At 71.8% G+C, this 56,805-nt stretch carries 48 protein-coding genes, 1 other RNA gene and 1 pseudogene (1 of these 50 only partly in view); 37 read left to right on the top strand and 13 right to left on the bottom strand.

Annotated elements, in window-relative coordinates; translation table 11 throughout:
- Both ACFW9Z_RS29610 and ACFW9Z_RS29605 read right to left on the bottom strand, forming a co-directional pair.
- On the bottom strand, positions 1 to 326 hold the 5' end (the start) of the coding sequence (locus ACFW9Z_RS29610; RefSeq protein ID WP_384645644.1) for an ABC transporter substrate-binding protein. Its footprint begins 1,036 nt before the window's first position; 326 of the gene's 1,362 nt are visible here — the first part of the coding sequence; the start codon lies at positions 324 to 326; its stop codon lies off the left edge, out of view.
- Positions 327 to 596: 270 nt separating this feature from the next.
- Entirely contained in the window at positions 597 to 4,772 is a 4,176-nt protein-coding gene (locus ACFW9Z_RS29605) for an FHA domain-containing protein (protein ID WP_384645643.1), read from the bottom strand.
- Between the two features lie 472 nt (positions 4,773 to 5,244).
- On the opposite strand from ACFW9Z_RS29605, the gene ACFW9Z_RS29600 reads away from it, so the two are divergent.
- From ACFW9Z_RS29600 to ACFW9Z_RS29585, 4 genes are all read left to right on the top strand, one after another.
- Complete coding sequence (locus tag ACFW9Z_RS29600; protein WP_384645642.1) at positions 5,245 to 6,966, top strand: serine/threonine-protein kinase; 1,722 nt, start codon at positions 5,245 to 5,247, stop codon at positions 6,964 to 6,966.
- A 145-nt stretch (positions 6,967 to 7,111) separates the two neighbouring features.
- Positions 7,112 to 8,362, top strand: a complete 1,251-nt coding sequence (locus ACFW9Z_RS29595; RefSeq protein WP_384645641.1) for a serine/threonine-protein kinase — start codon at positions 7,112 to 7,114, stop codon at positions 8,360 to 8,362.
- Between the two features lie 119 nt (positions 8,363 to 8,481).
- On the top strand, positions 8,482 to 9,588 hold the full coding sequence (gene prfB / locus ACFW9Z_RS29590) for a peptide chain release factor 2 (protein ID WP_384645640.1): 1,107 nt from the start codon (positions 8,482 to 8,484) through the stop codon (positions 9,586 to 9,588).
- A gap of 353 nt (positions 9,589 to 9,941) precedes the next feature.
- Entirely contained in the window at positions 9,942 to 10,919 is a 978-nt protein-coding gene (locus ACFW9Z_RS29585; RefSeq protein ID WP_384645639.1) for an LPXTG cell wall anchor domain-containing protein, read from the top strand.
- A 261-nt stretch (positions 10,920 to 11,180) separates the two neighbouring features.
- On the opposite strand, the gene ACFW9Z_RS29580 is transcribed toward ACFW9Z_RS29585, so the two are convergent.
- Entirely contained in the window at positions 11,181 to 11,381 is a 201-nt protein-coding gene (locus tag ACFW9Z_RS29580) for a hypothetical protein (RefSeq protein ID WP_355119727.1), read from the bottom strand.
- A gap of 259 nt (positions 11,382 to 11,640) precedes the next feature.
- On the opposite strand from ACFW9Z_RS29580, the gene ftsE reads away from it, so the two are divergent.
- Positions 11,641 to 12,330 carry a cell division ATP-binding protein FtsE gene (ftsE, locus tag ACFW9Z_RS29575; protein WP_018512316.1) on the top strand — a complete coding sequence of 230 codons (690 nt, stop codon included), beginning with the start codon at positions 11,641 to 11,643 and terminating at the stop codon, positions 12,328 to 12,330.
- A 56-nt stretch (positions 12,331 to 12,386) separates the two neighbouring features.
- Entirely contained in the window at positions 12,387 to 13,307 is a 921-nt protein-coding gene (gene ftsX / locus ACFW9Z_RS29570) for a permease-like cell division protein FtsX (RefSeq protein WP_084746664.1), read from the top strand.
- Positions 13,308 to 13,343: 36 nt separating this feature from the next.
- Here ftsX and ACFW9Z_RS29565 read toward each other — a convergent pair whose 3' ends face one another.
- The gene (locus tag ACFW9Z_RS29565) at positions 13,344 to 14,546 is read right to left on the bottom strand and encodes an RNA-guided endonuclease InsQ/TnpB family protein (RefSeq protein WP_384645637.1); all 1,203 of its coding nucleotides are present in this window, start codon (positions 14,544 to 14,546) and stop codon (positions 13,344 to 13,346) included.
- 153 nt (positions 14,547 to 14,699) lie between these two features.
- On the opposite strand from ACFW9Z_RS29565, the gene ACFW9Z_RS29560 reads away from it, so the two are divergent.
- From ACFW9Z_RS29560 to ssrA, 3 genes are all read left to right on the top strand, one after another.
- Positions 14,700 to 15,887 (top strand): S41 family peptidase, encoded by a 1,188-nt coding sequence (locus ACFW9Z_RS29560; RefSeq protein ID WP_384645636.1) that lies wholly within the window; start codon positions 14,700 to 14,702, stop codon positions 15,885 to 15,887.
- Between the two features lie 18 nt (positions 15,888 to 15,905).
- Positions 15,906 to 16,394, top strand: a complete 489-nt coding sequence (gene smpB, locus ACFW9Z_RS29555; RefSeq protein WP_003968790.1) for an SsrA-binding protein SmpB — start codon at positions 15,906 to 15,908, stop codon at positions 16,392 to 16,394.
- Positions 16,395 to 16,503: 109 nt separating this feature from the next.
- Positions 16,504 to 16,890, top strand: a transfer-messenger RNA (tmRNA) gene (ssrA, locus tag ACFW9Z_RS29550).
- Positions 16,891 to 16,966: 76 nt separating this feature from the next.
- Here ssrA and ACFW9Z_RS29545 read toward each other — a convergent pair.
- The 4 genes from ACFW9Z_RS29545 to ACFW9Z_RS29530 form a co-directional block, all read right to left on the bottom strand.
- Positions 16,967 to 17,842 carry a hypothetical protein gene (locus ACFW9Z_RS29545; RefSeq protein ID WP_384645635.1) on the bottom strand — a complete coding sequence of 292 codons (876 nt, stop codon included), beginning with the start codon at positions 17,840 to 17,842 and terminating at the stop codon, positions 16,967 to 16,969.
- Positions 17,843 to 17,954: 112 nt separating this feature from the next.
- The gene (locus tag ACFW9Z_RS29540; protein ID WP_384645634.1) at positions 17,955 to 18,161 is read right to left on the bottom strand and encodes a DUF397 domain-containing protein; all 207 of its coding nucleotides are present in this window, start codon (positions 18,159 to 18,161) and stop codon (positions 17,955 to 17,957) included.
- Between the two features lie 30 nt (positions 18,162 to 18,191).
- Positions 18,192 to 18,392: a DUF397 domain-containing protein gene (locus tag ACFW9Z_RS29535; RefSeq protein WP_384645632.1), complete on the bottom strand. Its 201-nt coding sequence runs from the start codon at positions 18,390 to 18,392 to the stop codon at positions 18,192 to 18,194.
- Complete coding sequence (locus ACFW9Z_RS29530) at positions 18,389 to 19,258, bottom strand: helix-turn-helix domain-containing protein (RefSeq protein ID WP_384645631.1); 870 nt, start codon at positions 19,256 to 19,258, stop codon at positions 18,389 to 18,391. The genes ACFW9Z_RS29535 and ACFW9Z_RS29530 overlap by 4 nt, the downstream gene beginning before the upstream one ends.
- 226 nt (positions 19,259 to 19,484) lie before the next feature.
- On the opposite strand from ACFW9Z_RS29530, the pseudogene ACFW9Z_RS29525 reads away from it, so the two are divergent.
- The 4 genes and pseudogenes from ACFW9Z_RS29525 to ACFW9Z_RS29510 all read left to right on the top strand — a co-directional run.
- Positions 19,485 to 19,859: pseudogene (locus tag ACFW9Z_RS29525) on the top strand (ATP-binding protein); the annotation flags it as partial.
- Positions 19,860 to 19,923: 64 nt separating this feature from the next.
- On the top strand, positions 19,924 to 20,127 hold the full coding sequence (locus ACFW9Z_RS29520) for a hypothetical protein (protein WP_384645629.1): 204 nt from the start codon (positions 19,924 to 19,926) through the stop codon (positions 20,125 to 20,127).
- A 52-nt stretch (positions 20,128 to 20,179) separates the two neighbouring features.
- Positions 20,180 to 20,392, top strand: a complete 213-nt coding sequence (locus tag ACFW9Z_RS29515; protein ID WP_384645628.1) for a hypothetical protein — start codon at positions 20,180 to 20,182, stop codon at positions 20,390 to 20,392.
- A 118-nt stretch (positions 20,393 to 20,510) separates the two neighbouring features.
- Entirely contained in the window at positions 20,511 to 21,218 is a 708-nt protein-coding gene (locus tag ACFW9Z_RS29510) for a DinB family protein (protein ID WP_384645627.1), read from the top strand.
- A gap of 13 nt (positions 21,219 to 21,231) precedes the next feature.
- Here the strand turns inward: ACFW9Z_RS29510 and ACFW9Z_RS29505 are convergent, their stop codons facing one another.
- Entirely contained in the window at positions 21,232 to 23,025 is a 1,794-nt protein-coding gene (locus ACFW9Z_RS29505) for an ABC transporter ATP-binding protein (protein WP_384645626.1), read from the bottom strand.
- Positions 23,022 to 24,680 (bottom strand): ABC transporter transmembrane domain-containing protein, encoded by a 1,659-nt coding sequence (locus tag ACFW9Z_RS29500; RefSeq protein WP_384645625.1) that lies wholly within the window; start codon positions 24,678 to 24,680, stop codon positions 23,022 to 23,024. Before ACFW9Z_RS29500 ends, ACFW9Z_RS29505 begins: the two co-directional genes overlap by 4 nt.
- Positions 24,681 to 24,825: 145 nt before the next feature.
- On the opposite strand from ACFW9Z_RS29500, the gene ACFW9Z_RS29495 reads away from it, so the two are divergent.
- The 6 genes from ACFW9Z_RS29495 to ACFW9Z_RS29470 all read left to right on the top strand — a co-directional run bounded on the left by ACFW9Z_RS29495 (position 24,826) and on the right by ACFW9Z_RS29470 (position 30,832).
- Positions 24,826 to 25,698, top strand: coding sequence for an AraC family transcriptional regulator (locus ACFW9Z_RS29495; RefSeq protein WP_384645624.1), 873 nt, complete (start codon positions 24,826 to 24,828; stop codon positions 25,696 to 25,698).
- A 140-nt stretch (positions 25,699 to 25,838) separates the two neighbouring features.
- Positions 25,839 to 26,885, top strand: coding sequence for an ABC transporter substrate-binding protein (locus ACFW9Z_RS29490; protein WP_384645623.1), 1,047 nt, complete (start codon positions 25,839 to 25,841; stop codon positions 26,883 to 26,885).
- Positions 26,882 to 27,763 (top strand): siderophore-interacting protein, encoded by an 882-nt coding sequence (locus ACFW9Z_RS29485; protein WP_384645622.1) that lies wholly within the window; start codon positions 26,882 to 26,884, stop codon positions 27,761 to 27,763. Before ACFW9Z_RS29490 ends, ACFW9Z_RS29485 begins: the two co-directional genes overlap by 4 nt.
- Positions 27,760 to 28,860 carry a FecCD family ABC transporter permease gene (locus ACFW9Z_RS29480; protein ID WP_384645621.1) on the top strand — a complete coding sequence of 367 codons (1,101 nt, stop codon included), beginning with the start codon at positions 27,760 to 27,762 and terminating at the stop codon, positions 28,858 to 28,860. Before ACFW9Z_RS29485 ends, ACFW9Z_RS29480 begins: the two co-directional genes overlap by 4 nt.
- Positions 28,857 to 29,933: a FecCD family ABC transporter permease gene (locus ACFW9Z_RS29475; protein ID WP_384645620.1), complete on the top strand. Its 1,077-nt coding sequence runs from the start codon at positions 28,857 to 28,859 to the stop codon at positions 29,931 to 29,933. The genes ACFW9Z_RS29480 and ACFW9Z_RS29475 overlap by 4 nt, the downstream gene beginning before the upstream one ends.
- A gap of 35 nt (positions 29,934 to 29,968) precedes the next feature.
- Positions 29,969 to 30,832, top strand: a complete 864-nt coding sequence (locus ACFW9Z_RS29470) for an ABC transporter ATP-binding protein (protein WP_384645619.1) — start codon at positions 29,969 to 29,971, stop codon at positions 30,830 to 30,832.
- Here the strand turns inward: ACFW9Z_RS29470 and ACFW9Z_RS29465 are convergent.
- Entirely contained in the window at positions 30,780 to 32,153 is a 1,374-nt protein-coding gene (locus ACFW9Z_RS29465; RefSeq protein WP_384645618.1) for an MFS transporter, read from the bottom strand. The genes ACFW9Z_RS29470 and ACFW9Z_RS29465 overlap by 53 nt on opposite strands.
- A 102-nt stretch (positions 32,154 to 32,255) precedes the next feature.
- Between ACFW9Z_RS29465 and ACFW9Z_RS29460 the strand changes: the two genes are divergently transcribed.
- The 6 genes from ACFW9Z_RS29460 (at position 32,256) to ACFW9Z_RS29435 (ending at position 40,474) form a co-directional block, all read left to right on the top strand.
- Positions 32,256 to 33,227, top strand: a complete 972-nt coding sequence (locus tag ACFW9Z_RS29460; RefSeq protein WP_384645617.1) for a LysR family transcriptional regulator — start codon at positions 32,256 to 32,258, stop codon at positions 33,225 to 33,227.
- 161 nt (positions 33,228 to 33,388) lie between these two features.
- Positions 33,389 to 34,081, top strand: coding sequence for a hypothetical protein (locus ACFW9Z_RS29455; RefSeq protein WP_384645616.1), 693 nt, complete (start codon positions 33,389 to 33,391; stop codon positions 34,079 to 34,081).
- Positions 34,082 to 34,285: 204 nt separating this feature from the next.
- A complete protein-coding gene (locus ACFW9Z_RS29450; protein WP_384645678.1) occupies positions 34,286 to 36,427 on the top strand; it encodes a glycosyltransferase in 2,142 nt (713 codons plus the stop codon).
- Complete coding sequence (locus ACFW9Z_RS29445; protein WP_384645615.1) at positions 36,424 to 37,659, top strand: acyltransferase; 1,236 nt, start codon at positions 36,424 to 36,426, stop codon at positions 37,657 to 37,659. The genes ACFW9Z_RS29450 and ACFW9Z_RS29445 overlap by 4 nt, the downstream gene beginning before the upstream one ends.
- Before the next feature lie 156 nt (positions 37,660 to 37,815).
- The gene (locus ACFW9Z_RS29440) at positions 37,816 to 39,156 is read left to right on the top strand and encodes a nitrate/nitrite transporter (RefSeq protein ID WP_384645614.1); all 1,341 of its coding nucleotides are present in this window, start codon (positions 37,816 to 37,818) and stop codon (positions 39,154 to 39,156) included.
- 175 nt (positions 39,157 to 39,331) lie between these two features.
- Positions 39,332 to 40,474: a uroporphyrinogen-III synthase gene (locus tag ACFW9Z_RS29435; protein WP_384645613.1), complete on the top strand. Its 1,143-nt coding sequence runs from the start codon at positions 39,332 to 39,334 to the stop codon at positions 40,472 to 40,474.
- On the opposite strand, the gene ACFW9Z_RS29430 is transcribed toward ACFW9Z_RS29435, so the two are convergent.
- Entirely contained in the window at positions 40,426 to 41,073 is a 648-nt protein-coding gene (locus tag ACFW9Z_RS29430) for a GNAT family N-acetyltransferase (protein WP_384645611.1), read from the bottom strand. The genes ACFW9Z_RS29435 and ACFW9Z_RS29430 overlap by 49 nt on opposite strands.
- Positions 41,074 to 41,166: 93 nt before the next feature.
- Here ACFW9Z_RS29430 and ACFW9Z_RS29425 point away from each other — a divergent pair, with 93 nt between their 5' ends.
- The 6 genes from ACFW9Z_RS29425 (at position 41,167) to ACFW9Z_RS29400 (ending at position 48,795) form a co-directional block, all read left to right on the top strand.
- Complete coding sequence (locus ACFW9Z_RS29425; protein WP_384645610.1) at positions 41,167 to 41,919, top strand: CGNR zinc finger domain-containing protein; 753 nt, start codon at positions 41,167 to 41,169, stop codon at positions 41,917 to 41,919.
- An 86-nt stretch (positions 41,920 to 42,005) separates the two neighbouring features.
- Entirely contained in the window at positions 42,006 to 42,593 is a 588-nt protein-coding gene (locus tag ACFW9Z_RS29420) for a sigma-70 family RNA polymerase sigma factor (RefSeq protein ID WP_384645609.1), read from the top strand.
- A complete protein-coding gene (locus ACFW9Z_RS29415; protein ID WP_384645608.1) occupies positions 42,590 to 43,651 on the top strand; it encodes an anti-sigma factor family protein in 1,062 nt (353 codons plus the stop codon). The genes ACFW9Z_RS29420 and ACFW9Z_RS29415 overlap by 4 nt, the downstream gene beginning before the upstream one ends.
- 222 nt (positions 43,652 to 43,873) lie before the next feature.
- Complete coding sequence (locus ACFW9Z_RS29410) at positions 43,874 to 46,240, top strand: HelD family protein (RefSeq protein WP_384645607.1); 2,367 nt, start codon at positions 43,874 to 43,876, stop codon at positions 46,238 to 46,240.
- Positions 46,241 to 46,699: 459 nt separating this feature from the next.
- The gene (locus tag ACFW9Z_RS29405; protein WP_384645606.1) at positions 46,700 to 48,136 is read left to right on the top strand and encodes an NAD-dependent malic enzyme; all 1,437 of its coding nucleotides are present in this window, start codon (positions 46,700 to 46,702) and stop codon (positions 48,134 to 48,136) included.
- A 377-nt stretch (positions 48,137 to 48,513) separates the two neighbouring features.
- A complete protein-coding gene (locus tag ACFW9Z_RS29400; RefSeq protein ID WP_003968811.1) occupies positions 48,514 to 48,795 on the top strand; it encodes an HU family DNA-binding protein in 282 nt (93 codons plus the stop codon).
- A gap of 292 nt (positions 48,796 to 49,087) precedes the next feature.
- On the opposite strand, the gene murA is transcribed toward ACFW9Z_RS29400, so the two are convergent.
- On the bottom strand, positions 49,088 to 50,428 hold the full coding sequence (gene murA, locus ACFW9Z_RS29395) for a UDP-N-acetylglucosamine 1-carboxyvinyltransferase (RefSeq protein WP_069742708.1): 1,341 nt from the start codon (positions 50,426 to 50,428) through the stop codon (positions 49,088 to 49,090).
- Positions 50,429 to 50,714: 286 nt separating this feature from the next.
- Between murA and ACFW9Z_RS29390 the strand changes: the two genes are divergently transcribed.
- From ACFW9Z_RS29390 to ACFW9Z_RS29365, 6 genes are all read left to right on the top strand, one after another.
- Positions 50,715 to 51,275, top strand: a complete 561-nt coding sequence (locus ACFW9Z_RS29390; protein ID WP_384645605.1) for a YqgE/AlgH family protein — start codon at positions 50,715 to 50,717, stop codon at positions 51,273 to 51,275.
- A 30-nt stretch (positions 51,276 to 51,305) separates the two neighbouring features.
- Positions 51,306 to 51,605 carry a DUF3039 domain-containing protein gene (locus ACFW9Z_RS29385; RefSeq protein WP_029395429.1) on the top strand — a complete coding sequence of 100 codons (300 nt, stop codon included), beginning with the start codon at positions 51,306 to 51,308 and terminating at the stop codon, positions 51,603 to 51,605.
- Between the two features lie 243 nt (positions 51,606 to 51,848).
- Positions 51,849 to 53,153: an extracellular solute-binding protein gene (locus tag ACFW9Z_RS29380; RefSeq protein WP_384645603.1), complete on the top strand. Its 1,305-nt coding sequence runs from the start codon at positions 51,849 to 51,851 to the stop codon at positions 53,151 to 53,153.
- 2 nt (positions 53,154 to 53,155) lie between these two features.
- Entirely contained in the window at positions 53,156 to 54,142 is a 987-nt protein-coding gene (locus ACFW9Z_RS29375) for a carbohydrate ABC transporter permease (RefSeq protein ID WP_384645602.1), read from the top strand.
- A complete protein-coding gene (locus ACFW9Z_RS29370) occupies positions 54,139 to 54,987 on the top strand; it encodes a carbohydrate ABC transporter permease (protein ID WP_384645601.1) in 849 nt (282 codons plus the stop codon). Before ACFW9Z_RS29375 ends, ACFW9Z_RS29370 begins: the two co-directional genes overlap by 4 nt.
- Before the next feature lie 4 nt (positions 54,988 to 54,991).
- A complete protein-coding gene (locus tag ACFW9Z_RS29365) occupies positions 54,992 to 56,758 on the top strand; it encodes a beta-N-acetylhexosaminidase (RefSeq protein ID WP_384645600.1) in 1,767 nt (588 codons plus the stop codon).
- Positions 56,759 to 56,805 lie beyond the last annotated feature (47 nt).

Raw genomic sequence — 56,805 nt, 5'->3', positions numbered from 1 at the left:
GGCTGGCCGCCCGCGATCTTCGTACCGAGGAAGTTGACGATCGGGTCCTGGGCCGGGACGAAGGTGACCTTCGCGCCCGTACGCTTCTCGAACTCGCCCAGCACCTTGGTGAAGTTGGCCTGCTCGGGTCCCGTCCAGACCGCGGCGACGGAGATGGTCTCCCCGTCCAGCTTCGGCAGGGTGACGGTGGGGGCGCTGTCCGTGCCCTTGTCCGTCCCGTCGCCCGACTTCTTCGACCCGCCGCCGTCCCCGCAGCCGGTCAGCGCCAGAGCGCCGACGGCCGTGAAGACGAGCGCGGCCCTGCGTAGGGAAAGGGTTGTCCGCATTTCTGCCCCGTCTCTTCCGTACGCGCCCGACCACGTTGTCGTCGCCCGGCCCGCGTCGTCCGTGCGCACAGTCCTACGCCGGGCGCACGGGCCCCGCAATACCGCCGTCCCGCCCAACGCGTTGATCGTGATGGGCTCGTGACGTCGCGTCAGGGAATGCCGGGGAATGCGGCGGAATGAGGTGAGGGACGGGCGGGCAGGGGCAGGAGCGTCAGGTCGGACGCGTGCCTTCGGGGCTGGGGCGAGTGGGGGCGGTGCGTCTTTTGGGCCTCACGTCGGGAACGGGATCAGCGGGGGCAGGCGTTCCGCGTTCACCGAGCGGGCCGCGCGCTCCAGGGCACTGGCGAGCAGGGCCAGGTCCGTCGGCCCGTTGCCCAGCTCGCGGACCGGGCGCCGGGTCGGCGGATCGCCCATCCGCTCCCACTCCAGCGGGACCACGGTGGGCCGCAGCGTCGCCGTACGCGGGATGCGGCCCGTGACCCGGCCCCCCTGGAACGGGGTCACCCGGCCGTCCGGATGCCCCAACCGGCCCCGGCCCGGGGCGGGTTCGTCCGGGGAGGGCGGCAGGGCCGGGGCGTCGAGCACGATGCGCAGCCTCGCCCCCCGGGCCAGCTCGGTGTCCTCCGTGCGGTCCGGGCGCGCCGAGGTGGCCACCAGGTGCACCCCGAGCCGCCCGCCGTCCCGGGCCACGGCCTCCAGCGCCCGCACCACGGAACCGGCGGCGGGGCGGCCGGGGCTGCCGAGCCCCGGAGCGACCAGTGCGTCGAAGTCGTCGGCCAGCACGACCAGGCGCGGCAGCGGTGAGGGGCCCTGGTCCGCCGCCCGCGCGGCGGCCGGGCGCAGCCGCAGGGTCCCGCTGGCCGGGGAGTCCAGGTCGCCCCGGCGCTCGGCACTGCTCGGCGGGCGCTGGCCCACGACCCGCCGGGGCTCGTCCTGCTCGGCCGCCTCCGCGTGCCGGGCGTGCCAGGTGGTGAAGTCGAGCGGGCCGAGCAGCTCGGCGCGGCGCTTCAGCTCACCGCCCAGGGCCTGCGCGAACTCCCGCATCCGGACCGGGTCCGAGGCCACGAGGTGCGTGAAGACGTGCGGCAGCTCCGTACAGGGGAGCAGCCCTGGTGCTGAGCTGTCGCGCTCCTCGGGCTTCCCGCCGTGGCCGTCGACCAGGAGGATGCCGAGCCGGTCGGGCCGGGCGGCGGAGGCGAGCGAGGCGGCGATGGCCCGCAGCAGCTCGGTGCGCCCGCTGCCTGCGGGGCCCTCGATGAGCAGGTGGGGCCCCTCGTCGGCGAGATCGACGCTGAGGGCGCCCCGGGGCCCCGCCCCGAGCACGAGGACGGGCCGCCCGGCGTGCGGGGACGGCGGGGCCTGTGGCGCGGGGCCTGCGGCCGAGGGGGCTGAGGGGTAGGGCGTACGGCCGGAGTCCCGGGCGTCGGCCGATGGATACGGCGTACGGCTGGAGTCCCTGCCGTCCGCGCCGGGGTACGGCGTACGGCCCGAGCCGCGCGATTCGGCCGGGGGGTACGGCGTGCGGCCCGAGTCCCTGGAGTCTGCGCCCGGGTACGGCGTGCGGCTGGAGTCCCTGGTGTCGGCCGAGGGGTACGGCGTACGGCCCGAGCCGTGTGATTCGGCTGAGGGGTACGGCGTACGGCTGGAGTCCCTGCCTTCCGTGGCCGGGTACGGCGTGCGCCCCGAGTCGCGGTCGCCCGTCCCCCGGTACGGCGTGCGGCCCGAGGCCGGGGTGTCCTGGGAGCGGGGGTCGGTGGCGGTGCGCTGGGGGCCGACGCGGGGGCCCGTGCTGAGGGTGCGGCTGGAGCCAGGGGTCTCCAGGTCCGCCCGGGGCGGGGGAGCGGTGGCGGGGCGGGGCACGGAGGCGCCCGGCTGGTGCTCCGCCGTGGAGGCCCAGCGGGCCATCAGCGACGCCGGGGTCGCGCGGGCCAGACCCAGCTCGTCCAGCAGCCGGGCGGATGGCGGCAGCGCGGCCGTCGTCGGGCGGCCCGCCAGCGCGGCCGAACCCTCGTCCCGCAGCGGGGCCAGCGCCCGCCCGAACCGCTCGGCCCAGGCCGCCGACACCGCGTCCACCGCCGCCACCGTGCCGTGGCCCGCCGCCTGACCGCCCGCCGTGCGCAGCAGCCGCAACGCCGTCGCCACATCGCCGCTCAGCATCGCGACCGCCCCGCACTCGCGGAAGGCGATGGAGGCCCGGCAGGCGGCGTCGTACGTCGCGGCCACCGGGGAGGTCGGCGAGGCGGCCGGGGTCTCGGCGAGGCAGATCAGATGGATCCCGGCTGCCGCCCCCGCACCGGCCAGCCGGGCCGTCGTCTCGCGCAGGGCAGCCGTACCCGGGTCGCCGTCCAGGACGACCACCGTGTGCGGGCCCGTGTGCGCGCGGGCGGCTTCGGCCACTTCGGTACGGTCCAGATTCGGCCAGCCGGGACCGAGCGGGCCCTCGTCCAGGCGGCGGACCAGCTCCGCCGTCCGGGCGGCCGCCTGCTCACGGTCGTACGCGAGGAGGAGCCGGCAGTCCTGCCCGTGCATCGGGCGCAGATGGGGCAGCCACCCCAGCCAGGACCACTCGCGCCGCCGCTCGTCCAGGGAGCGGGAGCGGTCCGTGGAGATGAGGACGATCTCCAGGTCGAAGGGGGAGTGCAGGGCGGCGAGCTGCGCCACCGTGGCGCGGGCCAGCCCCGCCAGCCGGGCGCGCGGTCCGGCGAGCCCCAGCGAACCGGCCTCCCGCAGCCCCACCGTCACCGGCACCGAGGGCACATCGGCCCGGTCGGTCGTCCCGAGCCGCACCACCAGCGCCTCCGGGTGCCCGTCGTGGCGCTCCCAGAGCCGGGGCCCCGGCCCGAGCGCGGTCAGCAGCACGGCCGCCGGGTCCGGCCAGGTGCCCTCGGGCGCGGACGGCACGGCGGAGAAGGGGGAGAGGGGCGAGGCGGGGGAGGCGAGATGGCCGGAGCCGCCCGAGGAGGCGTACGGGTCTGCACCCGAGACACCCGGGGCGCCCGAGAAGCCCGAGCCGTCGGAGGCCGGGGAGGAAGGGAACGCGTGGGAGGAGGAGGGTGAGCGGCCGGGCGAGGAGGGGGAGCGGCTGGGCAGGGCGGTGCCCGCCCCTTGCCACGGACCCTGGCCCGCCTGCTCGGCCCCTGCCCCTTGCCACGGACCCTGGCCCGACTGCCCGGCCCCTGCCCCTTGCCACGGGCTTTGATCCGACTGCCCGGCTCCTCGAGCCTGCTCCGCCCCCCGTGCCTGCTCGCTCCTGCTCCCACCGCCCTTGAGCCGCCGCGCCCAGGCACCTATCCCGCCCCGCCGAGGCGCCGCGCCCGGGCCGGCCGATTCCCGGCCGCCCGAGCCGTACGGGGTCTGTCCGCCCGAATCGGCCGCCTCCCAGCCGCCCGAGCCGTATGCGTCATGCTCGCCCGCGCCGTACGTCTCCCGTCCGTCCGCCCCGTACGGGTCTCGTCCGCCCGGGCCATAAGGGCCCCGTGCCTCCGCCCCGTACGGGTCTCGTCCGTCCGCGCCATACGGACCCCGTCCGCCGCCGTCACCCGCCGCCTCCCGCCCCCCGGCGGGCGTGCGCTGGTGCTGCGGCGGCACGTCGGGAGCTCCGCCGTGGGCAGGGCCGGGCTCCTGGCCTCCGTAAGCCATGGGTCCCTGGCTCCCGGCCGGGGCCCCCGGGCGGGAGCCAGAGGGCGACGACGGGCGCCCGTACGCGGAGTCCCGCCCCTCCTCGTCGCGCCCCAGCCGCTGGGCCGACGGCGGGGAGGAGGCCGACCGAGGGGAGAACGGAGCGTGCGGGTCCGTCTCGGCGCGGCTCACCCGCAGGTGGCCCTCGCCGTCCGGGGCCGTCGGCAGCGTCACCGTACGGGAGCCGGCCGTGAGCCGGAGGGCGGATTCGCCGAGCCGCAGCAGGGCGCCGGGCGGGAAGCGGACGGGCCGGTCGCGGACCTCCGTACCGTCCAGGGAGGTGCCGTTCGTGGAGCCCAGGTCGGCGACCGAGACGCGGCCGTCCTCCGCCACCGTCACCGCGCAGTGCAGCCGGGACACGTCCGGGTCGTCCAGCGGGACATCGGCCTCGGCGGAGCGGCCGATCCGGATCTGCCCGCCGTGCAGCAGGTGGACCCCGCCCGCGTCCGGCCCGGCGACCACGTGGAGCTGGGCCGGAACGGTGTCGTCCGCCGCCTCGTCCTCGCCGGGGAGCTGGAGCGAGAGCACCGCACCGTCCACCAGGGGCGGCTCACCGAGCGCGATGCGCTGGGAGTCCAGCCGCTCCCGCCCGGCGAAGAGCACCACCGCCCCGCCGCCCTGGGAGCCCTCGGGCCCCGCGACGGCCTGGGCCAGGCCGGAGGCGACCGCCGCCAGCGCGGTCCCGGCGGGGGCGGTGACGAGCACGTCGCAGGCGCGCGCCGGGGTCTGGCCGCTGCGCGGCGCGAGGACGGTCAGCCGGATCTGCATCGCCGTCGGCGGTCCCTTCTGCGCGGGGTGCCCGGCAGGGGAAACGCCCTGTGATTCCCCCCACCCGGCACGGACAGGTCGTCCGTACAGGTCGTCACGGACCCCGGGCTCCCGACCCGTCAGATCCGTGCTTGGAGGCATCCTCGCACCTGCCACTGACAACATGCCCGGCGGTCACCTTTAAATGATCTTGAATGGTCGGCTGTGGGCGCAAAAGTGCCTGCTTGCGTCCGGTTCCCGCCGTTCGGGGAACCGCTGGAGGGGTGTTACGGGGGTCGTCGCCGCCCTCCGGACAGGCGTACGGCACACCCGTTCGAGCCGTCGGCCTCCGCGCGGCAACCATCTGTCCGGTCTGCGCGTCTTCCACCCAAACGCGACCCCTCGGTGTCTTGTGCGGCGGCATTAGAGTGGGCCGGAACATCCGGGCGGGCCCGGGGACCGCAAGCACCACGATCAGCAGGGAGCGCATGACGTGCGGCCGGTAGGCAGCAAGTACCTGCTCGAGGAGCCGCTCGGACGCGGCGCCACGGGCACCGTCTGGCGAGCCCGCCAGCGGGAGACGGCGGGCGCCGAGGCGGCCGTCGCCGGTCAGCCCGGCGAGACCGTGGCGATCAAGGTCCTCAAGGAGGAGCTGGCCAACGACGCGGACGTCGTGATGCGCTTCCTGCGGGAGCGCTCGGTCCTGCTGCGGCTCACGCACCCGAACATCGTGCGCACCCGCGACCTGGTCGTCGAGGGCGACCTCCTCGCCCTGGTGATGGACCTGATCGACGGCCCCGACCTCCACCGCTACCTGCGGGACAACGGCCCGCTCACCCCGGTCGCCGCGTCCCTGCTCACCGCGCAGATCGCCGACGCGCTCGCGGCCAGCCACGCCGACGGCGTCGTCCACCGCGACCTCAAGCCCGCCAACGTACTGCTCGACGAGCGCGACGGCGGCATGACCCCGATGCTCACCGACTTCGGCATCGCGCGGCTCGCCGACTCCCCGGGGCTGACCCGGACGCACGAGTTCGTCGGCACCCCCGCCTATGTGGCGCCGGAGTCCGCCGAGGGCCGCCCGCAGACCTCCGCCGTGGACATCTACGGCGCGGGCATCCTGCTGTACGAGCTGGTCACCGGCCGCCCGCCGTTCGCCGGGGGCACCGCCCTCGAAGTCCTGCACCGGCACCTCAGCGAGGAGCCCCGCCGCCCCTCCACCGTCCCCGAACCGCTCTGGACGGTCATAGAGCGTTGCCTGCGCAAGGACCCCGACCAGCGGCCCAGCGCCGAGAACCTGGCCCGTGGTCTGCGTACGGTCGCCTCGGGCATCGGCGTCCACGCGAACGCGGCCCAGATCGCCGCCGCCGACGGGGTGGGCGCCCTGCTCGCCCCCGACCCGGCCCCCACGGCCGTCCCGGAGACCCCCGGAGCCGCCGACCTCACGCAGGTGCTGCCGAACAACGCGGGCTCGTACGACCCCGCCGCCGCCACCAGCGTGCTCCCGCAGAGCGGAGGCCCCGGCTCCAGCCAGGGCCACGGCAACCAGGGACCCGGCGGCCACGCCGACCCGACCGCCGTCATGCCGCCCGTACCGCAGCACCCGGACGGGCCGCCGCAGCCGGACGGCCCGCACCCCTGGCAGTCGCAGCTCCAGGCGGCCCGCGACCGCAACGACCAGACGCAGGTGCAGTACCTGGACCCGAGCCAGGACCCGCTGCGCCGCCGCCCCCAGCGCCAGGCGCCCCCGCAGCCTCCCCAGCGGCAGCAGCCCCCGCAGCGCAGGCAGCAGCCGCTCCAGCAGCAGTACCCCCAGCAGCAACAGCAACAGCAGTACCAGCAGCAGCAACACCAGCAGCAGCGCTACCAGCCACCGCCGCAGCAGCATCAGCCCCAGCCCCAGCGGCAGCAGTACGCGCCCCCGCAGCCACAGCAGCCACAGCAGCCCGCCCCGCGCGAACCGCGCCCGCCCAGGCAGCGCGGCGCCAACCCGATGCGCATCCCCGGCCTCGGCTGCCTCAAGGGCTGCCTGTTCACCGTGGTGCTGCTGGTCATCGCCGGCTGGCTCATCTGGGAGCTCACCCCGCTCCAGGACTGGGTCGCCCAGGGCAAGGGCTACTGGGAGGCGATCGGCGACGCGATCGGTACGGTCACCGACTGGATCTCCAAGATCGGCGAGGCCACCGGCGACTCCGGGGGCACGGGCGGCGCCTGACAGGCAACTCTGTCCCTTTGTCGACTTCTCCGGGTCGATTCGGCCCGGAGAAGTGCGGGTTGGCGCCATCCCGGGCACGCAGCACCCCGAACGCCGCGTAACTTTGTCGACCGGGGGTCCACCGCCAGCCGCTGAGGGAGCAGTCTTGGCACGGAATATCGGCAGCCGGTACACGGCCCACCAGATCCTGGGGCGCGGCAGCGCCGGCACGGTGTGGCTCGGCGAGGGGCCCGAGGGCCCGGTCGCCATCAAGCTGCTCCGTGAGGACCTCGCGTCCGACCAGGAGCTCGTGGGCCGCTTCGTACAGGAGCGCACCGCCCTGCTCGGGCTCGACCACCCCCATGTGGTCGCCGTCCGGGACCTCGTGGTGGACGGCAACGACCTCGCCCTGGTCATGACCCTCGTCCGCGGCACCGACCTGCGCACCCGCCTGGACCGCGAACGCCGCCTCGCCCCCGAGGCCGCCGTCGCGATCATCGCGGACGTCGCCGACGGCCTGGCCGCCGCCCACAAGGCCGGAGTGGTCCACCGGGACGTCAAGCCCGAGAACATCCTGCTGGACATGGAGGGCCCGCTCGGCCCCGGCGGCGCCCACCCGGCCCTCCTCACCGACTTCGGCGTCGCCAAGCTCATCGACACCCCGCGCCGCACCAAGGCCACCAAGATCATCGGTACGCCGGACTACCTGGCCCCCGAGATCGTCGAGGGCCTCCCGCCGCGCGCCGCCGTCGACATCTACGCCCTCGCGACCGTGCTGTACGAGCTCCTCGCCGGGTTCACCCCCTTCGGCGGCGGCCACCCCGGCGCCGTCCTGCGCCGCCATGTGACCGAGACCGTCGTCCCGCTCCCCGGTATCCCCGAGGAGCTCTGGCAGCTCCTGGTCCAGTGCCTGGCCAAGGCCCCGGCCTCCCGGCTGCGCGCCTCGGAGCTGGCCGTACGGCTGCGCGAGCTGCTCCCGCTCCTGGCCGGCATCCCGCCCCTGGACGTGGACGAGCCCGGCGGCGACGAGGCGGAGCAGCAGGCGCCCGCGTACGACGAGCAGCAGTACACCCCCGCCGCCGAGGAGCCCCGCCGCCGTGGCGCGGTCCCCCTGGTGCCCGGGTCCTCCCCGGACTCCAACCGGGACACCCACACGAGCATGCGCGTCCCCGCCCCCGACGAGCTGGCAGGCGGCCCCCTCGGCACCGCCCGCGCCCCGCGCGCCCCCGGAAAGCCGCGCCCCGGCTCCGCCCGTAACAAGGCGGCGGCCGTCCGCAAGCGCCGTATCACCCTGGGCGCCGCCGCCCTCCTGCTGTGCGCGGCCGTCGCGGTGGGCGGCTGGTTCGCGACGGGCGGCGGCGACGGGAACCCGGCGGGCCCCGCGGACAGCGAGAACTCGGCACCGGCGACCCCGTAGAAGCCGCTGCCCGGAACCGGTGCCGGAACCGCTGCCCGGAATCGGTGCCCCGGGCCGGTTTTCCCCTCCGGTTCCCGGGGGAGGGCAAGCTTCATCCGCCATGCCGTTACGCTGGACCCGTGGCAGTCGTCGATATTTCCGAAGAGCTGAAGTCCCTCTCCTCGACCATGGGGTCGATCGAGGCCGTCCTGGACCTGGATGCGCTGAGGGCGGACATCGCCGCGCTCGAGGAGCAGGCAGCGGCGCCGTCCCTCTGGGACGACCCGGACGCGGCCCAGAAGATCACCAGCAAGCTTTCGCACCTCCAGGCCGAGGTCCGCAAGGCCGAGGCCCTGCGCGGCCGCATCGACGACCTCGGAGTCCTCTTCGAGCTCGCCGAGGACGAAGGCGACGCCGAGGCGCTCGCCGAGGCCGAGACCGAGCTGGAGTCGGTGCGCAAGGCGCTCGACGAGATGGAGGTCCGCACCCTCCTGTCCGGCGAGTACGACGCCCGCGAGGCGCTCGTGACCATCCGCGCCGAGGCCGGTGGCGTGGACGCCGCTGACTTTGCGGAGAAGCTCCAGCGCATGTACCTCCGCTGGGCCGAGCGGCACAACTACAAGACCGAGGTCTACGAGACCGCGTACGCCGAAGAGGCCGGCATCAAGTCGACCACCTTCACCGTCCAGGTCCCGTACGCCTACGGCACGCTCTCCGTCGAGCAGGGCACCCACCGCCTGGTCCGGATCTCGCCCTTCGACAACCAGGGCCGCCGTCAGACGTCCTTCGCGGGCGTCGAGGTGCTCCCGGTCGTCGAGCAGACCGACCACATCGAGATCGACGAGTCCGAGCTGCGCGTCGACGTGTACCGCTCCTCGGGCCCCGGCGGACAGGGCGTCAACACCACGGACTCCGCGGTCCGGCTGACCCACCTGCCGACCGGCATCGTCGTCTCCTGCCAGAACGAGCGCTCGCAGATCCAGAACAAGGCGTCCGCGATGAACGTCCTCCAGGCCAAGCTCCTTGAGCGCCGCCGCCAGGAGGAGCAGGCGAAGATGAACGCGCTCAAGGGCGACGGCGGCAACTCCTGGGGCAACCAGATGCGTTCGTACGTCCTCCACCCGTACCAGATGGTCAAGGACCTGCGTACGGAGTTCGAGATGGGCAACCCGGAAGCGGTCTTCAACGGCGAGATCGACGGCTTCGTCGAGGCGGGCATCCGCTGGCGCAAGCAGAGCGAGAAGTAACCTCCGCCGTACGAAGGTTGGGCCCGGACAGGGACTGTCCGGGCCCAACCGCGTTGCGGGAGGGCCGTGGCGAGTTGGGGGGATACTGTGCCCGATGCGTCACAGTCGTGCTTCCGAATAGCCGTCAAGAACCCCCATAAGGGTGCGTACCGCACGGAACGGCCTTGACGTAATCCTTAGCTCTGGACAGGGTGCTAGAGCAGCATGCGTATGTCTGGGACAGGTGTGAACCGGGGGACGGGCGGGGTGACCACGACACGACGTGGGCCCTGCCGAAAGTGATTTCCCCGCAGGGCCGTGGCCCCGCATATGGCTGCTCCAATGACGAGATCAGCTACTGGGGGTAGCAACAGATGACGAAGAAGACGCGCGTTCGCGTCGCGCGGATAGCCGCTGGTGCGGTTATTGCCGCGGGTGCCTCGCTGACCGCCGCAGGTGCGGCGCAGGCGGTCGGCATCGGTATCGGTGTGGACTCCGGTGTCGCCGACGTCCAGGTCCAGGCAGACCTGGACGGCGACAACAACGGCACCGCCGAGGGCGCCGCCGGCGCCGTCGACCAGGGCCAGACGACGGGTGAGACGTCCACGACCGGTGAGACGTCCACCACGGGCGAGACGTCGACGACGGGCGAGACCTCCACCACGGGCGAGACCTCCACCACGGGTGAGACGTCCACGACCGGTGAGACGTCCACCACGGGTGAAACGTCGACGACGGGCGAGACCTCCACCACGGGTGAGACGTCCACGACCGGTGAGACGTCCACCACGGGTGAAACGTCGACGACGGGCGAGACCTCCACCACCGGTGAGACCTCCACGACGGGCGAGACCACGTCGGGCAACAACGGTGGCAACGGCAGTAACGGTGGCAACACCGGCGGCAACGGTGGCAACGGTGGGAACACCGGCGGCAACGGCGGCTCGGGCAACACGGGCGGCAACGGCGGCAACGGCAGCAACGGTGGCACCACTGGTGGCAACGGCGGCTCCGGCAACACCGGCGGCTCCGGCGGCGACGACGGCGGCTCCACCGGCACGACCGGTACCACCGGCTCCACCACCGCCGGCTCCGGCAGCTCCGGCTCCGCGACCGGTGGCGACGACGCCTGCACCGTCGAGTCCGGTGTCGTCGAGTGCGCCGACAACACGGGCCCCAACAGCGTCGGCAACCAGCCGGTCGAGCAGAGCAAGGGCAAGGAAGAGCTCGCCGAGACCGGTGCGGCCGAGACCACCTTCCTGGTCATCGGCGCCGCGACGATGATCGCCGGCGGCATCGGCTTCCGCATCCTGCCGCGTCTGGTCGGCGGCGGCGGCCGCACGGTCGCCTAGGTTCCCCGCCGGGGTTCTCCCCGCGCCCGGGGGCCCGCTGAACACCGCGTACGGGGGCGCCTGAGCCCCGTACCCGGTCCGGTACGGCACAGCAAGAGGCCCGGGAGGCCGCACAACGCCTCCCGGGCCTCTCTGCACGCTTCCGCGCCCGCAACCGCTCCGGCAGCCGTACGCGTACGTTCTGGACGTTCCGAGGCCCCTTCGGGCACAGATACGACCCAGCCGACCCCCGAGGGCCGTCCGGGTGCGGGGCGGGGCGGGTCAGGCGGTCTGGTGGGCCAGCAGCGCGAGGGCCGTCAGCAGCACGACCATCAGCGCGATCAGCATGGCGGGATTCATCCCGGCCAGCGGGCTCTGCCCCTGCTCCTCCAGCATCTGCTGCCGCACGGCACGGCAGACGCGGCAACGCCCCTCACTCACGGGGGACGCGCAGTTCGCGCACACCAGTCGGTCATAGGTCATGCGCATTCCTCCTCCCGCGCGGCGGAGCCGCTGACTGCTCTCTCTCCGCACAACGCTCCGGGAAACGCGACCGTTCCCCCCACCACTGTGCCAGCTCCCGCCGTTTTCGGCGCGGCCCGCCGGACAAGGGACGGTCCGACCCGGTGCGTACCGGGCGGCGATCCGTCATAAATCGCCCATTGCCGGACGCCGCCTGCACGCGTGAGCCCGGTTCGCGTATGGTCACGCTCACCTACTCCCGGCCGACCGTGGTGCATCCGTGATCCGATTCGACAACGTCTCCAAGACCTACCCGAAGCAGACCCGACCGGCTCTGCGCGATGTCTCGCTGGACATCGAGAAGGGTGAGTTCGTCTTCCTGGTGGGCTCCTCCGGCTCCGGCAAGTCGACCTTCATGCGGCTGATCCTGCGCGAGGAGCGCGCCAGCACGGGCATGGTCCATGTGCTCGGCAAGGACCTCGCGCGGCTGTCCAACTGGAAGGTGCCGCAGATGCGCCGCCAGCTGGGGACGGTCTTCCAGGACTTCCGCCTGCTGCCCAACAAGACCGTCGCGCAGAACGTGGCCTTCGCCCAGGAGGTCATCGGCAAGCCGCGCGGCGAGATCCGCAAGGCCGTGCCCCAGGTGCTCGACCTCGTCGGCCTCGGCGGCAAGGAGGAGCGCATGCCCGGTGAGCTCTCCGGTGGTGAGCAGCAGCGTGTGGCGATCGCCCGGGCCTTCGTCAACCGTCCGATGCTGCTGATCGCGGACGAGCCGACCGGCAACCTCGACCCGCAGACCTCCGTCGGCATCATGAAGCTGCTGGACCGGATCAACCGGACCGGCACCACCGTGATCATGGCGACCCACGACCAGAACATCGTCGACCAGATGCGCAAGCGCGTCATCGAGCTCGAACAGGGCCGTCTCGTACGCGACCAGGCGCGCGGCGTCTACGGCTACCAGCACTGATCGAGGGGCCCTCGGGCCCCTCGCGCATTTCGAGCATCGAGTACTGAAAGGACGCCATGCGCGCCCAGTTCGTCCTGTCGGAGATCGGCGTCGGTCTCCGTCGCAACCTCACGATGACCTTCGCCGTCGTGGTCTCCGTCGCCCTCTCGCTCGCCCTGTTCGGGGGCGCGCTGCTGATGCGCGAACAGGTCAGCACGATGAAGGACTACTGGTACGACAAGGTCAACGTCTCGATCTTCCTCTGCAACAAGAACGACGCCAAGGACATGCCCAAGTGTGCCAAGGGCGCTGTCACCGCCGAGCAGAAGAAGCAGATCAAGGCCGACCTGGAGAAGATGGACGCCGTCCAGAAGCCGGTCCACTTCGAGACGGTCGACGAGGCGTACAAGCACTACCAGGAGCAGTTCGGCGACTCCCCGATGGCGGGCAACATCACGCCCGACCAGATGCAGGAGTCGTTCCGCGTCAAACTGAAGGACCCACAGAAGTACAAGGTCGTCGCGACGGCCTTCGCGGGGCGGGACGGGGTGCAGTCCGTCCAGGACCAGCGGTCCATCCTGGACAACCTCTTCGAGCTGATGAACGGCATGAACGTCGTCGCGATCTACGTGATGATCCTGATGCTGGTCATCGCGTTGATCCTGATCGTCAACACCGTGCGCGTCTCCGCGTTCAGCCGGAGACGTGAAACAGGGATCATGCGCCTGGTGGGGGCCTCCGGCTTCTACATCCAGGCCCCCTTCATCATGGAGGCGGCCGTCGCCGGTCTCATCGGCGGTCTGCTGGCCTGCGCGATGCTGCTCGGCGGCCGGTACTTCCTGATCGACGGCGGTCTCGCCCTCCAGGAGAAGCTGAACCTGATCAACTTCATCGGCTGGGACGCGGTGCTGACGAAGCTGCCGCTGGTGCTCGCGATCGGCCTTCTGATGCCGGCCGTCGCCGCTCTCTTCGCGCTGCGCAAGTATCTGAAGGTTTGAGTGCTCCCCCCGGCAGGAGCCGGGGGGATTCCTGGCTCACGCTGCCCGGCAGCCCGGCGGGCTGTCAGGTCTTCCGCGATCGGCACCAGCCGGGTCCAGACCGGCCCGGACGAGCATCACGCGTGCGGAGTTCTTGTCCCTGGGGGACACGGCTCCGCACGCGGTGCAGGTGTAGGTACGTTCCGACAGCGGAAGTGCGTGCTTGGTTCTCGCTCCGCAGCGTCCGCAGTCCATGGTGGTGTGGGCGGGGTGCACCAGATGCAGCGTGCGCCGGTGCTTGCGCGCCATATTGATCAGTTCGCGCTTGGTGGCCGAGATCGCCGCGTCGGCCGCCTTGCGGACCATTCTCGACCGGGCGAGGAACTTCGGCCTGAAGTCCTCCACCGCGAGCAGGTCGAAGTCCGTCACGACCTTCTTGGCCCACTTACGGGCGGTGTCCTGCCGCTGCCGGGCGATCTTCCTGTGCACCTTCGCGGCGTGCCGCCTGGCGCGCCGGTACCCCTTCGACGCGGCCCGGCCGCGCTGAGGTTTCCGCCGAGCCATCCGTCGTCGGTGCTCGGCCAGCTCTCCGGCAGCCTTCTCTCCGTGCCCGGGATGGGCGAGATCGTGAGCGTCGCTGGTGGTGGTCGCCGTCTCCTTCACGCCCCAGTCGATACCGATGCTCCGGCCCGTCTCCGGCAGCGGCTGGGGCACGGCCCGGACGACGAAGGACGCGTACCAATGGCCGAGGGGGTCACGGTGGATACGGACGCTGGAGGGCCGGTCGGGCAGATCGCGAGACCAGACCACCGTCAGAACGATGCCGCCCGCGAGGTGCAGACGCCCGTCCTTGAGGCGGAAGCCGCGCCGGGTATAACTCAGCGTCGGGGCCGACAGATCCTTCTTCTTGAACTTGGGCATCCCCGCACGCCGCTTGACGGGTAACCGGGCCTTGATGTCCTTGAGGCCCTTGGTGCGGGCCCCGGCGAAATCGCGGATGATCTGCTGCTGCGGCACGCATGCGCCCCGGCGCAGCCACTCCTGCCCGGCGCGCCAACCGGTCAGCAACCTGCCCAACCGAGCAGGGCCACACACGTCTCCGGCCTTGTGTGCCGCGCGGGATTCCGCGACGCACTGGTTCCACACCCAACGGCACCTGTCCCATTCGGACATCAGCGCGGTGAGGGAGGTGGACGACACGCGGAGTCGGTACGTGTACCGGGCATACCCGGCATCCTCGACCTTCGCTGGTGTCGTCATGATGCGAAGGTAGTGCCGGTATGTCGCCAAGCGCGGACGAATTCCCATATTCGTCTGATCGCAGGTTCGGCGCGGTCCATGGTGACGTACGCCTCCTGGGGCGCACGGTCGATCACCCGTGCGCCCCAGGAGGCTTGTCCTAGACTCGGCGCCATGTCGGGTTGTTCGCACCGCTTCCGGCCCCGCGGCCTCTGCCGCGGGGCGGCCCTGACATTGGTCTTCGGGTGTGTCCTCGCCACGGGCGCGGCGACCGGTTCGCTGCCGCAGGACCCCGACCCCGTACCCGAACTCCCGGCGCGTGCCGTCGCCTCGACCCTCGCCCCGGTCGACCGCGAGGAGATCGAGGACGCGGCGGCGCGGGCCGCGGCCGATGGGAAGTCTGTGAAGGAGGCGGCCGGGGAGGTCGTCAGCCGGAGCGGGGACCGCTGGGGGGCGGTCTACGACGAGCGGGAGTACGAGGAGTTCGAGCAGTCCCTCGACGGTTCGTACCTGGGCGTCGGCCTCTCCGCCCGCCGCACCGAGGGCGGCGGCGTCGCCGTCTCCCGGGTCCAGCCCGGGGGCCCCGCCGACCGGGCCGGTATCCGCGAGGGCGACCTGCTCCGCACGCTCGACGGCCGCCGGGTGGACCGGAAGCCCGTCCCCGAGATCGTCGCCTTACTCCGCGGTGACGGTACGGGGGCCGGGGAAGGCTCCCGCGTCGTCCTCGGTCTCGTACGGGAGGGAAAACCCTCCACGCAGACGCTGGAACGGGCCCGGCTGACCCCCGAAGCGGTGACCGTGAGCCGCCTGGGCACCGGCCCCTCCTCGGCCCTCCTCATCAAGGTGGCCGCGTTCACCAAGGGAACGGGCGAAGAAGTACGGGACGTGGTCCGCGAGGCCCCCCGGAACGCCGGGATACTCCTGGACCTCCGTGCCAACTCCGGAGGCCTGGTCACCGAGGCCGTCACCGCCGCCTCCGCCTTCCTGGACGGCGGCCTGGTCGCCACGTACGACGTACGCGGCGAGGAACAGGCCCTCTACGCCGACCCCGGCGGCGACACCGAGCGGCCCGTGGTGGTCCTGGTGGACGGCGGCACGATGAGCGCGGCCGAGCTGCTGACCGGCGCCCTCCAGGACCGGGGCCGCGCGGTCACCGTCGGCTCGCGCACCTTCGGCAAGGGCTCCGTGCAGATGCCCAGCGAGCTCCCGGGCGGTTCGGTGGCCGAGCTGACCGTGGGCCACTACCGCACCCCGGCAGGCCGCAGCGTCGAGGGCACGGGCATCACGCCCGACCTGGTGGCGGACGAGCGGGCCCAGCAGCGGGCCGAGACGGTATTGAGTGGCCTCGGGGGTGGGTCGTAGTGCGAAAATGACCGCACTATGGCTAAGGAAAAAGACACCGGGCGCAAGATGATCGCGCAGAACAAGAAGGCGCGGCACGACTACACCATCCTCGACACCTACGAGTGCGGCCTCGTGCTCATGGGCACCGAGGTGAAGTCCCTGCGCATGGGCCGGGCCTCCCTGGTCGACGGGTTCGTCCAGATCGACGACCACGAGGCGTGGCTGCACAACATCCACGTACCCGAGTACGTCCAGGGCACCTGGACCAACCACGCGGCCAAGCGCAAGCGCAAGCTGCTCCTGCACCGGGCCGAGATCGACAAGCTGGAGTCCAAGTCCCAGGAGACCGGCCACACCATCGTGCCGCTCGCCCTGTACTTCAAGGACGGCCGGGTGAAGGTCGAGATCGCGCTCGCGAAGGGCAAGAAGGAGTACGACAAGCGGCAGACGCTCCGCGAGAAGCAGGACACGAGGGAGACGAACCGCGCCATCGCGGCGGCCCGCAGGCGGCAGCGCAGCGCCTGATCAGGGCCTGAGGAACCCCTGCGGGGGAATACGCTGGCATCGTCCGCCGTTGGTCACGTACGATGGGCCGTGCACCTCACCGAAGGCGCACGTTTTGAAAAATACACATGGGGATGATCGGTTTCGACAGCGGATGTCGAAGCAGGGGAAGCGAGTCGAGGAAGCGGCAATGATCTCGTAAACCATATGTCGCAAACAATAATCGCCAATTCCAAGCGCGATTCCTCCGCCTTCGCCCTTGCTGCCTAATTAGCAGCTAGCGAAGACTCTGCGGAGTGTCAGCCCGGGGGTGATCCCGACCCGGATCCTGGCATCAACTAGGGATCTAAACTTCTCGGCCCGGCCACGGGGCCGAGAAGGAAATCAAACAGTGGCTGAGCCTGTCGGAGGCTTGTTCGCGTGACCTCCGGGGCCGAGAAAAGCGTAGCGAACTGCACTCGGAGAAGCCCTGGTTCCGCACCGTTGGACGCGGGTTCGATTCCCGCCATCTCCACAATTCCCATGTAGGCCGTTGCCCCGTGAGTTCGCTCGCGGGGCAACGGCTTTTTTTCATGCCCTCTGCCTTCAGGCATTCACCACTCACGCCATTCGTCGGCCTCCATGACGAGCGACGGGTGCCCGGCGACATGGGCCAGCTCTTCGAGTACGAGACCGATGTCCTCGCGCTCCTCGGTCTCGATGACCCAGCCCGCGGCCTGGTCGGCGATGTTGAACCACTGCACCAGCGACTTCAGTACCTTGCGCACGGCGGGCTTCCGGGGCTTCGGTCCCAGGTCCCGCAGCTCACGGCAGGCCTTGTGCACCCGCCGTACCGCCGCCCGCCGGAACGCGGCCGGGGGAAACGGCGGCGACGGCGTCCACCGCTCGAACGGCGTCTCCGCGAGCAGCTGTTCCCAGGTGAGCCCCGCCAACCGCGCCGCGTACCGCGCCCTTTCCGCCTCCGCCGCGCGCCGCCGCCGCTCCTCGACCGCCTCCTGCTCCCGCAGCAGCGCCTCCCGGTCGTGCGCCCACCGCCACTCGCCCTCCACGTCACTGTCGGCCAGGGCGAGCGTGGAGAACGACGTGCCGACGCTCCGGGGGGAGACGTAGGGGGCGGCCAGCTTCGTCTGCTCGGCGGTGAGCGGGACGGTCCCCAGCGCGGTGAGGTCACTCAGCCCGGTCGTGTCCTCCACCCCGCACGCGAACACCGCCGGCCTCCCCGTGTGCGCGAACCGCCGACGCCGCAGCACCCGGTGTTCCCGTACCTCCTCCAGCGTCGGCATCCGGTCCCACACCCCGTCGAACACGGCCACGACGATCACTTCCGGCGCCCGCGCGACCACCGCGAGAGCGCCGAAACGCCCTGTCTCGGCCGGGGAGTCGGGGTGGAGCGGCGACGTACGGAACGCGAACACCGCGCCGGGTTCGATGTCGATCGGGCTCTTCGGGCTTCTCTGCGCTGCGGCCATTGGGTCACCCTAAGGGCCGCCTATGACACCGCCTGTGACACCGCCCATGACAAGGGCCGGACCCCACGGACTGCGCTCCGTGCGGCCCGGCCCGGTCGGGGGCGGGATGCCGTCAGCTCCCGTACGCGTCGCCCTTCACACCGTCGGTGAAGGCGGCCCACTGGGCGGCGCCGAAGTGGAGGCGGGGGCCGTGCTGGTTCTTGCTGTCGCGGACTGCTCGGCCGCCGTCGGAGAGGGGGGCCACCTCCACGCAGTCGCCCAGTTGGCCACTGCCGGTGGCTTTGATGAAGGGACCGGCGACGGTGGGGGTGCTGGGCAAGGTGACTCCCTCGGTCTGCTCGCGAGTAGGTCAGACAGCAGTCTTCACGCTGTCGGTGAAAGCCGTCCACTGGGCGGGGCCGAAGTGGAGGCGGGGGCCGTGCTGGTTCTTGCTGTCGCGGACTGCTCGGCCGCCGTCGGAGAGGGGGGCCACCTCCACGCAGTTGCCCTGCTGACCGCTTGCGGTGGCCTTGACGAACGGGCCGACGACGGTGGGGGTGGCGCTGGTCATGATGGGTTCCTCTTGTCTCGTTCTCGGCGCATCAGATCCATGATGTCGGTGATGCGCGTCAGTGAATCTGCCGGGCTCAACGCGCTGGCCCGGAGGTTGTTGAACGCGTCGGAGAACGCGCCGAGCTGTCCGGTCTGGTCCATGAACAGCGTCCCGGTCAGGTTCTCCACGCACGCGATGCTGGGGTCCGTGGGGAAATCGAAGAGTACGAACGAACTCTGTGCACCCGCGTGCGCGCCCGCCTCGAACGGCAGCACCTGCAACGTGATGTTGCTCCGCTCCGTGAGGCGGACCAGGTGGTTGAGCTGGTCCAGCATCACCGCATAGCCGCCGACCACCTGGCGCAGCGCGCCCTCCGTCACGATCGCCCAGATCTTCGGGGGCTGTTCGCGGTCCAGGATCGACTGGCGCTCCATCCGCACCGTGATCAGCGAGTCCGCGTGGCCGGGCGGCAGCACCGCCGGACCCGCCGTGATGATGTGGCGCGTGTAGTCCGGCGTCTGCATCAATCCCGGCACGATCATGCCCTCGAACGTCCTGATGCCGACCGCCGAGCCCTCCAACCCGATGAAGTCGCTGTACTCGCGCGGCAGCGCGTCCTCGTAAGCGATCCACCAGCCACGGGACTTGGCGTCCTTCGCCGCCTCCACGAACGCGGTGATCTGCTTCTCGTCGGTGACGTTGTAGAGCGCGAGCAGGGCCTTCAAGTCGGTGCGGGAGACGCGGACGTCGCCGCTCTCTATCCGGCTCATCTTCGACTGGGAGAAGCCGAGTTCGGTGCCGACCGCCTCGGCCGTCAGGTTGGCCTTGCGGCGCAGTTGCCGCAGGTCCGAACCGAGTCGGCGGCTCCTGATCGTCTGGCCCATCACGCTCCTCGAATGTGTCGGTGCTCAGTCTGCCCGCTGCTCCGGGGGGAGCGCTAGCAAGTAGATATGCATACATGCGAAAGGGTACTTGCAGATCGGGAGTATGCGGCGCTACGGTGTCCCTGTCGGTCACGGAACGTCATTCCATGATGGCGAAGCGTGGCAACGCCCGTGGTGCGAGCTGGGAACTCGCCTGCCCGCACCACATGCCGAGAGGTGAACTCTGGTGTCCAGCGAAGAGCCGACCTTTACCTTTCCCGTCGCCGAGGGGTCCGTCCGGGCGGCTAGAAAGTCTGTACGCGGGGTGATGGCGGGCTGGGGGTTCGCGGGCGAGCTCACGGAGACCGCCGAGCTTCTCGTCAGCGAACTCGTCACCAACGCCGTCCTGCACGCCACGGGCAGCCCCTCCTGTCGCGTGACCTGTGCGCGTTCCGCAACTGCTTTCACCGTGACCGTCGTTGACCAGGGCGGCGGGATGCCGGCCGTCCGGTGCGGGGACCTGAACGCCACCTCGGGGCGGGGGCTGCTCCTGGTGGAGAGCCTTGCCGACGACTGGGGCGTACGGGTGCTGCCGCAGGGCAAGGCCACGTACTTCGTCCTCTCCGTACCGCCGCCCCCGGACGGCGCCCCCTCGGGCGGAGGCCCCCGCGCTCTGGAGGAGCCACGTGGCAGACAGGCCCAGACCGGCGACGGGGACCACCCCGGGGCTCCGCGTCCCGCTGGTCCCGGGGGAGCCGGCCGCGTACGTCCTGCTCTTCGGCCCGCACGGGGAGCGGCGCGAGGCGCTCACCACCGCACAGCTCATGTCACTCGTCGTGGACGCCGGAGAGCTGGGGTTCGTGCTCTCGGCGCCCCCGCGCGATACGTGACGGGTCAAGTCCCCGTGTCCGTAACCCTCTTACCGTCGAAAGGCTGATCCCCATGTACCACCACCACCCCGCCCAGGCCGCCGCGCTCGTGGAAGGCAACCTCGCCGCCAAGGACCTCGCCGAGGCGCTCTCACAGGCCGGTTTCTCCCTGCCCTCCCTCTACGGAGACTTCCCCACCATCACCGACGGGGCCCTCGTCCACCTCGGCGGCGCCTCCGCCGAGGTCGTCCGCGACCTGGCCGCCTGGATTCGCGAACGGGTCTGAGGCGCCGCACCCTGTCGGCCCGTTAACCGGTCGCGCCCCGCGGGCCGGGCCACTACCTTTCCCCTCCGGGTGCCCGGGTCTGCCGGGCGCCGAAGGCGAGGGCGAGGGGAAGCCGGGCATGGGAACCGCAGGCGTACGGACGGATCGGCTGGGGCTGTTGCTGGCGCAGTTCGACCAGGCCCGGGAGACGGCCCAGGTGCGGCTGACCGGGCTCAGTGACGCGGAGTACCTGTGGGAGCCCGTGGACGGGTGCTGGTCGGTCCGGCCCAGGGAGGAGGCGGTCACGCCTCGCGCGTACGGGCCGGGGGCCTGGGTGATCGACAAGGGGGCGCCGGAGATCCCGGCCGGTGAGTACGCCGAGGTCGCCCGGCAGGCCGCCGGGGGCATGTCCGTCGCGAAGATCGCCGAGGACTGGAGCGTGAGCGTCGAGCGGGTCGAGGAGGTCCTCGCCCATAGCGGAGAGCCGGAACCCGACGTCGTACCCGTCACCACCATCGCCTGGCGCCTCGGTCATCTGCACTCCGGGTTCGCGGGCCAGTGGGAGTGGTCCTTCGGGGAGCGGAGGCGGGAGCCGAGGCTGATGGTCGACTTCAGCCCCTCCGCCGATCTGGCGCTGGAGCGGTTCTGGGCGGCGCTCGACCGCTGGCGCGAGAGCATCGGGGCCGTCACCGAGGAGCAGCTCGACACCGTCGGCTTCTCGCAGTATCCGTACGGCTCCGATCCCGACGACCCGTTCGTCAGCGTGCTCTTCGGGGCCAACCTCGAACTCATCCATCACATGGCTGAGATCGCGGTTCTTCGTGATCTGTGGCGGGCTCGTTTCTAGCCCTCCGGGGGCCTTACTGCTTTCGGTTCCAGCTCGCCCACAGGCGCGCGTACGGGCCGTCCGCCGTCAGCAGAGCCGTGTGGGTGCCGGACTCGACCATGCGGCCCGCGTCCATGACGACGACCCGGTCCGCGCGGGCCGCCTGGCCGAGGCGGTGGGCGATGACGATGCCCGTACGTCCGGTGAGCGCGGCCGTCGCCGCGTGCTCCAGCAGGTCCGCGTCCTCCGTTCCGGCCTCCGCCGTCGCCTCGTCCAGCAGCGCCACCGCCGGGGCCGCGAGAGTGAGCCGCAACAGGGCGAGGTGCTGGGCCTGGGCGGCCGTGAGGGGGTGGCCGCCCGCGCCGACGTGCGTGTCCAGGCCCTCGGGGAGCGCGTCGAGCCAGGCCGTCGCGTTCAGGTGGTCGGCCGCCGCGCGGATCGCGGCGTCCGTGGCCCCGGGCGCGAACAGGCGGAGATCCTCCGCGACCGTGCCGTCGAAGACATGGACCTCCTGGCTCACCAGGACGGCCCGGCGGCGGAGTTCGGCCGTCGGGAGGCGGTCGAGCGGGGTGCCGTCCAGCAGGACCCGGCCCGTGTCGGGGGTCAGGAGCCCGGCCGCGATCTTGGCGAGTGTCGTCTTGCCCGCGCCGCTCGCCCCGACGACCGCGACCGTCTCGCCCGGTTCCACGGTGAGCGTCACCCCGTCGAGCGTGCGGCGGCGGCCGGGGGCGTAGCCGTACGAGATGTTCTCCAGGGTCAGCCGCCCGGCCGGGGGACATGTCCTGCGTGGTTCCTCCCCGGCGCTCGTGTCCGGTGCGGGGAGTGCGAGCACCCCCACCAGGCGCGCCAAACCCGCCCCCGCGTTCTGGAGTTCGTCCACGTTGGAGAGCAGCACGCCTATGGGGCCGAACAGTTGGTGGAAGTAGAGCGCCGCCGCCGTGGCCGCGCCCAGCGTCACCGCGCCCGCGCCCACCAGGTGGTAGCCCACGGCGAGGACGGCGGCCAGGCCGATGAACTCCGCGAGGTTCAGGAGCCCGTAGAACGTGGTGCGCAGCCGTACCGCCCGCAGTTCGTGGCCGATCGCGTGCTCGGAGGTGGCGGCGATCGCGGCCCGGTGCCGGGGCTGGGCGCGCAGGGCCGTGACGGTGTCCGCCCCCGTCAGGGTCTCGATGAGCTGCTGGCCGCGTGCCGCCTCCGCTTGGCGCGCGGACCGGTAGACCGGGCCCGATCGGGCCAGGAAGCGGCGCAGCGCCACGTACTGCACCGGGGTCGCCACCAGCACCGCGAGCGCGAAGCGGGGGTCGATGACGCCGATGCCGACCAGTGTCAGCGCGATCGTGAACAGCGCGGTCACGAAGGCCGGAAGCACCCGCCCGATGACCGTGTTGACCGCCTCGGCATCCCCGGCGACCCGGGACACCAGGTCCCCGCTGCCCGCCCTCTCCAGTACGGCGGAGGGCTGGGCCACCGCCGTGGCGAAGACCTCCTCGCGCAGGCCTGCCAGCGTGTGCTGCGCGGTACGGGCCAGCAGCAACTGGCCCCACCAGCCGAGCCCGACGCCCGCCGCCGTCGCCGCGACGATCCCTGCGGCGGGAGCGAGGAGCGCGGACCAGGGGCGGCCCCCGGCCACCGCGTCGACCATCGTGCCGAGCAGGGCCGGTACGGCGAGGGCCGAGGCCGTTGCGGCGAGCAGGACCAGGACCGTCGCGGTGAGCCGCACGCGGTGGCGGGCGAGCAGGCGGAGGGTCGTGCGGGCGGTCTCGCGGGGTGTGGCAATGGGGAGTTGGGACACCATGCGCTCCGTGCCGCTGCCGCTGGTCGTCTTCATCGGGCGGTCTCCACGGCCACCGGCTCCCGCGTCAGGTCGTACACCCGGTCGCAGGCGCTCAGCAGAGTTGGGCTGGTGGTGATCAGGACGATCGCCCGGTCCGCGTGTCCGCGCAGTGCCCGTGCGATCCGGTCCTCCGTCACCGTGTCCACCGAGGTCGTCGGTTCGTGCAGCACCAGCACGGGTTGTGGCTGGTGCAACGCCCGTGCCAGCAGCAGCCGTTGGCGCTGGCCGCCGGAGAGGAAGCGGCCCCCCTCGCCCACCTGCGAGCCGAGCCCGTCGGGGAGGTGGGTCAGTACGTCGTCCAGGCCGGACGCGGCGATCGCCGTCGCGCACGGAGTGCTCTCCGTGACCAGGTTCTCGGCGACCGTGCCGGTGAAGACGGCCGCACTGTGCGGGGGTGCGTGGACCGTTCGGCGTACGTCGTCGGGGGAGAGGCCTGCCGCGTCCCGGCTCGGGAGGGGGCCGGGCCACTTGCTGTTATCGGCGTGTGTGCCGGTCATGGGCACGGTCATGGGCACGGGCACGCCCACCGTGTACTGCCCCGGCTCCGGTGCCCGGCGGCAGGCGGCCAGGGCCGACAGTTCCTCGGCCGTCGCGCCGGTAGCCCGGACCCCGATCAGCTCGCCCGCCCGTGCGGTGATCGTCACCGTGCCGTGGCGCAGGGCGAACAGCGGTGTCGGTTCGCTCACTTGGTGCCCCGGAGGGGTCTCCCGTACCGCGTACGGCTCCGCCAGCAGCTCCGCCAGCCGATGTGCCGAGCCCCGCTTCGCGGCCACGGAGGCGCCGAAGAAGCCCAGCGTCTCCATCGGGCCCGCCACCACCTGTGCCAGCCCCACCGCCGTGACGAACTCGCCCACGGTGAGGCGCCCTTCGAGCGCGTGCCAGGCCGCCAGCAGGGCGATCCCGGCGAGGAACGCCCCGGAGGCCGCCGAGTTGAGCGCCGTCAGACCGGCCAGCGAACGGACCCGGCGCAGCGCCGCCCGCATCGAGCTCCGGCTCGCCTCCCGGTAGCGCAGCGCCGCCGTCCCCTCCGCGCCGAACCCCTTGAGCACCCGGAACCCGGCCGTGAAGTCCGTCGCCAGGGCCCCCGCGCGGGCGGCCTCCCGCTGTTCGGCGTAGACCCGGCTCTCCAGCGGACCGCTCAGCAGCTGCAGGGCGGCCAACTGGACGGCCGTGGCGGCGAGTACGACGGTGGCGAGCTGCCACGAGATGAGGAAGAGCGAGAGCGACGCGGTGAGCAGCCCGGCCAGCGCCGCACCCTGTTCGGCGATCAGCCAGGAGACACCGGAGACGTTGGAGGCGTCCGAGGTGGCGACCGTGAGCACCTCGCCGGGCGGCCGGCGTCCGGCCGCGCCCCGGGGGTGCAGGACCCGGTCCGCCGTCAGCAGGCGCAGATCGTGCTCCCCGTACACGTACACCCCGGTCGTCAGGCGCGAGCCCGTCCGCCAGCAGAGGATCAGCGCGCCGAACAGGGCGCCCAGCGCGGCCAGCAGGCCCAGCAGCGCCCCCGGGTCGTTCCGGCCGATCGCGCGGTCGATGACCACCCCGAGCAGCACCGGCACCAGGGCCTCCGCCACCTGGTGCCCCGCGAACCCGGCCCCGGCCACCGCCAGCCGTCGGCCGCGCCCCGATCCGAAGGAGGTCCGGCGCACGAGGGCGTCGGCGGACGGGGAGGGGCATCCTCTTCGCGCTGTACGGCTGTGAGCGCTGGGGGGAGGGGCGGGGGCGAGGGGAGTGATCACCGTTCCACGCTAGGAAGCGGAACCCGGTGGCCACAAGAAGGTATCGTGACAGGCTATGCCGGTAAAGCGACACACAGAAACACCGCAGAGCTCCGCCGTACGCCTCTGGGGCGCCCCCACCCTGGAGCGCGACGAGTGGACCGCGTCCGTGGAGACCGACGGGCCCAAGGTCGAGCCGCGCTGGCTGCTGACCACCGGGACCTTCCCCACGCCCGAGCCGACCGAGTGGGCCGAGACCGCGCACCAGGAGCACGAACTGCTCTGGTCCACCACCGGCAACGTCACCGTGGAGGCCGCCGGGCATCTGTGGCTGGTGCCGCCCAGCCTCGGGATCTGGCTGCCCGCCGGGATGCCGCACCGGGTCCGGGCGAGCGCGGGCGCCGTCACGTACGCCACGTTCCTCAGCCCGGAGCTGGTCACCGTCGCATGGTCCACCGTCGTGGGCATCCCGATGAGCAGGCTCCTGCGCGAGCTGCTGCTGCACAACCAGAGCGAGGAGATGGGCACCGACGAGCGGCTGCGCCTCCAGCGGGTGGGGGTGGACCTCATCCGGCCGGTCCGGGCGGCCTCGCTGGACATTCCGCTTCCCAAGACGCCGGAGCTGCTGACCATCGCGGAGCGGATCATCGCCGACCCGGCCGACGACCGGACGACGGAGGAGTGGGCGCGGATGATCGGGCTCAGCGGACGGACGCTGATGCGCTGGTTCCAGCGGGACACCGGGGTGAGCCTGACGCAGTGGCGCATTCTCGTCCGTGTCCGGTCGGCGCTGATCGACATCGCGGCGGGCAAGCCGGTCGTGGCCGTCTCGCGGCGGCTCGGCTATGCCAACCCCAGTACGTTCATCGATCTCTTCCGGCAGGTCACCGGCCATACGCCCGCCGCCTACTTCCGTTCGGTGAATGGAGTGCCCGAGGCCACCCTCTGAAGCGGTGCGTGTCGTGAAACCGGGACAACGTGTCGCCATACCCTCATGGGAACTGCGGTAACTTCCTTAGGTAAGCCTGCCCTAACCGGTTCGTTTCGGCCATTCCTCGGCCGTCGGACAGGGGTCCCCGAAGGAGTCCGATGACTGCCCGCCGCCCTTCCGCTTTCCTGTCGTCCCGCAGGCGTCTGCTCGCCGTCGCGGCGGTGAGCCTGGCCGCCGTCCTGGGGGTCAGCTCCTGCTCCGCGAGCGGCGGCGGAGCCGGAGGAGGCGGGGAAGGCGGCGGCCCGGCGGGCAAGGGCTCCGCCACCCGTACGGTCACCGACATCGCGGGCAGGGTCGAGGTCCCCGCCGAGCCGAAGCGGATCGTCTCCGTCGACTTCTACTCGCCCGCGACCCTGGTCGACCTCGGGGTGAAGCCGGTCGGCGTCGTCGAAGGGTTCGACAGCGACGACCCGGACCTGCGGCCCAAGCGGTACCACGACGCGCTCAAGGACACCGCCACCGTGGGGACGTACTACGAGCTCAACACCGAGGCCGTCGCCCAGCAGAACCCCGACATGATCTTCGCCGAGACCCGGTTCCTCCGTAAGGGCGAGCTGAAGCGGCTCCAGGGCATCGCCCCCGTCGTCCAGCTCGACGCGGCGGGCATCGGCGCCTGGAAGGAGCGGACCCTGATGATCGGGGCCGCCGTCGGCAAGTCCGAGGAGATCGAGAAGCAGTCGGCCGTCTTCGAAAAGCGGGCCGACGAGCTGAAGAAGAAGTACGCGGACGTCCTGGAGAAGAACAGGATCGCGGTCTTCGCCTACGGCCAGGACCAGACGACCTGGGGCACCTACCCCGCCGGGCACTTCTACGTGCCGGTGTGGGACGCGGTGGGCGCGAAGTTCCGGCCCTTCACCGAAGGCGAGCACAAGGGGGTCGAGGGCTCGGTCAGCGAGTGGCTCTCGCTGGAGCAGATCGGCAAGCTCGACAACGCCGACATCCTCGTCTACGCCTACGGGGCAGGGGACTTCGTCGACAAGACGCTCGCCAAGAACACCGTCTGGAAGAACCTCCCGGCCGTGAAGAACGGCATGGTCTTCCGCAACATCCCCGCCTCCGTCGTCTCCTCCTTCGAGTGGGGCACCGAGAGCCTGGACGCGCTGGACGGCGTCCTCGCCGAGATCAGTGAGAAGGCCAAGGCATGACCGGCTCCGCATGCGTCGTCGCCGAGGTCGTCCGGGCGGTGCCCCTCTCGCCCGGCATGGTCCGCCTCACCCTGCACAGCGAGAGCCTGGGCGGCTACCCCTCGACCCGGGTGGGCGATGAGTACGTACGTGTCCACTTCCCGCCGGAGGACGGCGAGTTGGTCATCCCCGACGTCGACGAGGACGGCGACTGGCACTACCCGGACGGGTACTACCCGCACATCCAGCCCTACACCCTGCGCCGGTTCGACCCCGAAACCGCCGAGGCCGACATCGACTTCGTGCTCCACGGGCACGGCCGGGCCGGGAGCTGGGCGGCGCGGGCCGCCCCCGGCGACCGGCTCCTCTTCGGGCCGCCGCGCTCGCTGTACGAGGCACCCGGCACGACCGCCCGGCAGGTCTTCGTCACCGATGCCACCGGACTCCCGGCCCTCGGGCGGCTGTTGGAACAGCTCGACCCGGCCACGCACGCCGTCGCGGTCGTCGAGATCGCCGATGCCTCCCACCGGATCGAGCTCACCAGCCCCGCCCGCCTGGACGTGCGCTGGGTGGCGGGGCGGGGCAACGGCGTGGGCCCCAGCGCGATCACCGAGATCCTGCGCGGCCTGGACCTCGCCCCCGGGACCTATGTATGGGTGGCGGGCGAGTCCGGCGAACTGCGCCATGCCCGCCGCTACTTGCGCCACGAACTGAAGCTGCCCGCCGAGTGGTACCAGGTCATCGGCTACTGGCGCCACCGGCAGGAGGAGTGGCTGGAGAAGTACGAGGCCATCGACGCCGGAACCATGGCCGAGCTCAACGGCATCCGGGAACGCACCGAGGACGAGGAGCTGCGCCGGGACCTGTACGAAGCGGGGCTGGAGCGGCTCGGGCTATGACGACCACCCTCTCAGCCGGGGCCGACACCGGAACCGAAGGGGCCGAAGCCGAGGCGCGGGCCGGGGCGGCCGGGCGTCAGGCCCGCCCCGGGCTCGTGCACACCAACTCCGGCCGGGCCCTCGGACTCCTGGTCGCGCTCGCCGTCCTCGTCCTGGCCCTCGCCGCCTCCCTGGCCGTCGGCGCCCGGTCCGTACCCCTGCCGGACGTGTGGCGGGCGCTGACCGCGTACGACGGGTCCGAGCACGCCTTCATCGTCCGCGAACTCCGGCTGCCACGCGCCCTGTTGGGGTTGATGGCCGGGGCGGCGCTCGGCGTCTCCGGGGCGCTCATCCAGGCCCTGACCCGCAACCCGCTCGCCGACCCGGGCATCCTCGGCGTCAACGCGGGCGCCGGGTTCGCCGTCACGGTCGGCGTCGGGTTCCTCGGCCTCTCCTCGATCGGCGCCTACCTGTGGCTCTCGTTCGTGGGAGCCGTCGTCGTCACCGCCCTCGTGTACGTCATCGGCTCGGCCGGGCAGGGCGGCGGCACCCCGATCCGGCTGACGCTGGTCGGGGTCGCGCTCGGCGCCGTACTCGCCGGGGTGTCCTCGGCGATCACGCTGCTGAATCCGGACGCGTTCGCCAAACTCGTCGGCTGGTCGGCCGGTTCGCTCGCCGGGCGGGACTGGCACATCCTCTTCACCGTCCTGCCCTTCATCGGCGCGGGGCTGCTGCTCGCGTTCCTCGCGGCCCGGCCCCTGAACGCGGTCGCCCTCGGCGACGACCTCGCCCAGTCGCTCGGCGCGAACCTCGCCCGCACCCGTCTCCTGGTGATCGTCGCGGTGACCCTGCTCGCCGGGTCCGCGACCGCCGCCGCCGGTCCGATCGGCTTCGTCGGCCTCATGGTCCCGCACGTGGCCCGCTGGTTCATCGGACCCGACCAGCGCTGGATCATCCCGTACACCGCCCTCTGCGCGCCCCTGCTGCTGATCGCCGCCGATGTCATCGGCCGGGTCGTGCTCTCCCCGCAGGAGCTCCAGGCGGGCATCGTCACCGCGTTCGTCGGCGCGCCCGTCCTGATCCTGCTCGTCCGCCGCAAGAAGGTGAGCGGGCTGTGAGGCCGAACCCAACTCCCGTAAGCAGTAAGGCCGTCGACTTCGGGCGGCCCGCCCTCGTCACCCGCACCTCCCGCTGGTCGTTCCGCCTGGACGTGCGGACGGCCGTCAGTTGCGCGGTCCTGCTGCTGCTCACGTCCGCCACCGTGGTCGTGACCCTCGCCTTCGGTACGTACGAGATCCCGCTCGCCGATGTCGTACGGTCCCTGCTCGGCGGGGGAACGGGCGCCACCCGCACGGTCGTCGTGGAGTGGCGGCTGCCCCGGGCCCTGCTCGCGGTGCTCCTCGGCGCGGCCCTCGCCGTCTCCGGGGCCATCTTCCAGTCCATCACCCGCAACCCGCTGGGCTCGCCCGACATCATCGGCTTCTCCTCCGGCTCGTACACCGGGGCGCTCGTCGTGCTGCTGCTGACCGGCGGCGGCTACTACCAGGTGGCCGCCGGATCGCTGGCCGGGGGAGTGCTCACCGCGTTCGTGGTCTTCGTGCTCGCCTACCGCAGGGGGGCCGCCCAGGGGTTCCGGCTGATCATCGTCGGCATCGCCGTCTCCGCCATGCTCGGGGCGTTCAACACCTGGCTGGTGCTCCGGTCGGACATCGAGGACGCCATGCTCTCCGCCGTCTGGGGCGCGGGCTCGCTCAACAGCCTCGGCCACGAACAGCTCCTGCCCGTCCTCGGCCTCCTCGCCCTGCTCATCCCGCTCGCCGTCGCCTGCGGACCGGCCCTGCGCGTACTGGAGTTGGGCGACGACGCCGCCGCCGCGCTCGGTACGCGCACGGAGGCGGTGCGGCTCGTCCTGGTGGTGCTCGGGGTCGCGCTGATCGCCCTGGTCACCGCCGCCGCCGGACCGATCGCCTTCATCGCGCTGGCGGCCCCGCAGATCGCGCGCCGGATCACCCGGGGCTCCTCGGTCGCCCTGCTGCCGTCGGCGGTGACGGGGGCCTTCCTGCTGGTGCTGGCCGATCTGGTGGGGCAGCGGCTGTTCGCCCCCGTCCAGCTGCCCGTCGGCATCGTGACCGTGTCGATCGGCGGCCTGTACTTCATCTGGCTGCTCGTGCGGGAGGCCCGCCGGACGTGAGCCCTTCAACCGATCACCGGAGAGACCTCCCTGTCATGACTCAGCTCCCTGCTCAGCTCCATGAGGCGCCTGTGGCCGATCCCGCCTCCCAAGTGCGCCTGCGCGCCGAGGACATCACCATCGGCTACGACCGCCGGACCATCTCGGAGAACCTCTCCGTGGAGATCCCCGACGGCTCCTTCACCGTGATCGTCGGCCCCAACGCCTGCGGCAAGTCCACGCTCCTGCGCGGGCTTTCGAAGCTGCTGCGCCCCAGCACCGGGCAGGTGATCCTGGACGGGCGGGCCATCACCTCGTACAAGGCGAAGGAAGTCGCCCGCAGGCTGGGCCTGTTGCCGCAGACCTCGCTCGCCCCGGACGGCATCACCGTCGCCGACCTCATCGCGCGCGGCCGCCACCCCCACCAGAAGCTGATCAAGCAGTGGTCGCGGGAGGACGAGGCGGCGGTCGTGCGGGCGATGGCGGAGACGAGCACCACCGCACTCTCCGCCCGCCCGGTCGACGAGCTGTCCGGCGGGCAGCGGCAGCGGGTCTGGGTGGCGATGGTGCTGGCCCAGGAGACCCCGCTCCTGCTGCTCGACGAGCCGACGACGTTCCTGGACATCGCCCACCAGATCGAGCTGCTGGAGCTGTTCCGGCGGCTCAACCGGGAGGGCCGCACGCTCGTCGCCGTCCTCCACGACCTGAACCAGGCCGCCCGCTACGGCACCCACATCATCGCCATGAAGGACGGGGCCGTCGTCGCGGAGGGGCCGCCCGCCGAGCTGATCACCGAGGCCCTGGTGGAGGAGGTCTTCGCGCTGCCCTGCCGGGTCATCGAGGACCCCGTGGCGCACAGCCCGCTCGTCATCCCGCTGGGCTCGGCCGCCGACGGCCGGACGTCCCCGCCGCCGCGATGACCAGGGCGAGGGCCGCCGCGACCGTCGGGGCCGCGTAGCCCGGGACCGTACCCGCGTGCTCCACCAGCCAGCCGCCCGTCGCCGCCCCGGCCGCCACCCCGCCCAGCAGTGCGGTGACCGAGAGCGTCATGCCCTCGTTCAACTGGCCCGGTGGCGTGGCGCGTTGGATCAGCGTCATGCCGGTGACCATGGTGGGCGCCGTCGCCGCGCCCGCGAGCAGGAGGCAGAGCGCGAGGACGGGCAGGGAGGCCGTGGCGGTGGTGGCGAGGAGGGGGAGGGACATCAGCGCCGTCATCCCGGTCAGGCAGAGCAGCAGGCGGCGCCGGACGTTCCGGGCCGGGCGCAGCGAGCCGTAGAGCAGTCCCGCCGCGCAGGAGCCCGCCGCCTGGAGCGCCAGGATCGCGCCCCCGGCATGGGCGATGGAGACGACCTCCAGCGCCCCGAACACCGCCCCCGTGGCCAGGAAGACCGCCAGCAGCGCGGGCATGCCCGGCGTACGGAGCGGGGAGACGGCCGTACGCGTACGGGGGGTCGGCGGCGGTTCCGTCGCGCGCTGGGCGGCGAAGACCAGGACGCCCGTCAGCAGCAGGAAGGCGCCCACCAGCGTGCCCGCCTCCGGGAACAGGCCCGCGCACAGCGTCGCCGCGAGGACCGGGCCCAGCATGAAGCAGAGCTCGTCGGCGGCCTGCTCGAAGGAGTTCGCGGTGTGCAGGGCCGCCGGGTCGCCCCGGTGGAGGTGCGCCCAGCGGGCCCGGGACATCCCGCCGGTGTTGGGGGTGGTCGCGGTGGCGGCGTACGCGGCGAAGAGCGTCCAGGCCGGGGCGTCGTAGCGCACGCAGAGCACCAGCGTCAGGGAGCCGAGCACGGCGAGTACGGTCGCGGGGACGGCGATCCTGGCCTGCCCGTAGCGGTCCACCAGCCGGGCGGTGAAGGGCGCGACGACGGCCGTCGCGGCGAGCCCGGTCGCGGTGACGGCCCCGGCGAGGGCGTACGAGCCCCGGGACCCGGCGATCATGATGACCGCGCTGACGCCGAGCATCCCCATCGGGAGCCGGGCGATCAGGTTGCCCGCGGTGAAGGCCTTGGCGCCGGGGGTGGCGAGGAGGCGGAGGTAGGGGTTGGCCCGTATCTCCTGGGGTGCCGACCGCTCCCGTACGTCCTGGGGCGACGACCGCTTCCGCACGTCCTGGGGCGACGACCACTCCCGTACGTCCTCCGGAACCGTGCGCGGGGCCGCGACCAACTGACCCCCGGCGACGGTGAGCAACGCGGTTGTGGGAGGGGCGGAGGGGTGAGGAGCAGCAGCAGGGGATCTCGGCATGGGGACAGGCTCTCCGTGACCCGCCGCCCCGGTCCAACACCTTCTTCCCCCTCATTCACGCACTGCTGTTGTGAATGCCCCGCCGCGTTGTAGATTCGCCGCGTGCCCACCCCCGACACCGCCCCCCGTCTCCTGCGCGCCTTCCTCGCCGTCGCCGAGGAGCTGCACTTCACCCGGGCCGCCGCCCGCCTCTTCGTCGCCCAGCAGGCGCTGAGCCGGGACATCCGTCGGCTGGAGCGCGAGCTGCGGGTGGAGCTGTTCGTCCGCACCACCCGGCAGGTCTCCCTCACCCCGGACGGCGAGCGGCTGCTCCCGTACGCGCGCCGGGTGCTCGACGCGCACGCCGGACTCGCCGGGGCCTTCAGCGGCGGCCCCGCCCGGCCGCTGCTCGTCGACCTGAACAGTGAGGGCATGACCGCCGCCCGGGTGCTGGAGCGGGCCCGTGAGCTCGCGCCGGAGTGCGAGCTGATGGCGCGGTTCGAGTCGGGGCTGACCTGGGCCGCCTCCGAGATCCTGGCCGGGCGGCTGGATGTCTCCTTCGGCCGGGCCGCCGGGCTCGCCCCCGGGGTGCTCGCCCGGCTCTCCGTACAGCCGGTGCGGTACGAGCCGATGGCCCTGATGCTGCCCGCCGCTCATCCTCTGGCCGGGCGCGAGGTCATCCCCCTGTCCGAGCTGTCCGGGACGACCGTCTACGCGGGGGCGGGCAATGAGCGGACGCGGGAGTGGACGGACCTTGCCGCGCTGTTGTTCGCGGAGTGGGGCATCGAACTGGCCCCGCCCGTGCCTCTCGCCGTGGGTGTGGCCGAATTTCAACGGGTCATGGCAAAGGGAGGCCATCCCGTTCTGGCCGTGGTGGAGTTCCCGCCGCTGCCGGGGACCGTGGTGCGTCCACTGGTCGGTCCTCTTCCGCTTTCGCCGCTGGCGCTGGTCTGGCGCAAGGGGCTCGACCATCCCGGGGTAGATGCCCTGCGTAGGGCTACTGACCAGTTGGTTAAAGAGAATGGGTGGCTCGCGCCGCCGCCCGGGGCATGGCTGCCGGAGGGCGATCTGTCACTGATGCGCAACCGTTCCTGATCAACTCCGTTCAGGGGCACTTGGGCGTCAATGTCGTGCGCTACATTCATCGTCCGGGTGCATGAATGCCAGTTCCCGTTGACGGGTGGGGTCCTGCTCAACAGTAAAGAACCGGTCAATTTTTGGCGCCTGTTCCGTTGAGTGGGGGATGGGCTACACCTGTGGAAAACTGGCGCGAAGGTGCCCGAAGCGGGCACACGCACGAACCCAACGACGTCACGGTCCCGTTGGACGGTCTGGGACGGCAGCTCGCCGAGCTGCCCGGCGAGCCCGCCCCGCCGGACAGCTCCGACAGCTCCGACGGCCCCGTCTTCGTCGACGAGAGCGGCCGCCGCAGCAAGACCTACCGCCGCCTCGGCTGGGTGGTCGCCTCGCTCTGTGCCGCGTACGCCGTGACGCTGGTCTTCGCCGTCCTCGGCGGCAACTCCACCGCCCCCTGGCTGCCGCTCTCCGAGCCGAAGGAAGAGGCGAAGGCGGAGGAGGCCGAGGTGCGGACCGCGCCGAGCGAGACGGCCGACCCGGTCGAGGGCTCCGACGCGACACCGGCCCCCTCGGGCTCCGCCGCACCGCGCCCGACGGCCTCCGGCGGCGCCACCGCATCGCCCGGCACCGTCCTCGTCCCCGCCGGGGCCACCGGCCGCCCCACGGCCTCCGCCTCCCTCGTGCCGTCGGCCGACAGCAGCAGCGGAACCGGCGGCGGCGACGCCACCGGGAAGCCCGCCCCGTCGACCCCGGTCACCAAGCCGTCCGTCCCGCCGACGCAGTCGAGCCCCGAGCCCGAGCCGCCCGGTGAGACCGAGCAGCCCCCCGTGGAACCCTCCGAATCGCCGGTGCAAGAAGAAGGCACTCCGTAAATGACACACCCCGCCCCGCGGGGCAGGCACGACCGGTCGAAGCCGACCGGGGGCCCGCACACCGGACCTCAGGTGCCCCCAGGTCCGCGCACCGCACGCAAGCAGAACGCACGCAAGCAGGACGCACGCAAGCAGAACGCACGCAAGCAGAGCGTGCACCGGCAGAACGCGCGCAAGCGGAACCGGCCGCGCAAGAAGCTCCCCATGCGCTACCTCCTGCCCGTCACGCTGCTGGTCGCCCTGCTCGCCATGCTGATGCTGCGCGGTTACGTGAACAGCGAGATCCTCGCCGACCACCGCGTCCGGCCGCCCGCGCCCACCACCCAGGTGCCGGACGAGGTCCTGACCGGCGGGCCCGTCATCGACGCCCGCGCCGGCGGCGAGGTGAAGACCCTCTCCGTCCCGGACCGCCGGGTCGTCCTCACCTTCGACGACGGGCCCGACCCGGTCTGGACGCCGCGCGTGCTGGACAAGCTGAAGGAGTACGACGCCCACGGCGTCTTCTTCGTCACCGGCACCATGGCCGCCCGCCACCCCGGCCTGGTCCGGCGGATGGTGGACGAGGGCCACGAGATCGGGCTGCACACCTTCAACCACCCCGACCTCTCCTACCAGTCCACCGGCCGCATCGACTGGGAGCTCTCCCAGAACCAGCTGGCCCTCGCGGGCGCCGCCGGGGTGCGCACCTCGCTGTTCCGGCCGCCCTACTCCTCGTACTCCGCCGCCATGGACAACAAGTCGTGGCCGGTCACCCGGTACATCGGCAGCCGCGGCTACCTCACCGTCGTCAACGACACCGACAGCGAGGACTGGAAGCGCCCCGGCGTCGACGCCATTGTCGAGCGCGCCACCCCCAAGGGCGGCAAGGGCGCCATCGTCCTGATGCACGACTCCGGCGGCGACCGCTCGCAGACCGTGGCCGCGCTCGACCGGATGCTCCCGGACCTCCAGGAGAAGGGCTACACCTTCACCCGGCTCACCACCGCGCTCGACGCCCCCAGCGCGCACACCCCGGTCACCGGGTTCGCGCTCTGGAAGGGCAAGGCGTTCGTCTCCGCCGTCAGCGTCTCGGAGAAGGTCACCGGCGTCCTGGTCATCGGCCTCGCCGCCATCGGCGTGCTCGTCCTGGCCCGGTTCGGGCTGATGCTGCTCCTCTCCTTCCTGCACGCCCGGAAGGTCCGCCGCAGGAACTTCACCTGGGGCGAGCCCCTCACCCGTCCGGTCTCCGTCCTCGTGCCCGCGTACAACGAACGCGAGTGCATCGAGGCCACCGTGCGCTCGCTGGCCGTCAGCGAGCACCCGATCGAGATCATCGTCATCGACGACGGCTCCACCGACGGCACCGCCGACCTCGTCGAGGCGATGCGGCTGCCGGGCGTACGGGTGGTGCGACAGCAGAACGCGGGCAAACCGGCCGCCCTCAACAACGGCATCCGGCACGCCCGTTACGACATCGTCGTGATGATGGACGGCGACACCGTCTTTGAACCGGCCACCGTCCGCGAGCTGGTCCAGCCCTTCGCCGACCCCCGGGTCGGAGCCGTCGCGGGCAACGCCAAGGTCGGCAACCGGGACTCGCTGATCGGCGCCTGGCAGCACATCGAGTACGTGATGGGCTTCAACCTGGACCGCCGGATGTACGACGTCCTCGGCTGCATGCCCACCATCCCCGGCGCCGTCGGGGCGTTCCGCCGCGAGGCCCTGGAGCGGGTCGGCGGGATGAGCGAGGACACCCTCGCCGAGGACACCGACGTCACCATGGCCCTGCACCGGGACGGCTGGCGCGTGGTCTACGCGGAGAACGCCCGCGCCTGGACCGAGGCGCCGGAGTCCGTGCAGCAGCTCTGGTCGCAGCGCTACCGGTGGTCGTACGGCACGATGCAGGCCATCTGGAAGCACCGCCGCGCGGTCATCGAGCGCGGGCCCTCGGGCCGCTTCGGACGGGTCGGGCTGCCGTTCGTCTCCCTCTTCATGGTCGTCGCCCCGCTGCTGGCGCCCCTGATCGACGTGTTCCTGCTGTACGGACTCGTCTTCGGCCCGACCGGCAAGACCGTGGCCGCGTGGTTCGGCGTGCTGGTGGTGCAGGCGGTCTGTGCCGCGTACGCGTTCCGGCTGGACAAGGAGCGGATGGTCCACCTGATCTCGCTCCCGCTCCAGCAGATCCTGTACCGGCAGTTGATGTACGTGGTGCTGCTCCAGTCGTGGATCACCGCTCTCACCGGAGGGCGGCTGCGCTGGCAGAAGCTGCGCCGGACCGGGGTCGTGGAGGCGCCCGGCGGGGTATCGGCGCCGCGCCGGGGCAACGAGGGCGCCGAGGCCGCTGCCGGGCGGAGGCCTGTCGGATGACCTCTGCCACTGTGCCGTCGGGGCCGCCGTCGGGGCTGTCTTTCGGGCCGTCTGCCGGGTCGTCTGCCGGGCCGTCTGCCGGGTCGCCTGCTGCCGAGCCGGCCGGGATGCCCGCCCCCGCCGAGAAGCCCGGCCGGGACCGCTATCTCGACCTGCTCCGGGCCGTCGCCCTGCTCCGCGTGGTGATCTACCACGTCTTCGGCTGGGCCTGGCTGACCATCCTCTTCCCCTCCATGGGCGTGATGTTCGCCCTGGCCGGTTCGCTGATGGCCCGCTCGCTGAGCCGCCCCGCGTGGGGTGTCATCCGGGGCCGGGTCCGCCGTCTGCTGCCGCCCATGTGGGCCTTCGCCGTCGTCGTCGTACCGATGATGTTCGTCCTGGGCTGGCAGCCGGTGAAGGAGGAGGGCCTGTGGTGGTTCGCCAAGCTGGCCTGGTACGTCTTCCCGGTCGGCGCGCCCCCGTACCCCTGGATCAGCGGTGACAACGCCGGTCTGCTGGAGGAGACCTGGGCGGTGCAGGCGGCGGGCCCGCTCTGGTACCTCCGCGCCTACCTCTGGTTCGTCCTCGCCTCGCCCCTCCTCCTGCGGGCGTTCCGCAGACTGCCCTGGGTGACCCTGCTCGCCCCGCTCGGCCTGACCGCCGTGATCGGCACCGGCCTGGTGAAGATCCCCGGCGAGACCGGCAACGCGCTCACCGACTTCGCGGTCTTCGGCTCCTGCTGGGTCCTCGGGTTCGCCCACCACGACGGCCTGTTCAAGGAGGTCCCGCGCTATCTCACCGTCTCGCTGGCCGCCATCGTCATGGGCTTCGGGATCTGGTGGGCCTCGGGCCATCTCACCGAGGACGGCTGGGACCTCAACGACATCCCGCTCGCCCAGGCGGCCTGGTCGCTCGGGTTCTGCGTGATCCTGCTCCAGTACGCCCCCTCCTGGCGGGAACTCCCCGGCAGGCTGGCCCGTTTCGACCGGCTGGTCACGCTCGCCAACAACCGGGCCGTGACGATCTACCTCTGGCACAACCTGGTGATCCTGGCGACCATCCCCGTCATCGACCTCCTGTGGAAGATCCCGTTCGTGGACGCCCACCTGGGGTCGACGGTGGAGGCCATGTACACCCTGCTCATGACGCTGGTGGTCTGGCCGCTGATCGGGCTGGTGATCCTCTGCGTGGGCTGGGTGGAGGACGTGGCGGCGAAGCGCAGGCCCAGGCTCTGGCCGAACGGGCGGTCCTAGGGGCGCATCTCACCGGGCCGCCCCCGGCCCGGTGAGAGCAAGGTTGCCCACCGGTCACCTCACGGCACCGCACCGAAACGCGCGCTCCCTAGCGTCGGGGGACAGGACCCCGGCCACGGCGTCGGGCACCTCACCCCGACCCTGTGGAGGCGCGTCATGGCAGGCCGTTGGATCGAAACGTGGGAGCCGGAGGACGAGACGTTCTGGCGGGAGAAGGGCGAGCGCGTCGCCCGCCGCAACCTCTGGTTCTCCGTGCTCTCCGAGCACATCGGATTCTCCATCTGGACGCTGTGGTCGGTGATGGTCCTGTTCATGGGACCGGAGTACGGCGTCGACGCGGCCGGAAAGTTCTTCCTGATCTCCACCGCGACCCTGGTCGGGGCGCTGGTGCGGGTGCCGTACACGTTCGCCGTCGCCCGGTTCGGCGGCCGCAACTGGACGATCTTCAGCGCGGTGAGCCTGCTGGCGCCGACGCTGGCCGCGTTCTGGGTGATGGAGCCGGGGACCTCGTACGGCACGTTCGTGGCGGTCGCCGCGCTCACCGGGATCGGCGGCGGCAACTTCGCCTCCTCGATGACCAACATCAACGCCTTCTTCCCGCTCCGCGAGAAGGGCTGGGCGCTGGGCCTCAACGCGGGCGGCGGCAACATCGGCGTCCCTGTCGTCCAGCTCGTCGGCCTCCTGGTCATCGGCACCCTCGGCGCGGCCCACCCCCGGCTCGTGCTCGGGGTGTACATCCCGCTGATCGTGGTGGCCGCCGTCTGCGCCGCGCTGTACATGGACAACCTCCGGCCCGTACGCAACGACACCGGGGCCGCGCTGGAGGCCGCCCGCGATCCGCACACCTGGATCATGTCGACGCTCTACATCGGCACGTTCGGCTCGTTCATCGGCTACAGCTTCGCCTTCGGCCTGGTCCTCCAGACCCAGTTCGGCCGCACCCCGCTCCAGGCCGCCTCGCTCACCTTCATCGGCCCGCTGCTGGGCTCCCTGATCCGCCCGGTCGGGGGCCGCCTCGCCGACCGGCACGGCGGTGCCCGGATCACGCTGGCCGCCTTCGCCGCGATGGGGGCCGCCACCGCCATCGTCATCCACGCCTCCGCCACCGCCTCCCTCCCCGTCTTCCTCGTCGGCTTCACCGCCCTGTTCGTCCTGACGGGGCTCGGCAACGGATCGACGTACAAGATGATCCCGGGCATCTTCCACGCCCAGGCGATCGAGAAGGGGCTCGACGGCGAGGCGGCCGCCGCCCACGGACGGCGGCTCTCCGGCGCGGCCATGGGGTTCATCGGGGCCGTCGGCGCCCTCGGCGGCCTCGCCATCAACCTCGCCTTCCGGCAGTCCTTCCAGACCTCCGGCACCGGCACCGCCGCCTTCTGGTCCTTCCTCGCCTTCTACGGGGTGTGCTCCGCGATCACCTGGGCGGTATACCTTCGCCGCCCCGCGCCCGTACCCGCGCAACCCGCGAAGCCGCAGATCGGTTACGCAGAGGTGTAGGGAGCGACGGCCCGGCGACGAGCGACGTAACGGCCGGGAAATACGGGGGTACCGAGCCTGTCACGCACCCTTGGCAGTCTCGGGCCTCCGCACATCGCGTACGAGGGGCACCACATCGCGCACCAGCGTGATCACCTCGCACACCAGCGGGACCACGGGAGCCGGGGAACACGCCATGAGGGACGACGACACGACGCACGGCCCCCTCGCGGGGTTCACGGTCGGGGTGACCGCTGCCCGCCGCGCCGAGGAGCTCGCCACCCTCCTCAAGCGGCGCGGCGCCGCCGTCCAGCACGCCCCCGCCCTGCGGATCGTGCCGCTCGCCGACGACAGCGAACTCCTCACCGCCACCCGGGAGCTGATCGACCGGGCCCCCGACGTGGTGGTCGCCACCACCGCCATCGGCTTCCGGGGCTGGGTGGAGGCCGCCGACGGCTGGGGCATCGGCGACGCGCTCCTGGAGCGGCTGCGCGGCGTCGAACTCCTCGCCCGGGGCCCCAAGGTCAAGGGCGCGGTCCGGGCCGCCGGGCTGACCGAGGCCTGGTCGCCCGGGTCCGAATCGATGGCCGAAGTCCTCGACCGGCTCCTCGGCGAGGGCGTCGAGGGCCGCCGCATCGCCCTCCAGCTGCACGGCGAACCGCTCCCCGGCTTCATCGAGTCCCTCCAGGCGGCGGGCGCCGAGGTCGTCGGCGTCCCCGTCTACCGCTGGATGCCCCCGCAGGACATCGCCCCGCTCGACCGGATGCTCGACGCCACCGCCGCCCGCGCCCTGGACGCCGTCACCTTCACCAGCGCCCCCGCCGCCGCCTCGTTCCTGGGCCGAGCCGAGGCCCGGGGGCTCCTCCCGGAGATCCTGGGGGCGCTGCGGGACGACGTCCTGGCCGCCTGCGTCGGACCGGTCACCGCCCTCCCGCTCCAGGCCCGGTCCATCCCCACCGTCCAGCCCGAACGCTTCCGCCTCGGCCCCCTCGTCCAACTGGTCTGCGCCCAACTCCCCACCACCGCCCGGGTCCTGCCCATCGCCGGCCACCGCGTCGAGATCCGGGGCCACGCGGTGCTCGTGGACGACGAACTGCGCGCGGTCCCGCCCGCCGGTATGGCCCTCCTGCGCACCCTGGCCCGCCGCCCCGGCTGGGTGGTGGCCCGCGCCGACCTGCTGCGCGCCCTGCCCGGCACCGGCACCGACGAGCACGCGGTGGAGACGGCGATGGCCCGGCTGCGCTCCGCACTGGGGGCGCCCCGGCTGATCCAGACCGTCGTCAAGCGCGGCTACCGGCTGTCGCTGGACCCGGCCGGGGACACGTCGTACGGGAGGTGAGCAGCGCCGTACGCCGGAGCGGCCTCCGAGCGGCCCGGCGCCTCGCGCACATGGAGATGGCCGTCGAGCGGGAACTCCGGCGGCCGGGCGCTCAGCAGCTCCGCGAACGTGTACCCGCACTTCTCCGCCACCCGGCAGGAGGCCACGTTGTCCACCTGGTGCAGCAGATCGAGCCGGACCAGCCCCTCCCCGGCGAAGGCCGTGAACGCCCAGTCGGTGAGCGCCTCCAGGGCCCGGGGCGCCACACCCCGGCCGCGCGCCCGGGCCGCCGTCCAGTACCCGACCTCGGCCCGCCCGGGGTCCGGTCCTGGCCGCTTCAGCGTCAGGTTGCCGACCAGCTCCCCGCCCCGGGCGGTGTCCGTCACGGCGAAGCTGAACCGGGTGCCCGACTCCCACCCCTCGCGCTGCGACTCCAGCCAGTCGGCGGCCTCCTGAGGTGTGGAGACGGGCAGCCACACCCACTGCCGCATCACCGGGTCGTCGTACGCCTCCAGCAGCGCCGGTACGTCCTCCTCGCGCCAGGGGCGCATCAGCAGAGCGTCGGCCGTGAGCGTGAAGGGTCCGCTCTCCGTTCCCCTTGTTCCCCCGTGTTCTTCCATGGCCGTCACGGTAGCGGGGGTTACGGGCGGGCCCCGCCGGGGGCACTCTGGAGGGTGGTATCCGACCGGGGACCCCGAGGCGGTGACAGGCGCATGGCAGCGGGCAGGGGCGCGTACGTGTGGCGGTTCGACTCCGGCCGGATCTGCCTGGACCTGGTGGCCACCGGGTCCGGCGGCAGGGGGCGCGGCGGCCGTGAACAGCTCGACGGACCGGGGAGGCTCGCCGACTGGCTGACCGCCGCCCGGCTCGTCCCGCCGGGCACCGGACTCGGTGCGCTGGACGCCACCTGGCTGACCCGCTTCCGGGAGTTGCGGGCCGATGTGGAGCGGTTGATGGCGGCCCAACTGGCTGCGGGGAGCGGCCGGGACGGTGCTGCGGTGCCTCAACTCGGGTGCCAGGGCGAGGTGCAGGCCCTGGAGCGGGTCAACTCCCTTGCCGCAGAAGCCCCGCCGGGCCCGCGCGCGGTGCGGGGGGAGGGCGGGGCGCTGGTACGGACCCTGAGCGCCGAGCCCGACTGCGCGGGGCTCCTGGCGGTCGTGGCGCGGGACGCGGTGGACCTGCTCACCGACCCGGTGGCGCGGGGCGCGCTGCGCCGCTGCGCGGGCGGGGCGTGCGACCGGCTCTACCTGGACACCTCGCGCGGGGGCCGACGGCGGTGGTGCTCCGGCGAGGTCTGCGGCAACCGGGAACGGGTCGCCCGGCACCGGCGCCGTACGGCCGGAGGCTCCCCGGCGGAGAGCGACCGGCGGATCCCCGGCGGGAAGGAGCCAGAGAGCTTCCCCGGCGGGAAGGAGCCAGAGAGCTTTCCCGGCGGGAAGCAGCCGCCGGATCCCCGGCCAAAATAAATCCGCCCCGGCGTTGAATGATCCCGCGCCCGTCACCGTATCCATGGCGGAAGAGTCCATTCAGGGTCTCGACCAGGAGGTTTCGGGTGCGCAAGGATGCGGCCGTGGCCGATGACCGTCCGCACAGGGCTCGACATCGTGGTGAGCCGCCCACGCCCCCGGCCGGGATACCCGACGAGGAGCTGATGCGGGCGCTCTACCGCGAGCATGCCGGGCCGCTGCTCGCGTACGTCCTCCGGCTCGTGGCGGGCGACCGCCAACGGGCCGAGGACGTCGTGCAGGAGACGCTCATCCGTGCCTGGAAGAACGCCGGCCGGCTCAACCGGGCCACCGGCTCCGTCCGCCCCTGGCTGGTGACGGTCGCCCGGCGCATCGTCATCGACGGCCACCGCAGCCGGCAGGCCCGGCCGCGTGAGGTCGATCCGTCGCCGCTGGAGGTCATTCCCGCGGAGGACGAGATCGACAAGGCGCTGTGGCTGATGACGCTCTCGGACGCGCTGGAAGATTTGACGCCCGCGCATCGGGAAGCATTGGTCGAGACCTACTTCAAAGGACGTACGGTCAATGAGGCGGCCGAAGTGCTGGGCATCCCCAGCGGGACCGTACGGTCCCGGGTCTTCTACGCACTCCGTTCGATGAAGCTCGCACTGGAAGAGAGGGGGATCACGGCATGAGCGACCAGCAGTGGCAGCCGTTCGGGCCCCGGCCTCCCGGACCCCGTATGCCCACCGGTCCCTCGCACCCCCCGCACTCCCCCTATCCCGCGGGTCCTGCACACCCCTCAGGGCCCGCGTACCTCTCCGCCCCCGGCTACGGCACGAGCCCCGGGCACCCCACGGGCCCCGGGCACCCCACCGGTTCCGGTGGTCCCACTGGCCCCGAGCCGTCGTACGGCGGCGACTCCGGGTATCCCGTAGGCCCTGGCGGCCCCACCGGCCCCGGGGGGTCGTACGGTGGCGGCCCCGAGGGGTCCGAGCACGACGCGGCCGCTGCCTACGTCCTGGGCATCCTGGACGACGCCCAGGCGAGCGACTTCGAGGCCCATCTCGCCGGATGTGCCCGGTGCTCCGCGCACCTCGACGAGTTCGCCGGGATGGAGCCCATGCTCGCGATGCTGGCCGAGGCGCCGGCGACCGCGCCCGGGATCCGTCCCGTACCGCACGTTCCCGAGCGCCCCGCGCCCCGCGTGCTCGGCGGGCTGATGGACGAGGTCGCGCACCGGCGGCACCGGCGGACGAAGCGCAGCAGGTATCTGATCGCCGCGGCGGCCGCCCTGATCATCGGCGGACCGGTCGCCGCCGTCGCCGTGACGGCGGGCGACGAGGGCGGGGCCCGCTCCGTCGCCGTCCGGGACCCGCACCCCACCAGCCCCGCCGAGGACGCCTTCTTCCAGCACATGACGGAGAAGGTGTCGGCGACCGACCCCACCACCCGGGTCGGCGCGACGGTCGGGATGGAGGAGAAGGCGTGGGGCACCCACACCGTCCTGGAGCTGAAGAACGTGAAAGGGCCGCAGAAGTGCACCCTGATCGCCGTCTCCAAGACCGGTGAGGAGGAGGTCGTCACCTCCTGGTCCGTCCCGAAGTGGGGGTACGGCATCGAGGACTCGGCGCACGCCTCGGCGAGGAACCCGCTGTATGTGCACGGCGGCGCGGCGATGGCCCGCGAGGACATCGACCGCTTCGAGGTGCGTACGTTCGACGGGGAGCGGCTGGTGGAGATCGGCGCCTGAGCGGACCCGGCCGTTCCGGGGCGCCTTCTTTCCGGCACGTGTTCCGGCTCCCGTTCCGGCGCGAGTTTCGGCCCGCGGTCCGGCGCGAGTTTCGGCGCGTGCTCTTCTTCCGGCTTCTTCCGACGCGTAATCGCAACACTCGCGACCCGGACGACAGGTGCGCCGGGGCCCCCCTTCGCATAGGGTTGACGGCTGCCCAGTGCACGTCAGAAGGGGGCCTCGGTGGCCGCGCAGGATGCCGCTGTCGATTCGCTGCGGGACCGGGAAATCGGTGTCGAACAGGATCATCTGGACCGCGTTTACCACCGTCTCGAAGAGAAGATCGACGAGGCGGAATTTCTCATGCACGACGCCGTCAAACGCGGGCAGGTCGGCACGCCCGGCGCCCTCGCCGAACGGGACGCCCAGGTCTTCCGGGCGGGCGTCCACCTCAACCGGCTCAACAGCGAGTTCGAGGACTTCCTCTTCGGGCGGATCGACCTGCTCCTCGGCAAGGACGGTGAACGCGGCCCGGACGGCGCCTTCACCTCCGTCGAGCCGGCCGACGACGCCGTACGGGAGGACGCCACCGCCGACATCGCCGAGACGCTCCACATCGGCCGCATCGGGGTCCTGGACTCCGACTACGCGCCGCTGGTGATCGACTGGCGGGCCCCGGCCGCCGCCCCGTTCTACCGCTCCACCCCGAAGGAGCCGGGCCGCGTCGTACGCCGCCGGGTCATCCGCTCCAAGGGCCGCAAGGTCCTCGGGGTCGAGGACGACCTGATGCGCCCGGAGCTGACGGCGTATCTGGGCGGCGAGAAGCTGCCGGTGATCGGCGACGGCGCCCTGATGGCCGCCCTCGGCCAGGCCCGCAGCCACACCATGCGGGACATCGTCGCCTCCATCCAGGCCGAGCAGGACCTGGTGATCCGGGCCCCCGCCGCCTCCGTCACGGAGGTCACCGGCGGCCCCGGCACCGGCAAGACGGCGGTGGCCCTGCACCGGGCCGCGTACCTCCTCTACCAGGACCGGCGGCGGTACGCGGGCGGCATCCTGATCGTCTCGCCGACCCCGCTCCTGGTCGCGTACACCGAAGGGGTGCTGCCCTCGCTCGGTGAGGAGGGGCAGGTCGCGATCCGTGCGATCGGCTCGCTCTCCGACGAGGCGGCGGGCGTGGAGGGGGCCACCGCCTACGACGAACCGGCCATCGCCCGTATCAAGGGCTCCTCCCGGATGCTCCATGTGCTGCGCAAGGCGGCCCGGGGAGCCCTGGAGACGCCGAAGGCGCCCGAGGGCCGGCTTCCCTTCGATGAGGAGCCCGTACAGAACGGCACGGGAGCCACCCCCGACCGGCTGCGCGTCGTCGCCTTCGGGGCCAGGGTCGAGCTGGCGGCCGACGAGCTCCAGCGCATCCGGAACAACGTGCTCAGCGGCACCGCCCCCGTCAACCTGCTGCGCCCGCGCGCCCGCAAGCTGCTGCTGGACGCCCTGTGGAGCAAGTCGTCGGGGCGCGGACGCTACACCGACCCGCAGCTGGTGGCGGAGCTGCGGTCCTCCTTCGACGAGGACGTCTCCACCGAGACGCCGTTCCTGGAGTTCCTGGACGCGTGGTGGCCCGAGCTGACCCCGCGCCGGGTGCTGGCCGCGATGGCCGACGAGAAGCGGCTCGCCCGCTGGTCCCGGCGCATCCTCAACCAGGGCGAGGTGCGCCGGCTGGCCCGCTCCCTGAAGCGGCTGGACGCGGACGGCACCGGCCCCCTCTCCGTACACGATGTGGCGCTGCTGGACGAGCTCCAGGCGCTGCTGGGCACGGTGGTGCGGCCCAAGCGGAAGCGTGAGATGGACCCGCTGGACCAGCTCTCCGGCCTGGAGGAGCTGATGCCGCAGCGCGAGGAGACCCAGTGGGAGCGGGCCGAGCGGCTCGCGGCGGAGCGCACGGAGTACGCGCACGTCATCGTCGACGAGGCGCAGGACCTGACGCCCATGCAGTGGCGGATGGTGGGCCGCCGGGGCCGCCACGCCACCTGGACGATCGTCGGCGACCCGGCCCAGTCCTCCTGGTCCGACCCGGACGAGGCGTCCGCGGCCCGGGACGAGGCGCTCGGCTCCCGGCCGCGCCGCCGCTTCACCCTCACCGTCAACTACCGCAACCCGGCCGAGATCGCGGAGCTGGCCGCCAAGGTGCTGGCGCTGGCCATGCCCGGTATGGAGTCCCCGTCGGCGGTCCGCTCGACCGGGGTGGTGCCGCGCTTCGTCCCGGTCGAGGGCGGCGACCTGGCCGCCACGGTCCGCGCGGAGGCGCGCCGGCTGCTGGCGGAGGTGGACGGCACGGTCGGCGTGGTCGTGGCGATGAACCGGCGCGCCCAGGCCCGCGCATGGCTCGCGGAGCTGGGGGAGCGGGTGGTGGCGCTGGGCAGCCTGGAGGCGAAGGGGCTGGAGTACGACGCCACGGTGGTCGTCTCACCGGCGGAGATCGCGGACGAGTCCCCGGCCGGGCTGCGGGTGCTGTACGTGGCGCTGACCCGGGCCACCCAGCAGCTGACGGTGGTGTCGGGGGAGCGGGACATGCCGGACGAGGACGGGGTGCCGGACCTGCTGAGGGAGTGACAGCGGGCCACCCGGGCGTGGCCGATCGGGTGGTCGGAGCAGGTTTCGCGAGTCAACCGGGCGCACGGGAATCACTTCTCGGAGGTCTTTGTTACCGTGGTACTGGCACCGGCTCGATCCAAGCCCCCGGGCCCAACCTTCGTCGCTTCGAGCGACCACTTGCCGCGAGGCGAGCATGGCGGGCCGGTGTCATCCAACTGAAGAAGACAGACCCGCGTCACCTGATGGTGGCGCGGGTCTGTTCTCGTTTACGGGCCGGCCGGCGCTGTCTCCCCATCGGTTTCCGGCCGTTGGGGGTTCCGCCGAACGGGTGACTTCTCGTATGGTGGAAAATACTTTCCGAAAGGCGGCACTCATTACCGGCTACCAGCCGGTAGGTGCGACGATTCGGGAAGCGTGACCGGAACGAGGGTTCCGGATACGAAGCAATGAAGCTTGAGGAAAGCGAAGGACTCGGCCATGGCAACGGCGCCCAGCGTCTCGTACTCGATGACGGTCAGGCTGGAGGTGCCCGCGAGCGGCACCGCGGTCTCCCAGCTCACCACGGCCGTCGAGTCCTCCGGAGGCTCGGTCACCGGCCTCGACGTCACCGCGTCCGGCCACGAGAAGCTGCGGATCGACGTCACGATCGCGGCCACCTCCACCTCGCACGCGGACGAGATCGTCGAAGGTCTGCGCGACATCGAGGGCGTCATCCTGGGCAAGGTCTCCGACCGTACGTTCCTGATGCACCTCGGCGGCAAGATCGAGATGGCGTCCAAGCACCCCATCCGCAGCCGTGACGACCTCTCGATGATCTACACCCCCGGTGTCGCCCGGGTCTGCATGGCCATCGCCGAGAACCCCGAGGACGCGCGCCGCCTCACCATCAAGCGCAACTCCGTCGCAGTCGTGACGGACGGCTCCGCGGTGCTCGGCCTCGGCAACATCGGCCCGATGGCCGCGCTGCCCGTCATGGAGGGCAAGGCGGCCCTCTTCAAGCGGTTCGCGGGCATCGACGCCTGGCCGATCTGCCTGGACACCCAGGACACCGACTCCATCGTCGAGATCGTCAAGGCGATCGCCCCCGGGTTCGCGGGCATCAACCTGGAGGACATCTCCGCCCCCCGCTGCTTCGAGATCGAGGCCCGGCTGCGCGAGGCCCTGGACATCCCCGTCTTCCACGACGACCAGCACGGCACCGCCATCGTCGTCCTGGCCGCCCTGACCAACGCCCTGCGCGTGGTGGGCAAGGGCATCGGCGACGTACGGGTCGTCATGTCCGGTGCCGGAGCGGCCGGTACGGCCATCCTGAAGCTTCTGATCGCCGCCGGTGTCAAGCACGCCGTCGTCGCCGACATCCACGGCGTCGTGCACGCCGGACGTGAGGATCTGGTCGCCGCCGACCCGGACTCGCCGCTGCGCTGGATCGCCGACAACACCAACCCGGAGGGCGTCACCGGCACCCTCAAGGAGGCCGTCGTGGGCGCCGACGTCTTCATCGGCGTCTCCGCCCCGAACGTCCTGAACGGCGACGACGTCGCGGCGATGGCGGATGGCGCGATCGTGTTCGCGCTTGCGAACCCGGACCCCGAGGTCGACCCGGCGATCGCCCGCGAGACCGCCGCCGTCGTCGCCACCGGCCGCTCCGACTTCCCCAACCAGATCAACAACGTGCTGGTCTTCCCGGGCGTCTTCCGCGGTCTGCTGGACGCTCAGTCCCGCACCGTCAACACGGAGATGATGCTCGCCGCCGCCGGAGCCCTCGCCGACGTGGTCGCCGAGGACGAGGTCAACGCGAACTACATCATCCCCTCTGTCTTCAACGACAAGGTCGCCGGTGCGGTCGCCGGAGCCGTCCGCGCCGCCGCCAAGGCCGCCGCGGGCACCGGACCGGCCTCCTCCACCGCCGTCTGACCCCACCTGTTTCACGGGCCCTCCCAGGGGTACGCGCGCAACGCCCTGGGCCGCACCCGCCCGCGCCGTACGGCGCGTCGCGGGTCGCGGCGCCCCAAACGCCCCTTTAGGGTGGGCGGGCAGTGGGCCCCGCGGGGCCCGGCATCCGCTGCGGACCGCTAAGGGAAGCCGACGGAACGTCACCACGAGCAGGCAGTGGCGCTTTTCGTTGACCCTGAAGGGTTCCGGATTGGCTTTCCCGCCGCAGGTGGGGGCAGGATGCGTAATCGGGCGCGAGGGTCTGACATCAGACCCGGGTCCGGGGACTGTCAGAGGGCCCTGGCAGCATCGGCTTCGATCTCACGCCTCACAGGCAAGAAGAACACGGGAGTAACAACATGAACCGCAGTGAGCTGGTGGCCGCCCTGGCCGACCGCGCCGAGGTGACTCGCAAGGACGCCGACGCCGTGCTGGCCGCGCTCGCCGAGACCGTCGGTGAGATCGTCGCCAAGGGCGACGAGAAGGTCACCATCCCCGGTTTCCTGACCTTCGAGCGCACCCACCGTGCCGCTCGCACCGCTCGCAACCCGCAGACCGGCGACCCGATCAACATCCCGGCCGGCTACAGCGTGAAGGTCTCCGCGGGCTCGAAGCTCAAGGAAGCCGCCAAGGGCAAGTAACCCTCAAAGGCGCAAGGAGGGCGGCCACCCCCGACCAGGGGTGGCCGCCCTCGCGCATGCCCGGGGCACATGCGCCCCGCTCATGCGCCCGTACGCCGTGCGGGTCCTGGGGGTGCCATCGGCGTACCGGCGGAGCGCTCGCGGGCCGTGAGGGCCGCTCCCGGCGCCTCCGGGGACCGCTGAAGCGCCCCGCCGCCCGCCTGAGCCCGGAAAGACCGGTGCCCCGGCCCCCTCTGGGAGGGGGCCGGGGCACCGGTCCGCGCAATGCTGTGTGCGGCAGCACTGTGCGGGGTCAGACCAGCGAACCGCCCGGCAGCTCCACCTTCGCGCCGAGCTTCTCCAGCTTCTCCATGAAGTTCTCGTAGCCGCGGTTGATCAGGTCGATGCCGTGCACCCGGGAGGTGCCCTGGGCAGCCAGCGCCGCGATCAGGTACGAGAAGCCGCCGCGCAGGTCGGGGATGACCAGATCGGCGCCCTGGAGCTTCGTCGGCCCGGAGACGACCGCCGAGTGCAGGAAGTTGCGCTGGCCGAAGCGGCAGTCCGAACCGCCCAGGCACTCCCGGTAGAGCTGGATGTGCGCACCCATCTGGTTGAGCGCGGAGGTGAAGCCGAGCCGCGACTCGTACACCGTCTCGTGGACGATGGAGAGCCCCGCGGCCTGCGTCAGCGCCACCACCAGGGGCTGCTGCCAGTCGGTCTGGAAGCCGGGGTGCACGTCCGTCTCCAGCGCGATGGCGTTGAGCGCGCCGCCCGGGTGCCAGAAGCGGATGCCCTCGTCGTCGATCTCGAAGGCACCGCCGACCCGGCGGTAGGTGTTGAGGAAGGTCATCATGGAACGCTGCTGGGCGCCGCGTACGTAGATGTTGCCCTCGGTCGCCAGCGCCGCCGACGCCCAGGAGGCCGCCTCCAGGCGGTCCGGGATCGCCCGGTGGGTGTATCCGTCGAGCTTGTCGACACCGGTGATCCGGATGGTCCGGTCGGTGTCCATGGAGATGATCGCGCCCATCTTCTGCAGTACGCAGATGAGGTCCTCGATCTCCGGCTCGACGGCCGCGTTGGACAGCTCGGTGACGCCCTCGGCGAGGACGGCGGTGAGCAGCACCTGCTCGGTGGAGCCCACCGAGGGGTACGGCAGCCGGATCTTGGTGCCGCGCAGCCGCTGCGGGGCCTCCAGGTACTGGCCGTCGGCCCGCTTCTCGATGGTCGCGCCGAACTGGCGGAGCACCTCGAAGTGGAAGTCGATCGGCCGGCCGCCGATGTCGCAGCCGCCCAGGCCCGGGATGAAGGCGTGGCCGAGGCGGTGCAGCAGGGGGCCGCAGAAGAGGATCGGGATGCGCGACGAGCCCGCGTGGGCATCGATGTCAGCGACGTTCGCGCTCTCGACGTGCGAGGGGTCGAGGATCAGTTCGCCCGGCTCGTCGCCGGGGCGGACGGTGACGCCGTGCAGCTGGAGGAGCCCCCGGACCACCCGTACGTCACGGATGTCGGGAACGTTGCGGAGGCGGCTCGGCCCGCTGCCGAGCAGCGCGGCGACCATTGCCTTCGGCACCAGGTTCTTGGCGCCTCGGACGCGGATCTCGCCCTCCAGCGGGGTGCCGCCGTGGACAAGCAGGACATCGTCTGTGCCGGTCATGTATCTCGCGTTCCGGAGTGGTCGGGCAGGGGGCCAACGAAAAGGGTAATGGCCTCCTACCCCCCTTCCGTAAGGCGAAGGGGGGTGTACGAACGTCATGAATCCGCCACAACACCCTCCGCGCACCCGATCTTGCGGAGGGTCACCGTCCGGATGGCCCCCGGATCCTGCCCTCGTGGTGCGCTCCCCGTGCCTCCGTGCGCCCTGAGCTGCGCTCGCTCTCCTGAGGTGGTCATCACGGCCGCCCGGCCCCCGCGAAGGGCGAAGATGCGGGATCATTTCTGCCATGACGGAGGTGTCCTCGCTCACAGGGCGACTGCTCGTGGCCACGCCCGCCCTCGCGGACCCGAATTTCGACCGCGCGGTGGTGCTCCTCCTCGACCACGACGAGGAGGGCTCCCTCGGCGTGGTCCTGAACCGCCCGACCCCGGTCGGGGTCGGTGACATCCTCGACTGCTGGGCCGGGCTGACCGGTGAGCCGGACGTCGTCTTCCAGGGCGGCCCGGTCTCGCTGGACTCGGCGCTCGGCGTCGCGGTGATCCCCGGCGACGAGGGCCCGCTCGGCTGGCGCCGGGTCCACGGGGCGATCGGCCTGGTCGACCTGGAGACCCCGCCGGAGCTGCTGGGACCGGCCCTCGGCTCGCTGCGGATCTTCGCCGGGTACGCGGGCTGGGGCCCGGGTCAACTGGAGGGCGAACTGGGTGAGGGTGCCTGGTACGTGGTCGAGTCCGAGCCCGGCGACGTCTCCTTCACCCGCCCCGAACACCTCTGGCGTGCGGTGCTCCGCCGTCAGCGCAGCGAGCTGGCGATGATCGCCACGTATCCGGACGACCCTTCGCTCAACTGAAGGCCCGCTTCTTCAGTACCCTTGGCGGTTATGAGCACTCTTGAGCCCGATCGCGGGGCAGGTACGGGGACCCTCGTAGAGCCGACGCCGCAGGTGTCGAGGGGCGACGGCGACCACGAGCGCTACGCCCACTACGTCCAGAAGGACAAGATCATGGCGAGCGCCCTGGAGGGCACTCCCGTGGTGGCGCTGTGCGGCAAGGTCTGGGTGCCGGGGCGCGACCCCAAGAAGTATCCGGTCTGTCCGATGTGCAAGGAGATCTACGAGTCCATGGGCGCCGGCGGCGACAAGGACAAGGGCAAGGGCGGCAAGGACAAGGGCAAGAAGTAGGGCCCGGGCTCCCCTCAGGTTCCACGGCCCCCGGTACGCGCGGTCGACGCGCGTACCGGGGGCCTTTGCGTTGCCGGTGACGGATCGTGACCGATCGCTCGCGTTGCACGGGCTGCTCCCGCTGGTCACAGAGTGGTGGAGACCACTTGTCGGCGCCGGAACCGGGACTTACTCTCCTGCCAGTTGTGCAGAACGAAACGCACGTTGCACATGATGCAACGCATGACCGGTAGGGGTTCCCGGATGAAGCTTTCTGCCCGAATTGCCGCCCCCGTCGCGGCGCTTGTCCTGGCGGGCCTCACCGCCACCGCCTGTGCGCCGCAGACATCCGACACCAGTGCGAAGGGTGACGAGAAGAGCGGCACTCTCCGTGTCTGGCTCTTCCAGGAGGTCGGCAACAAGCCCAAGGAGAAGGTCGTCAACGACGCCGTCGCCGCGTTCGAGAAGAGCCACCAGGGCACCGACGTCAAGATCGAGTACATACCCGTCGACACCCGCGCCCAGCGCATCAAGGCCGCGTTCAACGACCCCAAGAGCGCCCCCGACCTCATCGAGTACGGCAACAGCGACACCGCCGGATACGTCAAGGACGGCGGACTCGCGGACATCACCGAGGAGTTCGAGGCCTGGGACGAGGCCCGGGACACCGACCCGATCGCCAAGCAGTCCGTCACCGTCGGCGACAAGGTCTACGGCGCGCCCTTCTTCGTAGGCGTACGCGCCCTCTACTACCGCACCGACGTCTTCAAGGAGCTCGGCATCGAGCCCCCCAAGTCCCAGGCCGAGCTGATCTCCACGGCCAAGAAGATCCGCAAGGCCAAGCCGGACCTCTACGGCCTCGCGGTCGGCGGCGCCTACACCTACGGCGCGATGCCCTTCATCTGGTCCCACGGCGGCGAGATCGCGGGCGAGACCGACGGTACGTACAAGTCCGGCATCAACAGCGAGAAGGCCCGCAAGGGCATCGAGGCCTACACCTCGCTCTTCGGCGACGACAACTGTCCGGCCGCCAAGTGCGCCTCCATGGGCGGCAACGCCACCGTGACCGCCTTCGCCTCCGGCAAGGCCGCCATGGCGATCGGCGGCGACTTCAGCCACGCGGCCGTCGAGGCGGGCTCGGTCAAGGGCAAGTACGCCGTCGTCCCGCTGCCCGGCGTCGCGCCGAACTCCATCGCCCCCGCCTTCGCGGGCGGCAACAACATCGGCGTACTGAAGAGCAGTTCGCACCGCACCCTCGCCGTCGACCTGATGAAGTCGCTGACCGCCAAGCAGACCCAGGCCCAGATGTTCGACGCGATGGGCTTCCTGCCCACCTACACCGACGTCCTGGACAACGCCGCGAAGAAGCAGCCCTTCGTCGCCCCGTTCGTACAGACCCTCGGCGCGGGCGCCAAGTTCGTCCCCGCCTCGCCCGCCTGGGGCCAGATCGACGCCTCCCTGGTCCTGCCGACGATGTTCCAGGAGATCGTCTCGGGCCGTAAGGACGTGGCGAAGGCCTCGGACGACGCGGCGAAGAAGATGGACGCGGCCTTCACCGACGCGGGCTGACCATGACCACGCACACCCCGCCCCTCAAGGCCCCGGCCGCCGCCGCGGCCGGGGCGGGCACCGGCACCCCCGCCGGCCGCCCGCCCCGGCGCCGCCGGTCCGCCTCGCCCCAGCGGCACTCCGGCTGGACCCCCTGGCTCTATCTGCTGCCCGCCCTCGTCCTGCTCGCCGGGCTGCTCGTCTACCCGATCTACCAGCTCGGCCTGATCTCGTTCCTGGAGTACACCCAGGCCCAGGTCAGCGGCGGCGAACCCACCACCTTCAAGGGCTTCGACAACTACGCCACCCTCTTCAACGACAGCCAGTTCTGGCAGGTCCTTCTCGCCACCGTCCTCTTCGCCGCGGCCTGCGTGGTCTCCACGCTCGTCTTCGGCTGCGCCATGGCCGTCCTGCTCACCCGCATCCGCGCCCTGCCCCGGCTGGTGCTGATGATGGCCGCACTCGGCGCCTGGGCCACCCCCGCGATCACCGGCTCCACGGTCTGGGTCTTCCTCTTCGACCCCGACTTCGGACCGGTCAACAAGGTGCTCGGCCTCGGCGACTTCTCCTGGACGTACGGCCGCTACAGCGCCTTCGCGCTCGTACTCATGGAAGTCCTGTGGTGCTCGTTCCCGTTCGTCATGGTCACCGTGTACGCGGGCATCCGGGCCATCCCCACCGAGGTGCTGGAGGCCGCCTCGCTGGACGGCGCGTCCCAGTGGCGGATCTGGCGGACCATCATGGCGCCGATGCTCAAGCCCATCCTGATCGTCGTCACCATCCAGTCGATCATCTGGGACTTCAAGGTCTTCACCCAGATCTACGTCATGACCAACGGCGGCGGCATCGCCGGCCAGAACCTGGTGCTCAACGTGTACGCGTACCAGAAGGCGTTCGCGTCCTCGCAGTACAGCCTCGGCTCGGCGATCGGCGTCGTGATGCTGGTGATCCTGCTGGCCGTCACGCTGGTCTATCTGCGCCTGGTGCGGCGCCAGGGGGAGGAACTGTGAGCGTACGTACGTTGCTGCGGGTCAAGCGGCCCGGCAGGCTGGCCGCCGAGGCCGCCGCCCTGCTGATCGCCGTGGCGGTCGCCTTCCCCCTCTACTGGATGGTGCTCTCCGCCTTCAAACCGGCCGGGGAGATCCAGTCCACCGACCCCCGGCCCTGGACGCTCGCGCCCTCGCTCGACTCGTTCCGCCGGGTCTTCGAACAGCAGGACTTCGGCCGCTACTTCCTCAACAGCCTGCTGGTGGCGGGCACGGTCGTCATCCTCTCGGCGCTGATCGCCTTCCTGGCCGCCACCGCCGTGACCCGCTTCCGCTTCAAGTTCCGCACCACCCTGCTGATCATGTTCCTGGTCGCGCAGATGGTGCCGGTGGAGGCGCTGACCATCCCGCTGTTCTTCCTGATGCGGGACTTCGGCCAGCTGAACACGCTCGGCTCGCTGATCCTGCCGCACCTCGCCTTCTCGCTGCCGTTCGCCATCTGGATGCTGCGCGGCTTCGTCAGGGCGGTCCCCGAAGCCCTGGAGGAGGCCGCCTACATCGACGGGGCCAGCCGCACCCGCTTCCTGTGGCAGATCCTCTTCCCGCTGGTCTTCCCGGGGCTCGTGGCGACCAGCGTCTTCTCCTTCATCACCACCTGGAACGACTTCCTGTTCGCGAAGTCCTTCATCATCAGCGACACCTCCCAGTCGACGCTGCCGATGGCACTGCTGGTCTTCTTCAAACCGGACGAGAACGACTGGGGCGGGATCATGGCAGCCTCGACGGTGATGACCATTCCCGTCCTCGTCTTCTTCGTACTCGTACAGCGACGCCTGGTCTCCGGACTGGGCGGAGCGGTAAAGGACTGACGTCATGACATCCCAGGACGCCGACACGACACCCGAGTCCGACACAACATCCCAGGCCGACACGGCCTCCGAGGCCGATACGACCCCCGAGGCCGATACGACCCCCGGGGAAGCCGGCCCGGACACCTCCGGTGGCGGGGCGGTCCCCGGCCTCGTCCCCGCCCCGCGCAGCCTCACCTGGGGACCGCCCGGACAGCAGCCGTTCGCGCTGGGCGCGGCGACCGTGCTCAGCGCCGCCCCGGGCACCGAAGGTGTCGCCCGCTGGCTGCGCGCCACCGTGGGTGCCGCCACCGGTCTGGACCTGGCACCGGGCACCGACGGCCCCCGTGTGGAGCTCGCGCTCGACGCGGCACTGGCCCCCGAGGCGTACCGCCTGGCCGTCGACGCCGGGGCCGTACACATCACCGGAGGGAGCGCCGCCGGGCTGTTCTGGGGGGCGCAGACCTTCCGTCAGCTCCTGGGCCCGGACGCCTTCCGCCGCGCGCCCCTGGCACCGGGGCGCACCCGGGAGGTCCCGGCCGTGGTCGTCGAGGACGAGCCGCGCTTCTCCTGGCGCGGACTGATGCTCGACGTCTCCCGGCACTTCCTGCCCAAGGACGACGTCCTGCGCTACCTCGACCTCCTCGCCGCCCACAAGCTGAACGTCTTCCACTTCCACCTCACCGACGACCAGGGCTGGCGCATCGAGATCAAGCGCTACCCGCGCCTGACCGAGGCCGGTGCCTGGCGCTCGCGCACCAAGTACGGGCACCGGGCCTCCGAGCTGTGGGACGAGACCCCCTACGGCGGCTACTACACCCAGGACGACATCCGCGAGATCGTCGCCTACGCCGCCGAGCGGCATATCCGGGTGGTCCCCGAGATCGACATCCCGGGCCACTCGCAGGCCGCCATCAGCGCATACCCCGAGCTGGGCAACACCGACGTCATCGACACCACCACCCTCTCCGTCTGGGACACCTGGGGCGTCAGTCCGAACGTACTCGCCCCCACTGACAACACCCTGCGCTTCTACGAGGGCGTCCTGGAGGAGGTCCTGGAGCTCTTCCCCGCCACGACCTCGCCGTTCGTCCACATCGGCGGTGACGAGTGCCCCAAGGACCAGTGGAAGGAGTCCCCGACGGCACAGGCCCGGATCGCCGAACTCGGCCTGAAGGACGAGGACGAGCTCCAGTCCTGGTTCATCCGCCACTTCGACACCTGGCTCACCGCGCGCGGCCGCCGCCTCATCGGCTGGGACGAGATCCTCGAAGGCGGCCTCGCCGAGGGCGCGGCCGTCTCCTCCTGGCGTGGTTACGCCGGAGGCATCGCCGCCTCCGAGGCCGGGCACGACGTGGTGATGTGCCCGGAGCAGCAGGTGTACCTGGACCACCGTCAGGACGGCGGCCCCGACGAGCCGATGCCCATCGGGTACGTCCGCACCCTGGAGGACGTCTACCGCTTCGAACCCGTTCCACCGGGCCTCTCCGAGGAGGCCGCCCGGCACGTCCTCGGTACCCAGGGCAACGTGTGGACCGAGGTCATGCAGAACAGGTCACGCGTCGACTACCAGGTCTTCCCGCGCCTCGCCGCCCTCGCGGAGGTCGCCTGGACGCCCCTGCCCGCCCCGGCCGAACGGGACTTCGAAGGGTTCGATGCGCGCATGACGGACCATTACGCCCGGCTCGACGCCCTCGGTGTCGACTACCGCAGGCCGGGCGGCCCGCTGCCGTGGCAGCAGCGGCCCGGCATCCTCGGCCGCCCGATCGAGGGAGCGCCGCCGGTGGTGTGATCCCCGGAACCGGTGTACGCGGCGCACGCGGCGGACGTCCGCCGCGT

Origin of the sequence: Streptomyces sp. NPDC059452 (assembly GCF_042750035.1) — a bacterium.
Taxonomy (GTDB): Bacteria; Actinomycetota; Actinomycetes; order Streptomycetales; family Streptomycetaceae; genus Streptomyces.
This window is presented reverse-complemented; position numbering and strand designations above follow the sequence as displayed.

What these genes read in the sequence shown, in the direction of transcription:
- ACFW9Z_RS29605 (WP_384645643.1), bottom strand. Translation starts at nt 4,772, where the DNA reads ATGCAGATCCGGCTGACCGTCCTCGCGCCGCGCAGCGGCCAGACCCCG.
- ACFW9Z_RS29585 (WP_384645639.1), top strand. Translation starts at nt 9,942, where the DNA reads ATGACGAAGAAGACGCGCGTTCGCGTCGCGCGGATAGCCGCTGGTGCG.
- ACFW9Z_RS29580 (WP_355119727.1), bottom strand. Translation starts at nt 11,381, where the DNA reads ATGACCTATGACCGACTGGTGTGCGCGAACTGCGCGTCCCCCGTGAGT.
- ftsX (WP_084746664.1), top strand. Translation starts at nt 12,387, where the DNA reads ATGCGCGCCCAGTTCGTCCTGTCGGAGATCGGCGTCGGTCTCCGTCGC.
- ACFW9Z_RS29565 (WP_384645637.1), bottom strand. Translation starts at nt 14,546, where the DNA reads ATGACGACACCAGCGAAGGTCGAGGATGCCGGGTATGCCCGGTACACG.
- ACFW9Z_RS29560 (WP_384645636.1), top strand. Translation starts at nt 14,700, where the DNA reads ATGTCGGGTTGTTCGCACCGCTTCCGGCCCCGCGGCCTCTGCCGCGGG.
- smpB (WP_003968790.1), top strand. Translation starts at nt 15,906, where the DNA reads ATGGCTAAGGAAAAAGACACCGGGCGCAAGATGATCGCGCAGAACAAG.
- ACFW9Z_RS29545 (WP_384645635.1), bottom strand. Translation starts at nt 17,842, where the DNA reads ATGGCCGCAGCGCAGAGAAGCCCGAAGAGCCCGATCGACATCGAACCC.
- ACFW9Z_RS29535 (WP_384645632.1), bottom strand. Translation starts at nt 18,392, where the DNA reads ATGACCAGCGCCACCCCCACCGTCGTCGGCCCGTTCGTCAAGGCCACC.
- ACFW9Z_RS29530 (WP_384645631.1), bottom strand. Translation starts at nt 19,258, where the DNA reads ATGGGCCAGACGATCAGGAGCCGCCGACTCGGTTCGGACCTGCGGCAA.
- ACFW9Z_RS29515 (WP_384645628.1), top strand. Translation starts at nt 20,180, where the DNA reads ATGTACCACCACCACCCCGCCCAGGCCGCCGCGCTCGTGGAAGGCAAC.
- ACFW9Z_RS29510 (WP_384645627.1), top strand. Translation starts at nt 20,511, where the DNA reads ATGGGAACCGCAGGCGTACGGACGGATCGGCTGGGGCTGTTGCTGGCG.
- ACFW9Z_RS29505 (WP_384645626.1), bottom strand. Translation starts at nt 23,025, where the DNA reads ATGAAGACGACCAGCGGCAGCGGCACGGAGCGCATGGTGTCCCAACTC.
- ACFW9Z_RS29495 (WP_384645624.1), top strand. Translation starts at nt 24,826, where the DNA reads ATGCCGGTAAAGCGACACACAGAAACACCGCAGAGCTCCGCCGTACGC.
- ACFW9Z_RS29490 (WP_384645623.1), top strand. Translation starts at nt 25,839, where the DNA reads ATGACTGCCCGCCGCCCTTCCGCTTTCCTGTCGTCCCGCAGGCGTCTG.
- ACFW9Z_RS29485 (WP_384645622.1), top strand. Translation starts at nt 26,882, where the DNA reads ATGACCGGCTCCGCATGCGTCGTCGCCGAGGTCGTCCGGGCGGTGCCC.
- ACFW9Z_RS29480 (WP_384645621.1), top strand. Translation starts at nt 27,760, where the DNA reads ATGACGACCACCCTCTCAGCCGGGGCCGACACCGGAACCGAAGGGGCC.
- ACFW9Z_RS29470 (WP_384645619.1), top strand. Translation starts at nt 29,969, where the DNA reads ATGACTCAGCTCCCTGCTCAGCTCCATGAGGCGCCTGTGGCCGATCCC.
- ACFW9Z_RS29465 (WP_384645618.1), bottom strand. Translation starts at nt 32,153, where the DNA reads ATGCCGAGATCCCCTGCTGCTGCTCCTCACCCCTCCGCCCCTCCCACA.
- ACFW9Z_RS29450 (WP_384645678.1), top strand. Translation starts at nt 34,286, where the DNA reads ATGCGCTACCTCCTGCCCGTCACGCTGCTGGTCGCCCTGCTCGCCATG.
- ACFW9Z_RS29445 (WP_384645615.1), top strand. Translation starts at nt 36,424, where the DNA reads ATGACCTCTGCCACTGTGCCGTCGGGGCCGCCGTCGGGGCTGTCTTTC.
- ACFW9Z_RS29440 (WP_384645614.1), top strand. Translation starts at nt 37,816, where the DNA reads ATGGCAGGCCGTTGGATCGAAACGTGGGAGCCGGAGGACGAGACGTTC.
- ACFW9Z_RS29435 (WP_384645613.1), top strand. Translation starts at nt 39,332, where the DNA reads ATGAGGGACGACGACACGACGCACGGCCCCCTCGCGGGGTTCACGGTC.
- ACFW9Z_RS29430 (WP_384645611.1), bottom strand. Translation starts at nt 41,073, where the DNA reads ATGGAAGAACACGGGGGAACAAGGGGAACGGAGAGCGGACCCTTCACG.
- ACFW9Z_RS29425 (WP_384645610.1), top strand. Translation starts at nt 41,167, where the DNA reads ATGGCAGCGGGCAGGGGCGCGTACGTGTGGCGGTTCGACTCCGGCCGG.
- ACFW9Z_RS29415 (WP_384645608.1), top strand. Translation starts at nt 42,590, where the DNA reads ATGAGCGACCAGCAGTGGCAGCCGTTCGGGCCCCGGCCTCCCGGACCC.
- ACFW9Z_RS29405 (WP_384645606.1), top strand. Translation starts at nt 46,700, where the DNA reads ATGGCAACGGCGCCCAGCGTCTCGTACTCGATGACGGTCAGGCTGGAG.
- ACFW9Z_RS29400 (WP_003968811.1), top strand. Translation starts at nt 48,514, where the DNA reads ATGAACCGCAGTGAGCTGGTGGCCGCCCTGGCCGACCGCGCCGAGGTG.
- murA (WP_069742708.1), bottom strand. Translation starts at nt 50,428, where the DNA reads ATGACCGGCACAGACGATGTCCTGCTTGTCCACGGCGGCACCCCGCTG.
- ACFW9Z_RS29390 (WP_384645605.1), top strand. Translation starts at nt 50,715, where the DNA reads ATGACGGAGGTGTCCTCGCTCACAGGGCGACTGCTCGTGGCCACGCCC.
- ACFW9Z_RS29385 (WP_029395429.1), top strand. Translation starts at nt 51,306, where the DNA reads ATGAGCACTCTTGAGCCCGATCGCGGGGCAGGTACGGGGACCCTCGTA.
- ACFW9Z_RS29380 (WP_384645603.1), top strand. Translation starts at nt 51,849, where the DNA reads ATGAAGCTTTCTGCCCGAATTGCCGCCCCCGTCGCGGCGCTTGTCCTG.
- ACFW9Z_RS29375 (WP_384645602.1), top strand. Translation starts at nt 53,156, where the DNA reads ATGACCACGCACACCCCGCCCCTCAAGGCCCCGGCCGCCGCCGCGGCC.
- ACFW9Z_RS29365 (WP_384645600.1), top strand. Translation starts at nt 54,992, where the DNA reads ATGACATCCCAGGACGCCGACACGACACCCGAGTCCGACACAACATCC.